At 65.1% G+C, this 57,092-nt stretch carries 50 protein-coding genes (2 of these 50 only partly in view); 13 read left to right on the top strand and 37 right to left on the bottom strand.

The window, feature by feature from the left end; all coding sequences use genetic code 11:
• A protein-coding gene (locus ACP15I_RS05245) for a LysR substrate-binding domain-containing protein (RefSeq protein WP_424974211.1) crosses the window boundary here: on the bottom strand, nt 1-646 show its 5' portion. The gene continues 224 nt to the left of window position 1, outside the view; the window shows 646 of its 870 coding nt (coding positions 1-646); it begins with the start codon at nt 644-646; its stop codon lies beyond the left edge, outside the window.
• A gap of 97 nt (nt 647-743) precedes the next feature.
• On the opposite strand from ACP15I_RS05245, the gene ACP15I_RS05240 reads away from it, so the two are divergent.
• Complete coding sequence (locus ACP15I_RS05240) at nt 744-1,448, top strand: SDR family oxidoreductase (protein WP_424974210.1); 705 nt, start codon at nt 744-746, stop codon at nt 1,446-1,448.
• On the top strand, nt 1,441-1,689 hold the full coding sequence (locus ACP15I_RS05235; protein WP_424974615.1) for a DUF6552 family protein: 249 nt from the start codon (nt 1,441-1,443) through the stop codon (nt 1,687-1,689). Before ACP15I_RS05240 ends, ACP15I_RS05235 begins: the two co-directional genes overlap by 8 nt.
• Before the next feature lie 34 nt (nt 1,690-1,723).
• On the opposite strand, the gene ACP15I_RS05230 is transcribed toward ACP15I_RS05235, so the two are convergent.
• A complete protein-coding gene (locus tag ACP15I_RS05230; RefSeq protein WP_424974209.1) occupies nt 1,724-2,071 on the bottom strand; it encodes a GFA family protein in 348 nt (115 codons plus the stop codon).
• 128 nt (nt 2,072-2,199) lie between these two features.
• On the opposite strand from ACP15I_RS05230, the gene ACP15I_RS05225 reads away from it, so the two are divergent.
• The gene (locus ACP15I_RS05225) at nt 2,200-2,961 is read left to right on the top strand and encodes a helix-turn-helix transcriptional regulator (protein ID WP_424974208.1); all 762 of its coding nucleotides are present in this window, start codon (nt 2,200-2,202) and stop codon (nt 2,959-2,961) included.
• A gap of 70 nt (nt 2,962-3,031) precedes the next feature.
• Here ACP15I_RS05225 and ACP15I_RS05220 read toward each other — a convergent pair whose 3' ends face one another.
• From ACP15I_RS05220 to ACP15I_RS05200, 5 genes are all read right to left on the bottom strand, one after another.
• Nucleotides 3,032-3,478, bottom strand: coding sequence for a MarR family winged helix-turn-helix transcriptional regulator (locus ACP15I_RS05220; protein ID WP_424974207.1), 447 nt, complete (start codon nt 3,476-3,478; stop codon nt 3,032-3,034).
• A gap of 71 nt (nt 3,479-3,549) precedes the next feature.
• A complete protein-coding gene (locus ACP15I_RS05215; RefSeq protein ID WP_424974206.1) occupies nt 3,550-5,121 on the bottom strand; it encodes an ABC transporter permease in 1,572 nt (523 codons plus the stop codon).
• Nucleotides 5,114-5,881 carry an ABC transporter ATP-binding protein gene (locus ACP15I_RS05210; protein ID WP_424974205.1) on the bottom strand — a complete coding sequence of 256 codons (768 nt, stop codon included), beginning with the start codon at nt 5,879-5,881 and terminating at the stop codon, nt 5,114-5,116. Before ACP15I_RS05210 ends, ACP15I_RS05215 begins: the two co-directional genes overlap by 8 nt.
• Entirely contained in the window at nt 5,881-6,852 is a 972-nt protein-coding gene (locus ACP15I_RS05205) for an ABC transporter substrate-binding protein (RefSeq protein WP_424974204.1), read from the bottom strand. The genes ACP15I_RS05210 and ACP15I_RS05205 overlap by 1 nt, the downstream gene beginning before the upstream one ends.
• Nucleotides 6,853-6,876: 24 nt before the next feature.
• Nucleotides 6,877-7,614 (bottom strand): 5-formyltetrahydrofolate cyclo-ligase, encoded by a 738-nt coding sequence (locus ACP15I_RS05200; RefSeq protein ID WP_424968362.1) that lies wholly within the window; start codon nt 7,612-7,614, stop codon nt 6,877-6,879.
• Between the two features lie 95 nt (nt 7,615-7,709).
• Between ACP15I_RS05200 and ACP15I_RS05195 the strand changes: the two genes are divergently transcribed.
• Both ACP15I_RS05195 and ACP15I_RS05190 read left to right on the top strand, forming a co-directional pair.
• Nucleotides 7,710-8,558: a MurR/RpiR family transcriptional regulator gene (locus tag ACP15I_RS05195; RefSeq protein WP_424968361.1), complete on the top strand. Its 849-nt coding sequence runs from the start codon at nt 7,710-7,712 to the stop codon at nt 8,556-8,558.
• Nucleotides 8,559-8,779: 221 nt separating this feature from the next.
• The gene (locus ACP15I_RS05190; protein ID WP_424974203.1) at nt 8,780-9,658 is read left to right on the top strand and encodes a hypothetical protein; all 879 of its coding nucleotides are present in this window, start codon (nt 8,780-8,782) and stop codon (nt 9,656-9,658) included.
• A 143-nt stretch (nt 9,659-9,801) separates the two neighbouring features.
• On the opposite strand, the gene ACP15I_RS05185 is transcribed toward ACP15I_RS05190, so the two are convergent.
• Genes ACP15I_RS05185 through ACP15I_RS05160 form a run of 6 tightly spaced genes read right to left on the bottom strand, consistent with a single transcriptional unit; the run spans nt 9,802 to nt 18,037 of the window.
• The gene (locus tag ACP15I_RS05185; RefSeq protein WP_424974202.1) at nt 9,802-11,646 is read right to left on the bottom strand and encodes a glycosyl hydrolase; all 1,845 of its coding nucleotides are present in this window, start codon (nt 11,644-11,646) and stop codon (nt 9,802-9,804) included.
• Nucleotides 11,643-12,737: a P-loop NTPase gene (locus ACP15I_RS05180; protein WP_424974201.1), complete on the bottom strand. Its 1,095-nt coding sequence runs from the start codon at nt 12,735-12,737 to the stop codon at nt 11,643-11,645. Before ACP15I_RS05180 ends, ACP15I_RS05185 begins: the two co-directional genes overlap by 4 nt.
• A 3-nt stretch (nt 12,738-12,740) precedes the next feature.
• Nucleotides 12,741-13,517, bottom strand: coding sequence for an ethylbenzene dehydrogenase-related protein (locus ACP15I_RS05175; RefSeq protein WP_424974200.1), 777 nt, complete (start codon nt 13,515-13,517; stop codon nt 12,741-12,743).
• A 10-nt stretch (nt 13,518-13,527) separates the two neighbouring features.
• Nucleotides 13,528-14,286 carry a molecular chaperone TorD family protein gene (locus ACP15I_RS05170; RefSeq protein WP_424974199.1) on the bottom strand — a complete coding sequence of 253 codons (759 nt, stop codon included), beginning with the start codon at nt 14,284-14,286 and terminating at the stop codon, nt 13,528-13,530.
• An 11-nt stretch (nt 14,287-14,297) separates the two neighbouring features.
• Nucleotides 14,298-15,278 (bottom strand): chlorate reductase subunit beta, encoded by a 981-nt coding sequence (clrB, locus tag ACP15I_RS05165; protein WP_424974198.1) that lies wholly within the window; start codon nt 15,276-15,278, stop codon nt 14,298-14,300.
• A 26-nt stretch (nt 15,279-15,304) separates the two neighbouring features.
• Complete coding sequence (locus ACP15I_RS05160; protein ID WP_424974197.1) at nt 15,305-18,037, bottom strand: molybdopterin-dependent oxidoreductase; 2,733 nt, start codon at nt 18,035-18,037, stop codon at nt 15,305-15,307.
• Between the two features lie 280 nt (nt 18,038-18,317).
• On the opposite strand from ACP15I_RS05160, the gene ACP15I_RS05155 reads away from it, so the two are divergent.
• The gene (locus tag ACP15I_RS05155; protein WP_424974196.1) at nt 18,318-20,633 is read left to right on the top strand and encodes an ATP-binding protein; all 2,316 of its coding nucleotides are present in this window, start codon (nt 18,318-18,320) and stop codon (nt 20,631-20,633) included.
• The gene (locus tag ACP15I_RS05150) at nt 20,630-21,361 is read left to right on the top strand and encodes a response regulator transcription factor (RefSeq protein WP_424974195.1); all 732 of its coding nucleotides are present in this window, start codon (nt 20,630-20,632) and stop codon (nt 21,359-21,361) included. The genes ACP15I_RS05155 and ACP15I_RS05150 overlap by 4 nt, the downstream gene beginning before the upstream one ends.
• 105 nt (nt 21,362-21,466) lie before the next feature.
• On the opposite strand, the gene ACP15I_RS05145 is transcribed toward ACP15I_RS05150, so the two are convergent.
• The 12 genes from ACP15I_RS05145 to ACP15I_RS05090 all read right to left on the bottom strand — a co-directional run bounded on the left by ACP15I_RS05145 (nt 21,467) and on the right by ACP15I_RS05090 (nt 35,600).
• Nucleotides 21,467-22,168 carry a response regulator gene (locus tag ACP15I_RS05145; RefSeq protein ID WP_424974194.1) on the bottom strand — a complete coding sequence of 234 codons (702 nt, stop codon included), beginning with the start codon at nt 22,166-22,168 and terminating at the stop codon, nt 21,467-21,469.
• Nucleotides 22,168-24,852, bottom strand: coding sequence for a PAS-domain containing protein (locus ACP15I_RS05140; protein WP_424974193.1), 2,685 nt, complete (start codon nt 24,850-24,852; stop codon nt 22,168-22,170). The genes ACP15I_RS05145 and ACP15I_RS05140 overlap by 1 nt, the downstream gene beginning before the upstream one ends.
• A 53-nt stretch (nt 24,853-24,905) precedes the next feature.
• Nucleotides 24,906-25,724, bottom strand: a complete 819-nt coding sequence (locus ACP15I_RS05135) for a hypothetical protein (protein ID WP_424974191.1) — start codon at nt 25,722-25,724, stop codon at nt 24,906-24,908.
• 27 nt (nt 25,725-25,751) lie between these two features.
• Nucleotides 25,752-25,958, bottom strand: a complete 207-nt coding sequence (locus tag ACP15I_RS05130; RefSeq protein ID WP_424974190.1) for a hypothetical protein — start codon at nt 25,956-25,958, stop codon at nt 25,752-25,754.
• Between the two features lie 202 nt (nt 25,959-26,160).
• Nucleotides 26,161-26,730: a VPLPA-CTERM sorting domain-containing protein gene (locus tag ACP15I_RS05125; RefSeq protein ID WP_424974189.1), complete on the bottom strand. Its 570-nt coding sequence runs from the start codon at nt 26,728-26,730 to the stop codon at nt 26,161-26,163.
• 110 nt (nt 26,731-26,840) lie between these two features.
• Nucleotides 26,841-27,584, bottom strand: coding sequence for an amino acid ABC transporter ATP-binding protein (locus ACP15I_RS05120; RefSeq protein ID WP_424968344.1), 744 nt, complete (start codon nt 27,582-27,584; stop codon nt 26,841-26,843).
• Nucleotides 27,585-27,602: 18 nt separating this feature from the next.
• Complete coding sequence (locus ACP15I_RS05115) at nt 27,603-27,947, bottom strand: RidA family protein (protein ID WP_424968343.1); 345 nt, start codon at nt 27,945-27,947, stop codon at nt 27,603-27,605.
• Nucleotides 27,944-29,845: a propionyl-CoA synthetase gene (locus tag ACP15I_RS05110; RefSeq protein ID WP_424974188.1), complete on the bottom strand. Its 1,902-nt coding sequence runs from the start codon at nt 29,843-29,845 to the stop codon at nt 27,944-27,946. Before ACP15I_RS05110 ends, ACP15I_RS05115 begins: the two co-directional genes overlap by 4 nt.
• Nucleotides 29,842-30,594 (bottom strand): SDR family NAD(P)-dependent oxidoreductase, encoded by a 753-nt coding sequence (locus ACP15I_RS05105; protein WP_424974186.1) that lies wholly within the window; start codon nt 30,592-30,594, stop codon nt 29,842-29,844. Before ACP15I_RS05105 ends, ACP15I_RS05110 begins: the two co-directional genes overlap by 4 nt.
• Nucleotides 30,595-32,253 carry a hydantoinase B/oxoprolinase family protein gene (locus tag ACP15I_RS05100; protein WP_424974185.1) on the bottom strand — a complete coding sequence of 553 codons (1,659 nt, stop codon included), beginning with the start codon at nt 32,251-32,253 and terminating at the stop codon, nt 30,595-30,597.
• Nucleotides 32,250-34,322, bottom strand: coding sequence for a hydantoinase/oxoprolinase family protein (locus ACP15I_RS05095; protein ID WP_424974184.1), 2,073 nt, complete (start codon nt 34,320-34,322; stop codon nt 32,250-32,252). Before ACP15I_RS05095 ends, ACP15I_RS05100 begins: the two co-directional genes overlap by 4 nt.
• 3 nt (nt 34,323-34,325) lie before the next feature.
• Nucleotides 34,326-35,600: an NAD(P)/FAD-dependent oxidoreductase gene (locus tag ACP15I_RS05090; RefSeq protein WP_424974183.1), complete on the bottom strand. Its 1,275-nt coding sequence runs from the start codon at nt 35,598-35,600 to the stop codon at nt 34,326-34,328.
• Nucleotides 35,601-35,719: 119 nt separating this feature from the next.
• Between ACP15I_RS05090 and ACP15I_RS05085 the strand changes: the two genes are divergently transcribed.
• Nucleotides 35,720-36,127 (top strand): rhodanese-like domain-containing protein, encoded by a 408-nt coding sequence (locus ACP15I_RS05085; RefSeq protein ID WP_424974182.1) that lies wholly within the window; start codon nt 35,720-35,722, stop codon nt 36,125-36,127.
• Between the two features lie 3 nt (nt 36,128-36,130).
• Here ACP15I_RS05085 and ACP15I_RS05080 read toward each other — a convergent pair whose 3' ends face one another.
• Nucleotides 36,131-36,898 carry an IclR family transcriptional regulator gene (locus tag ACP15I_RS05080; protein WP_424968336.1) on the bottom strand — a complete coding sequence of 256 codons (768 nt, stop codon included), beginning with the start codon at nt 36,896-36,898 and terminating at the stop codon, nt 36,131-36,133.
• Nucleotides 36,899-36,936: 38 nt separating this feature from the next.
• On the bottom strand, nt 36,937-39,252 hold the full coding sequence (locus tag ACP15I_RS05075; RefSeq protein ID WP_424974181.1) for a molybdopterin-dependent oxidoreductase: 2,316 nt from the start codon (nt 39,250-39,252) through the stop codon (nt 36,937-36,939).
• 97 nt (nt 39,253-39,349) lie between these two features.
• On the opposite strand from ACP15I_RS05075, the gene metC reads away from it, so the two are divergent.
• Genes metC through ACP15I_RS05060 form a run of 3 tightly spaced genes read left to right on the top strand, consistent with a single transcriptional unit; the run spans nt 39,350 to nt 42,079 of the window.
• Nucleotides 39,350-40,528 (top strand): cystathionine beta-lyase, encoded by a 1,179-nt coding sequence (metC, locus tag ACP15I_RS05070; RefSeq protein WP_424974180.1) that lies wholly within the window; start codon nt 39,350-39,352, stop codon nt 40,526-40,528.
• 10 nt (nt 40,529-40,538) lie between these two features.
• Nucleotides 40,539-41,174 (top strand): VOC family protein, encoded by a 636-nt coding sequence (locus tag ACP15I_RS05065; protein WP_424974179.1) that lies wholly within the window; start codon nt 40,539-40,541, stop codon nt 41,172-41,174.
• A 23-nt stretch (nt 41,175-41,197) separates the two neighbouring features.
• A complete protein-coding gene (locus tag ACP15I_RS05060) occupies nt 41,198-42,079 on the top strand; it encodes an MBL fold metallo-hydrolase (RefSeq protein WP_424974178.1) in 882 nt (293 codons plus the stop codon).
• A gap of 57 nt (nt 42,080-42,136) precedes the next feature.
• Here ACP15I_RS05060 and ACP15I_RS05055 read toward each other — a convergent pair whose 3' ends face one another.
• The 10 genes from ACP15I_RS05055 to xylF form a co-directional block, all read right to left on the bottom strand.
• The gene (locus ACP15I_RS05055; protein WP_424974176.1) at nt 42,137-43,228 is read right to left on the bottom strand and encodes an amino acid ABC transporter permease; all 1,092 of its coding nucleotides are present in this window, start codon (nt 43,226-43,228) and stop codon (nt 42,137-42,139) included.
• 1 nt (nt 43,229) lies between these two features.
• Entirely contained in the window at nt 43,230-44,390 is a 1,161-nt protein-coding gene (locus ACP15I_RS05050) for an ABC transporter permease subunit (RefSeq protein ID WP_424974174.1), read from the bottom strand.
• A gap of 77 nt (nt 44,391-44,467) precedes the next feature.
• Nucleotides 44,468-45,505, bottom strand: coding sequence for an amino acid ABC transporter substrate-binding protein (locus ACP15I_RS05045; RefSeq protein ID WP_424974173.1), 1,038 nt, complete (start codon nt 45,503-45,505; stop codon nt 44,468-44,470).
• Between the two features lie 303 nt (nt 45,506-45,808).
• A complete protein-coding gene (locus tag ACP15I_RS05040) occupies nt 45,809-47,194 on the bottom strand; it encodes a DUF3179 domain-containing (seleno)protein (protein ID WP_424974172.1) in 1,386 nt (461 codons plus the stop codon).
• A 237-nt stretch (nt 47,195-47,431) separates the two neighbouring features.
• Nucleotides 47,432-48,223: a hypothetical protein gene (locus ACP15I_RS05035; protein WP_424974171.1), complete on the bottom strand. Its 792-nt coding sequence runs from the start codon at nt 48,221-48,223 to the stop codon at nt 47,432-47,434.
• Between the two features lie 115 nt (nt 48,224-48,338).
• Nucleotides 48,339-49,643, bottom strand: a complete 1,305-nt coding sequence (gene xylA / locus ACP15I_RS05030) for a xylose isomerase (RefSeq protein ID WP_424974169.1) — start codon at nt 49,641-49,643, stop codon at nt 48,339-48,341.
• The gene (xylB, locus tag ACP15I_RS05025; protein ID WP_424974168.1) at nt 49,640-51,082 is read right to left on the bottom strand and encodes a xylulokinase; all 1,443 of its coding nucleotides are present in this window, start codon (nt 51,080-51,082) and stop codon (nt 49,640-49,642) included. Before xylB ends, xylA begins: the two co-directional genes overlap by 4 nt.
• A complete protein-coding gene (locus ACP15I_RS05020) occupies nt 51,082-51,834 on the bottom strand; it encodes an ATP-binding cassette domain-containing protein (RefSeq protein WP_424968324.1) in 753 nt (250 codons plus the stop codon). The genes xylB and ACP15I_RS05020 overlap by 1 nt, the downstream gene beginning before the upstream one ends.
• A complete protein-coding gene (locus ACP15I_RS05015; RefSeq protein ID WP_424968323.1) occupies nt 51,834-53,141 on the bottom strand; it encodes a sugar ABC transporter permease in 1,308 nt (435 codons plus the stop codon). The genes ACP15I_RS05020 and ACP15I_RS05015 overlap by 1 nt, the downstream gene beginning before the upstream one ends.
• Before the next feature lie 119 nt (nt 53,142-53,260).
• Nucleotides 53,261-54,292, bottom strand: a complete 1,032-nt coding sequence (gene xylF / locus ACP15I_RS05010; protein ID WP_424968322.1) for a D-xylose ABC transporter substrate-binding protein — start codon at nt 54,290-54,292, stop codon at nt 53,261-53,263.
• A 212-nt stretch (nt 54,293-54,504) separates the two neighbouring features.
• Here xylF and ACP15I_RS05005 point away from each other — a divergent pair, with 212 nt between their 5' ends.
• Entirely contained in the window at nt 54,505-55,749 is a 1,245-nt protein-coding gene (locus ACP15I_RS05005; RefSeq protein ID WP_424968321.1) for an ROK family protein, read from the top strand.
• Nucleotides 55,746-57,092: the 5' portion of a CRTAC1 family protein gene (locus ACP15I_RS05000; RefSeq protein ID WP_424974167.1), read on the top strand. 147 nt of this gene lie beyond the right edge of the window; only the first 1,347 of its 1,494 coding nucleotides appear in the window; it begins with the start codon at nt 55,746-55,748; the stop codon falls past the right edge of the window. Before ACP15I_RS05005 ends, ACP15I_RS05000 begins: the two co-directional genes overlap by 4 nt.

The following is a 57,092-nucleotide window of genomic DNA, read 5'->3' as shown; positions in this document are numbered from 1 at the left end:
GGCGCAGCTTTCTCGTACTGAGATCCTCGACGTCGAGCGCGCCGAGGATGCGGGGCCAGAGGTCATGGGTATCGTGGATCTTCGGCAGGCGCGCCAGCTGATCGGCCATTGCCAGACCTTTCACCTGACCCAGGAGGGACGGCGCAACAACCGCAATCACATCCTGCCTGAACAGACGGCTTGCCTTCAGGGCGGCTCCGAACGGCGGCGCGCCCTGGCGGATCGCAAGGTCGATACCATCGCTGTGAAAGCTGGACAGCTTCTCGGTCGCGAGGATGCGCAGATCAATCTCTGGATGTCGCTCGGCAAATTCCGGCAGGTTGGGGATCAGCCATTTCGAGGCAAAGGTCGGGGTCACGCTGATCAGCACTTTGCCGGGCTCGGGCTTGATCTGGTCGGTCGCCGCGCGCAACTCCTGAAAGGCGCTCGAGACCCGGCTGTGATAACTGCGCCCGACCGATGTCAGCGCCAACCCCTTGGGCAGCCGGTCAAACAACATCAGTCCCAGATAGGCCTCCAGTTGCCGGACATGCTGCGCAACCGCGCCCTGGGTCACGCCAAGCTCATCCGCAGCCGCGCGAAAACTCAGACGGCGCCCCGAGACTTCGAAGGCACGGAGCCCATTCAGGGGAGGTAGATCAGCCATATCTCAATAGTATTTCTATTGCCATGAAACATCAATTCTCAATCGAACCTCCTATGATGCTGAATTATATCTACCCCCAACAGTGATGGAGGCATCAATGACAGTAGAAAAAGTGGCACTCGTAACGGCAGGTGGCAGTGGCATGGGCGCGGACGCGGCCCGGCGGCTCGCTGCGGATGGGTTCAAGCTCGGCATCCTGTCCTCCTCCGGCAAGGGCGAGGCATTGGGGGCAGAGCTCGGCGGGTTCGGCGTGACCGGCTCAAACCTCGACCCCGAGGCCCTCGCGGCGCTTGTCACGGGCGCACAAGCACGCTGGGGCCGGGTCGATGTGCTGGTCAACTCGGCCGGGCATGGCCCCAAGGGCCCGGTGCTCGAGATCGGTGACGACGACTGGCATCAGGGCATGGAGGTCTACCTGATGAACGTGATCCGCCCCAACCGGCTGGTCACACCCCTGATGCAGGCCCAGGGGGGCGGCGCGATCATCAACATCTCGACCTTCGCGGCCTTTGAACCCGACCCGCTCTTTCCGACCTCCGGAGTGTTCCGCGCCGGGCTGGCGGCATTCACCAAGCTCTATTCCGACAAATACGCAGCCGACAACATCCGGATGAACAATGTCCTGCCGGGCTTCATCGACAGCCTGCCCGAGACCGAGGACCGCAAGGCGCGCATCCCTCTGGGGCGCTATGGGCGCGTCGATGAGGTGTCGTCGCTGATCGCCTATCTCGCCTCGGCCGAGGGCGGATACATGACAGGCCAGAACCTGCGCATGGACGGAGGGCTGACCCGTGCTGTCTGACGCCCTGCCCCGCCCGCTCTCGCGGGAGCGGATCATCTTTGCGGTCAAATGGGCCGCGTCCCTTGTCCAGATCCTCGGCTATACGGCCACGGGGTTCGGCTGGACACCACTGAACCTCTACCTGTTTCTACTTGGGGTCTTCGGATGGTTTGCCGTCGGCGCCCTGTGGAACGACAAGGCGTTGATGCTGGTCCATCTCGTGGCCCTGGGCGCCATGATCGCGGGCATGGTCAGCGGCTAGCCTCTGCCTCTGCGCTGTCCTCTTCCGGGCGCTCCTATGGGGGGCGCTCGGCCAGATACTCATGAAAGGAGACCCGCACTCCCGGATCCCCATCCAGGCAGTGCGCATTGATCGGAAAGGTCTCGTCCCGCGAGAGCGGCTCGCCCAGCGCCGTTCCGCAGCACCGGCAAAAGGACCGCCGATAGGTGTAGGGAGCTCGCGGCTCGAGGGTCGCGAGCTCCTCTGCACCCCGGGTCAGACGGAACTGCGCCCGTGAGACGAAGATCATGGTGGAACTGCCCAGTTTTCGGCAGCGCGAACAATGGCATTGGCCCATCCCGCCCGGCGAACCGGTGATGACAAACGCGACAGCGCCGCACAGGCAGCTTCCCTTGAGTTCCATGCTCTTCCCTCTGGTTTTGATGGACGATACCGTCCTCTATCACCCCCCTACTGACACCTTTTTGTCAGCATGACCGCCGCCCCCTAGGCCACGCCCAAGGGGAGAGGTTATTGCGACGCGCCGACCGATTGTTTGAACTGATCGAGATCCTGAGACGGGCGCGCGGGCCGATCTCGGCGGAGACGATCGGCGCGGAACTCGCGGTGACCAAGCGGACCGTCTATCGCGACATGGCCGCGCTCATGGCGGAGGGCGTACCGATCCAGGGGGAGGCCGGCGTCGGCTACGTGCTCGAGGCCGGGTTCCACATGCCGCCTCTCATGCTCACCACCGAAGAGATCGAGGCGGCCATTCTCGGCGCGCAAAGGGTGCAGACCCGGGGCGATCCGGCATTGGCCCTGGCGGCGGCCAGGCTCATCGCCAAGATCGAGACCATCGCGCCCGAGGGTCAGAGCGCTGCGTTTCTCGACCCTTTAGTCAGCGTCGCCCCCGTTACCCCGCGCGCCGAGATCTTCGACGCCGGTGCAATCCGTCAGGCCATCCGAGACCGCCGCAAGATCTGGCTGCGCTATCTGGACGGGTGCGACCGCGAAAGCGAGCGCGTGATCTGGCCGCTGCTTCTGGGCTATCGCGAGGAAGGTCGGATCCTCGCGGCCTGGTGCGAGTTGCGGGAGGGGTTTCGTTACTTCCGGACGGAACGGATCACCGCGGCCGAGATCCTGCCCGAGAGGATCCCCTGGCGTATGGACCTGCTCCGCGCGGACTGGCGCGAGGCCATGGCGACGGAGCGCGCGTGCTTCGCCGCGCCCGCGTCGGATCACGCGCAAGAGCCCCCTGGCCTTTCGTTGCTGTGCAGGGCCCGGCAGGCGGTCAGTCCTGCCCCGCGCTGATTTCGGGCAGAAACGGCACGTCAGAGGACTGCACACCGCAACGCCAGTCGAGCGGTGGCTGCGCGCCCCCTCAGGCCAGAGGCTCGGGCACCCCGGACAACAGGCGTTGAAGGAGCCCAGCAAACCGGTCGAGCTCCGCCGGGCTCCAGCGGTCCTGAAACAGGTAGCCCGCCCGCTTGGCAAAGGTCGTCTGCGCCTCGGCCAGCCGCGCTTGGCCGGTCTCGGTCAGCACGACAAAGACCAGCCTTGCGTCACGCTCATCCGCGTCGCGCCCGAGCAGCCCGATCTTTTCCAGCGGCGCAACCATGCGGGTGATGGTCGAGGCACTCACATGCATGCGCTTGGCAAGCTCCACCCGGGGCAACCGATGTCGGGCGGCCCGCTCCAGATGCAGCAGCATGAAGAATTCATTTACGGATAAGCCATGCACGGCGGAGAACTCTCCGGCGAGCCCGGCCCGCACCGCGTCCGCCGCTTGCAACAGGCGCAGGGCGTTGATGGTTGGGATCTCAGTCATGGGCCGTCACCTATTGCGATTCGCTTGCGCATGCAAGCTTCTTGCAATCTATACGCAACAAGAATAATCGCTTATTCCGCGGTTTGCATCCCAAGCCGCCGCAGTACCCGACGCTCGACCATCACCACCGCCTGATAGAGCAGGACCGAGACCAGCACCGAAACACAGGCCACGGTCCAGATCATGCCGAAATCGAGCTGCCCCCGCGACTGGTTGAGCAGATTGCCGAGCCCCCGCCCCGTAGCGAGCCATTCGGCGATCATCACCCCCAGCAAGGCGCGCGGCACGGTCAGCCGCGTGGCGGCAAAGAGATAGGGCAAGGCCGCCGGGATCGTGACCATGCGCAGTTCCTGCCAGACCGAGGCGCCATAGGCGCGCGGCACATCCCGGGCCGATTGCGGCACCAACGCCAGCCCTTGGGCCAGGGTCACGAACGCCGGAAAGAAGGTCACCGAGATCGTCACCCACAGGGTCAGGCTCGTCCCCCGCCCGAAGATCAGCACCAAAAGCGGGGTGAGCGCCACCAGCGGCATGGATTGCGACACCAGCGCCACGGGCATGAAGGCCCGGATCGCATTCGGAAAGAGGCGCCCGCAAATGGCCAGCAGGAAGGCAAACCCGATCCCCGCTGCCATCCCGACAAAGGTGATGGGCAGCGTTTCGGCCAATGCGGCGCGCAGCTTGGCTTGGGCGACCGGGGCCTTCTCGGCCAGAAACAGATACTCGACCACCCCCAGCGGGGTTTTCGAGATCATCGCGGGCACCCCGCTCAGCAGAATGAACGCCCACCACAAGAGCAGCGGCATCGCGATCATCCCGCACAGCATCAGCGCCCTGTGCAGCCCCGCGCGCGGCGGGCTGGCCAGATCCGGCGTGGCCGCATTCAGCGTCACCGCTTGGGTCGCGCCCAGCAGCCGCCCGGCGATCAGCCCGAAGACCAGATACCCCAGCCCCGCAATCGCCGTTGCCACCAGCCCGATCCCCCAGAGCCGATCCGGCTCGCCCCGTCCCAGCGAGCCCAGCAAGTAGGTCCCCAGCCCCCAGCGTCCACCGCCGCCGAACTCCGCAAGGATCGCGCCGAGCACCGCATTGGGCGCGGCGATCTGGAACCCGGTCAGGATCGTCGGCAGCGCCCCGCGCAGCTGCACCAGACGCAGCACGGCCCATTTGCCGCCACCATAGGCGCGCACAACGTCGCTGGCCCGGCTGTCCGATTGGGTCAGGCCGATCACCGTGGCGGTCATGGTGACGAAGTAAACCGAGAGCGCCGCGAGCACGACCCGCGGCGCCATCCCGGACAGGGTCAGGACAAGGATCGGCGCAATCGCGATTGGCGGCAGCGCGAAGAGCGCGATATTCACCCCGCGAAACAGCCGCAGCAATGTCGGCGACAGGGCAAAGGCGATCCCCGCCAACAGGGCCACGCCATTGCCGATCAGGAAACCGAGCGTCGAGGCCCAGAGGGTTGCGCCCACATGCCGGGGGTAATCGGCCCGATCCTGCCACAGCCGGATGAGGATCTCGGTGATCCCGGGCAAGGCCCCGCCCGCCACCAGATCGAGCCGCCCGACGACCTCCCAGAGCAGGAGGAGCAGCGCGACATTGCGCAGGCCCGCATGGCGGCCGCCCGCCCCCTCAGCCATGGAGCACCGCAGCCACCCGGTCCGTCAGCGCATGAAAGGCCGGATCCGAAAAGAGATCCGGGTGGCGCGGGCGCGCGAAGGGCACGTCGATGATATCGGCGATCCGGCCCGGGGCAGCATGCATCACAACAATCCGGTCGGCGAGAAACACCGACTCATCAATGCCATGGGTCACCAGCAATGCGGTGGCGCCGGTCTCTTGCCAGACCCGTTGCAGCTCTACGTTCATCTGGCGGCGCAGGATCTGGTCGAGCGCGCCAAAGGGCTCGTCCATGAAAAGCACGCGGGGTTCGGTGACCAGCGCCCGGGCAATCGCCACCCGCTGACGCATGCCGCCCGAGAGCTCACCGGGCAGGGAATTCTCATAGCCGCTGAGCCCCACCAGATCGATCATCGCCTGCACCTGCGCGGCATGAGCCTTGCGGCTGAGGCCAATCACCTCCAGCGGCATCTCGACATTCCGGCGCACCGATCGCCACGGCAGCAGGGCCGCGTCCTGGAACGCGACCCCGGTCTTGCCCGCCCTCGCCGCCTCCAGCGGCGTGTCGCCATGGATCCGGATCTCGCCCGTATCGGGCGTCTCGAGCCCCAGCGCGACGCGCAGCGCCGTGGATTTTCCGCAGCCCGAGGGCCCGATCAGCGCGGTGAAGGACCCGGCCGGACAGTTCAGCGTCACATCCCTGAGCGCCTGCACCGTCTTGCCGCGCCCCTCGAAGGTCTTGCTGACCCCGCTGAGAGAGATCCCGGCCGGGGCCGTCATCAGATCTCGTCGAGAAGCGTGGTGTCGAACATCTCGCGCGTGCCTTCGATCCCGACCTCGCGCAGGGCCTTGAGGTTGGCCTCGATCCCCTCTTCGGTCATGGCGAAGATGCCGTCGGGATGCTCCATCAGCGGTTTCTGAGCCTCGTTGAAGAACTCTTCATTGGCGATGGTGCGACCCGTTCCGGCGAAATGCGTATCCGCCCATTTCGCGGGCCAAAGCGTTGTATCCATGTTGTTTTCCACCCAACCCTTGCGGCTCGCCCGAAGCCAGGCGACCAGCTCGTCGCGCTTGTCGGCGAGGGTCTGCTCGGTCACCACGACAGTGTCGTTATAGATGGTATAGCCAAAATCATAGAGCAGGAAGGACGCCGCCTCGCCGCCCAGCTGCGCAATCGTGTAGGGCACGTTGGTGGTGAAATCGAGGCTCGCATCGATCTCCTTCTGGATCAGCGGCGTCGGATCATAGGCATAGGGCACGATGTTCACATCCGCCGGATCGATCCCGTTGATCTTGAGCATCGCCTCCACCGAGATCACGTTGACCGGCGGCACGGCGAGGGTCTTACCCACCAGATCCGCAGGCGAGGTGATGCCGCTTTCGACCAGCGAGACGATCCCGATCGGATTCTTCTGGTACTGCGCGCCGATGATCTTGAACGGTGCGCCCTGCTCGGCAATGGCCTTGATCGTGGTATCCGGCGTGGTCAGTGCGAGATCCGCGCGCCCCGCAATGATGGTGCTCTCGGGAATGACATCGGGCCCGCCGGACAGATAGGTCAGATCCAGCCCCTCCTCCGTGTAATATCCCTGATCCATAGCGAGGAAATAGCCGGCGAACTCGGCGTCATTGATCCAGGCCGCCTGCATCGTGAAGGGCGTGGCTGCGGAGGCTCGTAGCGGGACCGAGGACGCGGCAGCGGCGGCAGCGGCACTGCCCATGAAATGGCGACGGGACAGACGAAGGGTCATGAATTCTCTCCTTGTTGGGCAGGTTCAGGCGAGGCCCTGAATGCGTTGAAGCTCTTGCAGCGGCGGGGTCTCGGCCAGTTGCTTGGGCTCAAGCAGGGGCCATTTGACCCCCGAGGGCCGCTTGGCGCGCCGCTCGACCGTGAACAGGGTCGAGGGGGTGGCGATCTGATCCACGAGGATATCGGTTTCCGAGGGCTGCAATTCCTCGTCCACCAGTTGCACGTCATGGACCACAGCGATCACCGGCGTGGTTTCATCCACGAGGCCGAGATCGGTGAACATCCCCCATTCCAGATCGAAAAACCCGTGCCCCTTGCCGAACCGCACCCCGTTTTTCGACACGGCCGAGGCGCCCGTCACCATCAGATCGAACCGCCCGCGCCGGGCGATCCCCTCAAGGCTGATCGGTTCGCCGAAATGTTCCATCCCGTCGAGCCAGGAGGCATAGAGCGCGGCCCCTTCGGGGATCTTTGCCGGGTCGATGAACAGAAAACCGCGATAGATGCCATAGGTCGACATCACGAAGGGTTTGCCATCTTCGATCATCCGGCGGCGCAGATCCGCAAGGCAGTTGTCGGGCGTGATGAAGGCAAAGCTTGAGGCGTCATAGGCGGCCTGCGAGACCACCCGATCCGTGGCCAGGTCCGAACCCTCGAAATCGGGAATGACCTCGGCAAAGTTCATGTGAAACCGCGTGTCCGGTCGGGCCACATCCTGCAGCTTGGTCCAGATCCGCTCCCGCACCACCTTTGAACTCGACATTGCGATTCCCCGTCAGTTTCACTGTTTCACATTACTGAAACATCCGTTTCAAAGGTCAAGTTGAATTTTGGATCGGCACGCGATAGGGGTGGAAAATGGCTTCGAGATTGATCCTTCGCATTCAGGAAAAGCAGGCCCGGTTGACGGGCAGCGAGAAGAAGATTGCCGAAGTTCTGGTGAACAATCAGGGCCTTATCGAAACGCACACCGCGACGGAGCTGGCCAAGCTGGCCGGGGTCTCCAAGGCAACGACTGCCCGTTTTTTCCGCAGTCTGGGATATGTGGATTTCGAAGAGGTCCGCCTGCAGGCCCGGGAAGAGCGGGACCGCACCCAGCCTTACACCCAGAAACCCGCCGCCACCGCGCCCGTCATTCTGGGCCGGTCCATGGGCGATCATCTGGAACTGGAGCTGCGCAACCTGACCCGCACCTTCGAAGAGCTGCGCTCGGACAAGCTGCCCGAGATCGCCGATATCCTCTCTTCGGCGCCGCGGGTCTGGTTCATCGGGTTCGGGGCCGATGACGGGGCGGCGCGCATAGGCAAGACCCTCTTCTCGCGACTGCGCCACAACGTGCATTACCTCGACGGCGCGGCGCAGGATTGGGCGAGCCAGCTGGCGATGATGGGTCCCCGCGACGCGCTTGTCCTCGTCACGCTGGAGGATCGGCCCAAGCTGCTCCGCTCGTTGCTGACCTATGCGCGGACCTCGCGGCTGCGGATCATCACCATCACCGATCACCTGTTTCAGGCCCAGGCCGAGCGGTTCTCTGAGACCGTGCTGCCCTGCCATGTGGCCAGCTACGGGATGCTGACCACCCATGCGACCGTGGTGTCGATGCTCCGTCTGCTGGCGATTGCCTATGCGGGCAAGAACCAGGATGCCGTCAAGCAGCGCGCCGAAACGCTGGAGGCGATCACCGAAGAGCTGGACCTCTTCGAGTAGCCCGCCACGCCCGGGACCGCGCGTCTCTGAACACCGGTCCCGCAAAGGCGTTTGCACGTCGCCAGCGCCGCCGTCGGAACAGGGTCGCACTGCCCGCGCCAGACCGCCGCCCGGCGCATCCGCCCTGCCCCCCGTGTGCAACCGCATGTCACCCCGGGGCTATACGACCGAGGCCCCTCGGCGCAGAGTGGGGCATCTGACATCGAGAAAGCGCCCACGCCATGGACACTGCCCTGTCACACGCCGCCCTTGTGGCGATGATCGACGCATCGCGCGACGGGATCGCCCTCTTCGACAGGGATCACCGCCTGATCCGCAGCAACCCGGTGTTTCAGGCGCGGGTCCCGCGCCCAGACCCCGGTCAACCCTTCGACCAGATCGGCGCTGGGATCGAGGATACAGGCCTGCGCGATGGGCTAGCGCAGCTGCAGACCGCCTTTGCCACAGCGGGGCACGCTCCGGTCGCACGGCAGGTGACCTATGCGGTTACGGGCGCCTTGTCCCTGACATTGCAGCCGCTCGATGACCTGGGCTTCCTTCTGCGCATCGCGGACACGGAGCATGCGCCGACGGCTGCGGATGACGCGCAAGACGTCGCGCCCCACCTCGGTGCCCTGATCAACGCCGCGCCTATCAACCTGGTGATCTATGACCTCGGGCGCGAACGCTTCGTCTGTTGGACCCGGGCATGGGCGGATCTCTACGGTGCGCCGCAGGACATTCAGCAGATCTGGGTCGACCCAACGGACCGGGACGCCTATGTCAGCGCGCTGCGTGAAAACCGGCGACTGGACAATTTCAAGGCTCGGTTTCGCGGGCGTGCAGGGCGGATCTTTGACGGGCGGGTCTCGGCGCGGCTGGTGGCCCATGGCGGCACGATCCTGAGCTTGGCGGCGACCACTGACATGACCGAGCACCACGCCGAGGGCGAGCGATTGGCAGAAGCGCTAGGGCAGTTGAGCGACCCGCTGTCCGAGATCACGGCGCAGCTGCTTTTGCTGGAAAAGGACATCACGCATCCCGGCGCCCGAGGCCGAACCGACGAGATCCGCAGGCTGATCGACCGCTGCGCGGAGATCGTCACGCGGTCGCGCGCGTGACCCGGCAGAACCGCTCATAGGCCGCAAGCCCCCGGAGCCCCGCGCGGGGGCACCAACACTTCTCGCCCGGGCCGGCCGCCGCCGTCAGGGATCGACTGAGGCAGTCGGGCCCCGCTCCATCAGCCGGACCCGCGCGCACGCGACTATTCGCGCCGTGCCAGCAGGCTCCCCTGATCGCCTGCGGCCACAAACCCGCCGCCGGGTGCCGTGCTGACGGCACGCAGGCCAAGCGGCGTGCCCGACGCCTCGGGCGCCCAGCGCTGGCCATCATGGCGATAGACGGTTCCGGCTGCGCCCACGGCCACGACCTGATCCGCATCCCCGGTCACCGCCAGAAGATCGGCGCGCGCCCGTGCCGGGGTGATCGTCCAGCGCTGGCCATCGAAATGACCGATCGTGCCCGACAGGCCGACAACGAAAATGTCGTCTAGCCCGCGCCCCCAGACGTCGAAGAGGAAGTACTCCGTGCCCGCGTTGAACGCGTCCCAGAGCGTCCCGTTCCAGCGCTGCACGAGGCCGAAATCCCCGACCGCCAGCAGATGCCGGTCATCGGGCCCCCAGAGCCCGTAAAGCGCGCTCTTGGTGCCGCTCGCCATGCGGACCCAGTCCGGGGCATCCGGGGTTTTCTGGAGCACGAGCCCCTCATCCCCGGCGGCGATCAGCGTGGCTCCATCGGACCAGAGCGACAGGATCGTCACGTCCATATGCAGGTCAAACGCCTTGCGCCAGCGCGCGCCGTCAAAGGCGTGGATCTCGCCCATCTGACCGGCGGCCAGCAGCGTGCCATCGGGCGCGCGGTTGAGCGCATGGATGCCCAGATTGCCGACGGGGGGCAAAGCCGCCCACTGCCCGCGATCCTGGATCAGAACCGTGCCCTCTTCGCCGCAAGCATAGAGCGCACCGCCGTCCCGGTCATGCCATAGCCCCCAGAGCTGTCGATCCGTGCCGCTCTCCGCCGCCTCCCAGCGTGGGGTCTCGGCCTCGGCGGCGACATAGGGGGTGAAATGCTCCAACGCGCCGGCCTCCCCGGCCAGCACGGTGCCGAAATCGCCCATGGCCAGGGCCTCGCCCGAGGGCAGCGTGACGATCCCGAGGATGTCATGGGCAATGCCGCTATCGACCCGGGTGATGCGCCCGTCGCGGATCACATGGATCTGCCCGGCATCGCCCACGGCGACGACACCGCGATTGCAGGCCGCAAGCGCCCGGAAGCGGGAGAACGCCGCCCCCTCGAAAAGCTTGGTCACCCCGTCCGCCGTCCACAGGGCCAGATCCCCGCGGAACCCGCCCGCATCGACGAAATACCGCCCGCCCGCCAACAGGACCGAACCATCAGGCAGGGTCAGCGCCGCGGTGAAGTTCGAATGCAGCGCACAGGGTTGCACCGCCCAGCCCGCATCCGCATCGCGGATCAGGACCGTGCCATCGCCGCCCGCCGCGAGCAGGCGACCATCTGGCAGCGCCGTGATCGCGCGCAGATGGGCGCGGGTGCCCGAGACCTCGGGCTGCCATGTGGCTCCGTCATAATGCAGGATCGTGCCCCGATCCCCCACGGCCCAGGCGCGGCCATCCTCGCCACCCGTGATCGCAAAGAGCGGTGTGTTGGCCGGGCTGCTGGCGTATTTGCCCGCGCCATCCACCTCGCAGCCCTGCATATGCCGCCAGTTCTGCCCATCATGGTGGAGGATCTGCCCCATCCAGCCCACCGCCCAGAGATCATCGCGCGACCGGCCCCAAAGCGCGTGGATCGGCACCGGCGCAGGGGCCGCCTGCCGGGTCCAATCCGCGCCGTCATAGTGAAAGATGACCCCGTCATCGCCCACCACGAAGACGCCGGCCTCATCGGCCCAGCCGTCCCAGAACACATCGCCCGATCCGGCCGCGAGGCTGGTGACCATATGCCAGCCCGTGGCGGTTTTCTCGGATGCGCGGAACGCGCCGCGAAAAAGCGCGCGGCGTCCGGGATCCTCCATCGCGCCATCCATCATGGCCGGGACCCCTCGTCGCTGGCCGCGCGGAGCCGTCCGGCCTCCTGCCCCAGCAAGGCGGCGATCTCATCGCCGAGCTCTGCGCCATCGGGCAGCTCCGCAAGGGCCGCGTTCAGATCGCGATCCGACAGGTTGTCCTGGAACACATCGCCCAGGGTTGCCGCCACTGCCTTGGAAAACTCTACGCGCCCAAGGGCCGCCACCGCCGCGATCAGCGGCGCGAAGGCCGTCGCCGCGACGCTTTCGGGATGAGCGCAGACCACCGGCGCGCCGGTATCCGAGCCCATGGCGATCTCGGGTGCAAGCGGCACCGCCGCGACGCGCTCGATCTCGAGCGCAGCCAGCGCCGCGTCGAGCCCGGCCTCGGGGAACAGATGAAACTCCTCGCTGCAATGGGGGCAGACCACGCCCGCCATGTTCTCGACCGCGCCGATCACCGGCAGGCCCCGCTCCTTGCAGAACCGTCCGGCCTTGAGACTGTCCATCTGCGCCACCGCCTGCGGGGTGGAGACCAGAACGGCCGAGACATTCGACCCTTCGAGCATATCGCAGAGCGTGATCAGCTCGTTGCCCGTGCCGGGCGGCATGTCCACGATCAGATAGTCGAGCGAGCCCCAGTCGAAGCTGCCGATCAGGTGGTGGATGAAGTCATGCTTGTAGGCATCGCGCCAGACGATCGGGGTGGTGTCGTCCTCAAGCATGAAGGCCAGGGAGCCGACCTTCACGGGATGCGCGATGCCATCCGTTTGAAACCCGTGGGTTTTCAGACCGTTATAAGTGGTGCGGGTCTTGGCCCCGGCAAAGCCGAAGAACCGGCTCTGGTTGGGGCCATGGATATCCGCATCGGCCACACCGACCCGGAACCCGTCCTGCGCGAGCCCGGCGGCAAGGTTGGCCGAGACCGTGCTCTTGCCAACGCCGCCCTTGTTGGCGAGCACCACGATGATCTGGTCGATCTCTTGCAGCCGCGCCTCGATCAGGCGGGCATTGTGATGCGGCTTGTCCAGCGCACAGGTGTCTTCCTGCGGGCAGAACTGGCAGGCATGGCCGAGGGTGCAATCGAGCTTGGCGAGCTTTTCTCCGAGGTCCATGTCTCAGCTCTCCTCCAGACTTACGAGGATCCAGCCATCCGAGACGCTTTTCAGCCCGTCCCGCTGTCCGTCCGAACCCTGCCAGATTGCGAAGGCCATGGGCACCTCGCCGCGCCGGAACGAGACCTCATAGTCCCCCGTGGTCGGGATCGGGCGCGACATCACCACGGACCATTCATTGGCCGCCGCGCTGCCCTTGTCGACGAACTCGGCCGCGCCGCTCACGGGCTGGTTGTCGAGCATGGTCGTGCTGCCGGGTCCGCCCGCCGCGAGGTTCTGCACCTCGCCACGATCCGAGCGCCAGTACCAGATGTTGACCGGCGCATCGGGCCCGTCCCCCATCAGATACGAAGTGGCATCGTCGCCCAGCGAAAACTGCACCGCCGCCGCATCCCGGAACCGGTTGGAACTGGTCACCAGATCGGGCTGCGCATCGCGCCAGCGCATCCGCACGTAGAACCGCTCGGAGGTGCGGGCCATGGTAAGATACACGTCCTGCCCCGCGTCATCGTAATCGATGCGCAAATCCACGGATTCGTGCACCGAAGGCGCCGGGGCCACATGGACCCGGTACTCGGGCAGACGTTCCCAGATGATGTCATTGGGGTCGTTGACCCGGCGCAGATAGATGCCATCGGGGATCCTCGAAGCGGCGACCGTATCCCCGGCCTCAAGCAGTTTGACATTCGCCTCGATGATCGAGCTGCCCTCGGCGAAGACCGGCGCGGCAAGGGCCAGAAGGGCGGTGGTGGCGAGGGTTTGGGACAGATGTCTCATCATGTCGATCTCCTTATCCCCAGAGGTTCTGTGTGGCGGGCGCGGCCTGCGCGGCCGCGGCGAGCGCGGGTTTGGGCGCGTCCGGGTCCCGGAACGGGCCGACCCGGGCTTCGAGCTCGGCAATCTGGCTTTCGGCCCAGGCCGCCATGTCCTGCACCAGCTGCATCACGGTTGGATCGAGATCCGCAACCGGATCGCGCCGCAGGAGCCCGGCAATCGCCGCGAGGGAGGGCTGCAGGTAGCGGCACAGGAAGTCCCGTTGCGCCCGGCGGGTCGGGTCCGGATCACGCCCTTGGGTCAGGGCCCGCGCCTCGAGATAGCAGAGCACGGCCATGAACTCGGTCATGCTGGCCAGATGGTCCGGCTCGTCCTGCCGCCCCTCATCCGCGGTCGCGGCGCGCAGGCCGAAATGCTTGTAGAAACTGGTGAGGTTCAGCATGAAGACCGGCCGGGTCAGCCCGGCGAGGATCGCGTCGTGATCCCCGGCGAGCAGGGGCGCGACCGGCTTGCCCTTGCGCCCATGGAGGAAGGCGGTGATGAAACCGGCCTCATAGGCGGCGAAATCCTCGCAAGGCGCAACCTGCGGCCAGCCGCGCCCGGTGACTTGCCTCCAGGCGGTCTCAAAGGCCGCGTGGAAGTCTCCCGAGGCGATGGCCGCGTGAAACTCCGGCGCGGGATGGGACAGGGTCAGCGCCGTGAGCCGCCAGAGCGTCTCTTTCGCGGCGGCGCGCGCGGGCGCGTTTCCCATGGGCGGGCGGTCGGGGGCTTGCATGGACATCCCCCTCAGCTCAGCTTGAACATATCGGCATGGCGGTAGCCGATCAGCGTGTCCATGAGCGCGCTCTCGCCGCCCTCCTGCTTCTTGCGCCGCTCGGCGCTCAGGGTCTCGAGCGCGGCCCGCACCCCGTCGCCAAACAGGCTCTCGAGATAGTCGATCGGCACCCGTGCCTCGTCGGTGGCACCGCCATTCTCGTCGATCTTGGGCGGGGACATGGGCGGGACGTAGAAGACATTCGGCTTCGTGCCCATCTCGGGATAGAGCGGCAGGGCCACCTTGTATTTCTCGACCAGCTGGTGGATCGGACCGGCCTTGTCATCGCGGTAGCCGATCCAGCGGATCCGCCCGACACATTGCTTGGCGCAGGCCGTGGGCAGGCCCTTCTCGATCCGGGGATAGCAGAAGATGCATTTCTCGGATTTCGAGATTTCCTCGTTGAAATAGACCTTCTTGTAGGGACAGGCGCTGACGCAGTAGCGGTAGCCGCGGCAGCGCTCCTGATCGATCAGGACGATGCCGTCCTCCTGCCTCTTGTAGATCGCGTTGCGCGAACAGGCCGCGAGACAGGCCGGGTTCTCGCAATGGTTACACAGGCGTGGCAAGTAGAAGTAATAGGAGTTCGGATACTCCCCCTCGCCCTCATCCTCGTCCCAATTGGCGCCCCAAGTTGGTTTGACATTCGGGCGCAGCCACGGGTCGGTGCCCGTCATCAATGCCTCTTCGTAATTATACTCCCACGGCACCCCGTAGTCCTCGGGCGCGGGCTCCTGCCCCATGCGCAGGGCGCCATCCTCGTCGAACCCGCCGCCCATATCGGCGTAGTTCTTGGGATAGCCCGTGCCGGGCATGGTTTCGACATTGTTCCAGTACATGTATTCCCGCCCGTTGCGGTTGGTCCACTGGAGCTTGCAGGCGGATGTGCAGGTGTGGCACCCGATGCATTTGTTCAGGTCCAGAACCATGCTGAGCTGACGTTTCACGGCCATGTCTTAATCCTCCCTCGCGGCGCGGCTCACGCCGGCTCCACGTCGACGCTGCTCTCATGCGCCAGCTGGTTTGCGTTCCACTTGAAGAGCTTGAAGCCCAGATGCCCCCAGCCCCCCGCCAGCTCGAGCGGCTGGATCAGGGTGGCCATGGTGTTGTTCATGGGTTTCATCTGCTCGTATTGGTGCGGCTCCCAGCCATGCTCCATCATGATCGAGCCCTCGGGCATCGACGGATAGAACTTGGCCTGAGCAAAGAACTCGCCCGCGCTGTTGAAGATCCGCACCCGGGAGCCGTCGGTGATGCCCTTCTGAGCAGCCAGGATCGGGCTGATATAGATGTTCGGCTCGCCGCGCTGGAGCCGCAGCATGAACTTGTTGGACCGCCAGTTCGAATGGATCCCCCAGCGGGTATGGGGCGAGTAGAAGGACAGCGGATAGTTCGAGGCCGCGCTTCCCGCATGGTGCCGCGCCGTGGGCACGACCGCGCCCATCCTCTCAAAGGTCGGGTGATCGCAATAGAAGGTCACGCGCCCGGTCAGGGTCTCGTAGGGTTTCTTGTCCCGGGTCTGGGCGACGAAGGGGTTGTAGGGCTCGTCCGGCGGAATGGGCTGGTTGTTGCCCCCTTCGGCATTCATCACGATGAAGCCCTTCTCGGCGGCCTCCTCCAGGGTCACGTCGCCCATCTCGGGGCTGTTCTCCACCAGCCAGTTGGTGGCGTCGTAATCGGTCATGATCGTGCCGTTCATGGTGAAGTCATCGAAGATCGTGTGCAGATCCCGGCTGACATCGCCGTCCTGATAGCCGCTGACCCCGCGCGCGAGGGCGCGTTCCTGGATCTTCTGGGTCAGCAGAACCATGATGTCCCAGTCGGGCTTGGCTTCACCTATTGGGTCAACCGGGCGTGAAAACACGTTGATAAACCTGTGAAATCCGACCGAGCGCAGATCCCAGGCCTCGTAGTGGCTGGCCGCGGGCAGCAGGTAGTCGGCCCATTGGGCGGTGCTGTCCATGCGGACATTGATATCGACGAAAAGCTCCTCGACCTCCTCGAGGATCCGCTCGCGGTAGCGGTCGGCGAACTTGTTGCGGCGGAACTTGTTGTCGGCGATCGAGATCAGCCCCTTCATGTCGCCGTGATAGGGCATCCAGCCTTCGCCGATGCTCTCGTTGATCATCTCCTCCATCTCATCGACATTGAACCCGACCCGCTCCTTGAGCTTGTCGGCGTCGAAATACTCGCGCGCGTGCTCGATCATGTGACCGCGCTGGAACTCGCCCAGACCGCCCGGCTCGAGCCGTGGGAACTTCTCGAACCCAAAGAGCGCGAGTTGCAGCCAGGGGATGTGTTTCCAGTCGATCCAGGAGGTATCCAGACCCCCGGTCTTGCCGCCATGCCCGGTCAGAGCCAGCATCAGCGACTGCGCCCAGCCGGTGTAGATCCCGTTGGAATAACGCCCGACATTGAAGCCCAGCATCAGGATCGCCTTTTTGGCCTCGGCAAAGCGTCTGGCCTCGTCGCGCACGGTCTGCGCGGCGATGCCTGTCTCCTCGGCGGTGGCCTCGGGGGCGTATTTCGCGGCCTCCTGCTTGACCTTCTCGAAGACCGTGGTGACCTCGATCCCCTCGACGGTGAAGGTCCCTTCCAGCGCCGGATCGACCCCGTCCAGCACCAGCGTCTTCTCTTCGGAGCCCATGGAGCCCTTGAGCATGACCGGCCCGCCCGAGATCGTGTCCCAGTGATAGAAATTCTGGTCCGAGCCGCCATCGACCAGATCGGCCTCGCGCAGCATCTTGCCCGTGTCGAGCCGCACCAGCACCGGCAGGTCGGTCTGCTCTTTCATGAAGTCCGGCTTGTAGAGCTTGTCCTCGATAATCACGTGCACAAAGGACATGGCCAGATGCGGGTCGGCCCCCTGCTTGATCGGCATCCACAGATCCGCATGGATCGAGGACGGGTTGTAGTCCGGCGCGACCGAGACGACGCGGGCACCGTTATACTTGGCCTCCCACAGGTAATGGGCATCGGGGATCCGGGTCGCGTTCGGATTGAAGAGCGACATCATGATGTAGTCGGCGTCGAACCACGCGTCCGAGGTAAAGCTTTCCAGCGGGTTGCCATAGGCCAGATGGGCGCCCGTGTTCAGGTCCCCCACATCCGTGAAGATGTCGAGCTGCACCCCGCCCACCAGCGAGGCAAAGCGATAGGGCGCCGCGAAGCGGACCATGGACAGGTTGCCGGACCCGGTATGGGTCATCATCTTGCCGGGCCCGTGCTTTTCGAAGATGTCGATGATCTTGTCGGCGATCTCCTCGGTGATCTCGTCCCACTCCATGCGCTGCCACTTGCCCTCGCCACGCGCACCGACACGCTTGAGCGGATAGCGCAGCCGGTCGCCCTCATACATGGCCGCCGAGTGGATCGAGCCCTTCTGGCACCCGCGCGGATTGGCGTCCGGCACGTTGGGATTGATCTGGGGATACTTGGCGAGCTGCTCTTCGCGCAGGACGATCCCGTCCTTCACATAGACGTCAAAGGCGCAGTTCCCGACGCAGTTGATGCAATGGGCCGCCTTGCCGATCTTGTCCCAGGTGAACTCGCGCCGATAGAGATCTTCCCAGTCGCGATAGGGGTACTCCTCGCTCAGTGTGTCCTCGATGGGCTCGAGCCGGTTGAGTGACCAGGCCTTGTCTGCGGCCAGCACCCCGGCCCCGACCAGCGTTGAATTCTTCAGGAAATCCCGACGCTTCATGCGCAGCATTTTGTCCCTCCCGTCTGTCGCCGCCCTGACCGGAACGCTGTCCGGGTGGGCTGGTTTTCGTTGCAATCACGATAGCGAGGGAGGTCCGCTCAAAGGCTGCGAAGTTGTGAACAGATGTAAACGAGTTGTAAACAACCGCGCTGACGGGTTCCGTCAGAGCCCGTTTGCTGGTGTAGTGCAGGGTGCGCATGGCATGGGAGGACGGCCCCGCGGGGCCGCTATGCAGATGAACCCGAAGGATCTAGCCACCGGACCGGCAGCGACAGATCACGCACACAGCATGGCGGCTGTGGTGCGCTTTCTCGAGGGGCGTCTCGAAACGCTGGTCGATCAATCCATCGAGATTGCCAAGCTGAACGGTTATGCGCCCTTCACGACCACGATCCGCGCGGCCTGGGTCGAAGCGATCCTCAGCGTCACCGAAAGCCTCGGCACCTACCTCAAGGCGCGCCCGGATACGGTGCCCGGGCCCCAGGCGACGCTCGATTATCGCACCGATCCGCGCTTTGCCCGGATGCGCCGGATCGCAAGGCGGCACCGCTCGCTTGGGATCACGATGCCCATGTATGTCGGGCTCTTCAAACATTTCCGCAATCTCTACATCCGCGAGCTGAACGGCATGCCCGAGGGGGTGCCTGACGGGCTGACCGACCGGGTGCGGGATTTCTTTGACGAGACCGAGCTGAGCATCTCGGCCGATTGGCACAACTCCGATGACAATGTCCGCCTGCGCGAACTGCAGGAGCGCGCCCGGGCAATCACCCTCGACAAGGACCGGTATTTCGCCATCTTCGAGAGCCTGCGCACGCCGGCCTTCCTGCTGGACAAGTCCTATAACCTGCTGAACGCCAATGAGGCCGCCGCCGAGACCTTTCTCGGCGAGATGAAGGCGGGCGAGATCATCTATCTGCGCCTGATGCGCCAGCGAAAGAACTCGCTGCAGGAGGTGATCGACCAGGCCATCGAGGCGATGACCGAGACCGACCGCGCGGTCTGGCTGAGCACCCTTGGCGGCGCGCGCTGCTTCGATGTGCGTATGCGCGGGCTGCATGACGCGGTGGACAACACGTCGATCGGCCATGTGATGCTGCTCAGCGATGTGACCGAACACCGCCGCGCCGCCGAGCGGGCCGAGCAATCCGAGCGCGGCATGTCGCGGTTTCTGGCCACCATGAGCCACGAGATCCGCACGCCGCTTCATTCCGTGCTGGGGGCGACCGAGCTTCTGCGCACGGCGGATACGGCGACGGCGCAGAGCTATCTCGACCTGATCGAGACCGCCGGACAAACGCTGCTGCAGACTTTGAGCAATGTGCTCGACTACTCGAAACTGGCCAATGACCCGCCCGAGCCGCGGGTGACGACGCTCGATCTGGCGCAGGTGCTTACCACCTATGAGCGGATCGCTACGGTCGGTCAGGGGCGCGAGACCGCCAATCTGAGCCTCGAGATCGCGGGCGACCTGCCCCGCTGGGTGCGGATCGACTGGGCCATGGTGCAGCAGGTGCTGAGCAACCTCATCTCCAACGCGATCCGGGTCGATGACGGGCGCGGGGTGGTCATGTCGATCCAGCGCTGCAGCAGCGAGGCCCCGGCCCTGCGCTTCGAGGTGCGCGACCACGGGCCCGGACTGCCGCTGGCCGATGCCGAGGCGCTGTTCAAGCCCTGGGAGAAGACCAATGCCCGCGAAACCGGCAGTGGCGGCGCGGGGCTCGGTCTCGCGATCGCCCATCACCTGGTCGAGGCCATGCGCGGGCGCATCGGCTACCGCAACGGAGCCGAGGGCGCGGTGATCTGGTTCGAAATCCCGTTTGATCCGGGGCAAGCCCCGGCCACCACCCCGACCGCGCCCCCGGACGAACCCGGGTCGCAGAGCCCGCGCCATCAACGCTGCCTGTTGGTCGATGACGACCCGATCGGCAGCACCGTCACCGCTAAGCAGCTGGAGCGGCTGGGCTTTGCCGTCACCAGCGCGGGTTCTCTGGCCGAGGCCGATGCGGCCTGTGCGCGGGGCGGGTTCGATGTCTTTGTCGTGGATTACACCCTGCCCGATGGGGATGGGCCCAGCCTCGTGCGGCGCCTGCGCGCGCAAGGGCCCGAGGGGCCGCGCTTTGTGGCGCTGACGGCGAATGTCGAAGCGCTGGAACGCGGTGCGGGGCTGCGCCATCTCTTTGACGAGATCCTGGCCAAACCCGTGGATCAGGCCGCCCTGGCCAATGCCCTCAAACGCCCGCCACCGCCGGTCACATCGCCCGCTGCCGCCGCGGCGCGGGCCAGCCTTCAGGGCCTCTCGGCCGAGACGGTGGCGGCCATGCTCGCGGCCTTCGAAGATGCGTGGACAGAGTTCCGCATCCGGCTGCGCGAGGCCCGCGCCGGCCGGGCGCCCGCGGATCTGGGGCTGCAAGCGCACCGGCTTGCCGGGAGCACGGCGATACTGGGGCTGAGCGACCTCGAGGCGCCCCTGCGCGCCTTGGACCAGCGCTGGTCCGAGCGGGCCAGCCCCGAGGATCTGGGCCCGATGCTCACCACGCTGGACCGGGATCTGACCCAGGTCCCGTCCTGGAATGCCCTGCTTGCCCTGACGGAGGCCCCATGAACGGCAGCGCAGGCCTTGTCCGCCCCGCGCCCAAAGGGCCGGCCCGGCTGGGCGCGGTCCTCTGCGTCGATGATGACCCGGTGGTGCAGCTCATGTTGGGGGATATCGTCCGGACGGCCGGTGGCAGCTATATGGCCGCGACCTCAGCACGCGAGGCGGAGGCAATGCTTGCCGAGACCGCCTTTGATCTGATCCTGCTCGACCGGAAACTGCCCGATAGCGACGGGCTGCTACTGCTGCAGACGATCAAGCAGGCGGGCGATTGCCCCGTGATCGTGCTCAGCGCCATGGACGAAACCCGCGACAAGATCCTCGGATTGGGGCTCGGCGCGGCGGAATACGTCACCAAGCCGTTCAATCCGGCCGAGCTGTCGGGCCGGGTCCGGGCCGTCCTGCTCGCGCGGGACAAGGCCCGCACCCGGGCCGATAGCGCACCGATCACCTGCGGGGCGCTGGAGTTTCACCCCGAGACCCGTGCCCTGCGGATCGGCCCGCAAGAGGCGTTCCTCCCCCCGGCAGAGGCGCGCCTGTTGCATGCATTTCTGCAGGGGATCGGCGCCCCTCAGAGCCGCGACACCCTCACCCGGATGACCTGCGGGCGGGACTGGAGTCCGGGCGACCGGACGGTCGATGTGCTGATCACGCGGCTGCGGCGACGCATTCCCGAGGAGGTCGCCAAGATCGTGACGATCCACCGCTTCGGATATGTGTTCACCCCCACCGAGTAACGCAGACCCGGCCAGGCCCAGCGGGCCCCCCTCGCCATGTCTGCACATCGCAATGCCCGTCAGGCAACACGCTGCAGACGGGCAGCGCTGGCCCGGGCCCGGAGGCTAGCGGAACACGTAGCCGAGGCCACGCACGGTGCGGATCACTTCGGGTTTGCTGGGATTGCGTTCGACCTTGCGGCGAATGCGCGAGATGCGCAGATCGATGGAGCGGTCATAAGGCTCCCAGGACCGGTCATGGGCCTGATCGAGCAACTGGTCGCGATTGAGGACCCGGCCCCGGTTCTGGGCGAAAACGCGCAGCAGGCTGAACTCCATGGTGGTGATCGCGATTTCCTCGCCATTCCCGTCAAAGAGCCGTGCGCCATCCAGATCCAGCTGACAGGTCCCGAAGGGCACGGTGCCGCCGCCCTGCGGCGCGCTGGCCTCTTGTGCCCGGCCAAGCTGCTTGCGGCGCAAGACGGATTTCACCCGCGCCTGCAATTCCCGCAGGTCCAACGGTTTGACCAGGTAATCATCGGCCCCGAATTCGAGTCCGAGGACCTTGTCCACGACCTCCCCCGCGGCGGTGAGCATCATCACCGCCACTTGCGAGGTTTCGCGGATCTCGCGCAGCGCGGTGAGCCCGTCCTTGCCGGGCATGCGCACATCCAGCAGCACGAGTGCGGGCTGGACCCGCCGCAGCGTCGCCTGCAGCTCATCGGCATTCGCGGCCTGCAGCACTTCGTATCCGCAATCGGTCAGGTGGTCCGACAACATGCGGCGCAGGTTGTCTTCGTCATCACAAATCAGGATCTGCTCGGGCATCAGTCTTCCTCGCCGGAGGCACGGGCAATCAGGGCCAGCAGCTCCGGTTTCACAATGGGTTTTTCGATATGGGGGCGTTTGGCGCGGTCCAGAAACAGGACAACCTGCGCGCTCAACGCGTCGCCGGTGATGAAACCCGTGCGCCGGGCATTCTCGGGCGCGATGGCTTCCAGGGCACGGTAGAAGGTCTCGCCATTCATCTCCGGCATCTTGAAATCGCTCAGGATCGCGTCGAAAGGCTCTGCCTCGGCCATGCGCAAGGCCGCGCGCGGATCGGTGGTGCAGGTGACCGAAAACCCTTCTTCCCTGAGCATGTCGCCAATCAGCCGGGCCACCACATCCTCGTCATCCACCACCAGAATACGGCGCGCACCCAAGGCGACGGGAAGGCTCTTCACCGGTCGCAGAACGGGCTTTGTGCGGGGCAAGGTGACGAAGAACTGGGTGCCGGCCCCGGTTCTCGAGCGCAGGGTCAGCGCGCCCTCATGGCTCTGGACGATCCGGTGGCTGAAGGCGAGCCCGATCCCGGTCCCCTCGCCCACATCCTTGGTGGTGAAAAACGGCTCGAAGATGCGCGACTGGATTTCCTCGGGGATGCCATGTCCGTTATCGGCAATCTCGGTCCGGACCTTCGCGCCCAGCACCCGGCTGCGCAGGGTGATCCGCCCCTCGCCTCCCTTGCTGCGCACTGCGTGCCCGGCATTGACCACAAGGTTGCTGAACACCTGGGCGAGCTGGTCGAAATCGCCCATGACCCGCGGGGCACTCGGGTCGAGATCGACCTCCACCACCGTGCCGCTGGTCTTGAGCGAATAGCTCGACACCTCGAGCGCAGTCTCGATGATGTCGTTCAGGCTGCAGACCTCAGTCTTGGCCGGGCGCTGGCGCGCCATGGCGAGGAAGGTCCGCACGATCTTGGCGGCCCGTTCCGAGGACTGACAGATCAGGTCCATCCGCTCCGACAGGACCGGGTCCTCGATCTTGCCCTGCAGCATCTGCGAGTAGCCGAAGACCACCGAGAGCGGGTTGTTCAGCTCATGGGCGACCCCGGCCAGAAGCTCGCCCAAGGCGGATAGTTTTTCGGTCTGGTGGGCCGTCTCGCGCTGTTGCGACAGCTCCTCCTCCAGGGCGAGCTGGTCGGTTACATCGCGGATCTGGATGAGCGAGCCGCCAAAAGCCGTGGCATGGGCCAGACCGATGAACTGCCGACCGGCGGCAGAGGAAAAATGGATCTCGCCCCCGGGCCGGGTCAGACCATCCAGTATCCACTTGGCATAGGCCTCGCGTGTCTGACGCTCGGGAATGGCGAAGAACCCGGCGTCGATCTGCGCCCGCAGGGCCTCGGCGAACCCCTCTCCGGGCGCAAGGATCGCGGCGGGTTCGGTCTCGCCCATCATGCGCATCCAGGCGGCATTGGCGAAGACGAAACCCATCGTCTCGTCGCAAAGGACAAAGCCCTCTTCCAAGGCCTCGATCGCGTCCCGCAGCATGTCGCGCGCCCGGGCCATGGAGTTGCGTTCCTCGGTGATGTCGAGGGCCGTGACCAGAAACCCGCCCAGATTGGTGGGTTTGGCCTTGGTCATGACGGTCCGGCCATCCTTGAACACATACTCCCGCCCGTCGCCGAAATTGCGCACCCAGTCTTCGATATCTGCGACGACCATGTCTTCGGTAACCTCGGACGGCAGATCCACGACATCCGCGCGGTATATCTCGCGCGTGCATTCCGTCACATGCGTCCCCACGTCGAAGGGGCGTCCACGATGGCCGAGGATCATGTCCACATAGCGCTGGTTGCAGGTCAGGAAGTTCATATCGCCGTCCCAGAGCGCGAAGCCTTCCTCGAGGGACTCCATCGCATCGAACAGCATTTGCAATGCGCGCGCCTCGGAGTTGCGCTCTTCGGTGACGTCGAGGGCCGTGATCAGCACCCCGCCCAGGTTGGTGGTCTTGGCCGAGACGACGATCGTGCGCCCGTCCTTGAGATTGACCTCGATCGGCCCGCCGAAACTGCGCGCCCAGGACATGTATTGCGCGATCCAGTCCTGCTCGGTCACCCCGTCGGGGATCTCGAAGAGACCCGATTGATAGGCTTCGTGGATGCACCTCTCGGCGGGCACCCCGACCTCCCACGGCGTACTGCGGAAGGGTGCCACGAGGCGCAGGTAATGGGCGTTGCACATCAGAAACCGGAACTCCGCGTCCCAGAGCGCGACGCCTTCTTCCAGCGCGTCGAAGGCCGAGATGATTTCGCGGCGGCGCGCATCCTCGGCCTGCCGGGCCTCCATGCGGACCGTGACATCCTCGATCGAGAGGAGGTATCCGCCCAACGCCGTCCGCTTGGACGAGGCCATCAGGGTCCGGCCATCGGTGAGCGGCAGGATGATCTCGGACTGGCACCCTTTCACCGCGGCCAGCAATCCGGCTGTCATGTCCTCGGGCGTCATGTCTTCGGGCACCACATAGGTTCCCGTAGCCAGCTGCTGGATCGCGAGATCCCCGGCATTGTCCCCGACCTTTGGCACCAGCCCGTCGGCAAAGGCGGTTTCCACATATTTCTCGTTGAAGAGCACGAAATTCATGTCCTCATCGAGCAGGGCGATCCCGTAATCGATGCCGGAAAACGTGTCCTCCAGCAGAGCCAGCGCTGCATCCCCGTCGACCTTGAACCGCGCCTCTGCCATGCACCCTGCCCTGTTCCACACCGTTTCAGCAGAACCACGGCCAGATATCCCCTTCATGTCGCGCAATGTATCAATTGTATCAGCCACCGCCGACCCGGGTCCGGTCTCCGGGGTCCGGGAGGCGGCAGAGCCCGCCCCCCGGTGTGAGTGGTGGCGCGGCGGCATGGCCAGGCCGCGACCGGTTTGCGCCGACGACGCAGGGCCGCCAACGCCAGACCGCTGGCGCCGAGCAGCAGCACCGGCGCGGGCAGCGGAACCGGGGCTGGCACATCATCGCCACGCGGAATGGAAAACAGGACATTGTCGATGCCAAAGCCCTCGAAATTGGTCAGCCCGCCAAGAAAGGCGATCTCGAGATAGGAGGCTTGTTCGCCGGCGAAATCCCACCCGATGAACTGGGTCACGTGATCGGGCGCATCCGAGATCCCGAAACTGGCAATCAGCGTGTCGGACACGTCGTAGACATTGAGCGCCACGTCCCGGTTGTTGTCGCCCAGATCGTTGAACTCCGCCCCCCAGGCCAGCACCGGGGTGTCAAAGGTGATCCGCATCGGGTCATCCAGGGTCGCCGCCCCGAGGATGAAGGTCGTCCCATCCAGATGGAATCCCGAGAAATCCGGGCCCGGCTCGGTGCGGTTGTAAGCGCCCGGCAGGTTCGGGACGTCCGGGCCGGAAAAGGTCAGCTTGCCGACACTCAAGCTGCTGTCGCCGAAGGCCTGGTTCGGGGCCTGATCGTTGAAATCGACGCTGAATTGCGGGCCGGTCTCCTGAACGAAAGTGGCGCGGTCCTCATAGATCACCGGGGCCGCGCCCGCGGCGCCCCCGATGGTGAGTGCAAGCGCAAGGGACAGGCAAGAAGGGATCTTTGTCATGAAACAGGGCTCCGTCAGAAAACAGGGTCAGAAGAGAAAGTCGTCGATCACCGTGACCGACATCGCGCCCGCATCGTCTTGCGGCTGGGCAGGCGGCAGATCGCTGGCCGGCAGGACCTGCGCATCCGCACCGGCCAACGCCGTGCTCTCGGGTGTGGCCTGGACCCCTTCGGGTTCGATGATGGCCTTGCCTCGGGCCAGGGCAACGGGGGCGTCGTTAAACTCGAAAAACACAACTCAACTCCTTTGTGCGGCGGTGCGGTGGCACCGCGTGAACAGGGGTTGACTACCGCCTCTCTATGTCCGGGTGATTTCGGCGAATATTTGCATTGTCAGAGCTTGGTATCCTTTGTGTCCGGCCGTGGCCCGAGCCATGAAAAAACCTCCGGAGCTGGGATGCATCCGGAGGGTACTCGTTACGCGCGGGGCGACGGCGTCAGGAACATCTCCGCCGCAGCCCCAGCCCCGCCAAAGCGGAGGCCAGTAGGAACAAACCAGCCGGCAGCGGCACGGGCGCAGGCACGTCCCGCTGCAGGTCAAACGTGAACTCGTTAAAGAAAACAATGTTGTCGAGCGCGTCATTGCCGATCACCGGACCGGCCCCGACGATGAGGAACGTGTCGAAATAGGGCGTGTCAAAGCCACCGATCTCAAGCGCGCCCGCCCCCTGTTGATCCGCGAAATCATAGGGCGCGCTTTCCCAGACGAGATCGCCATCGCGGTACCCTTCGAGCGAGAAGGCATTCTGCACATCCTGACGGCGATCCACCTCGAAGCTTTGCAGGGCGAACACCCCTGCATCCCGCGAAATCACGAGGCTCTGGGTTGCGTCAAAGAACTCTGATGCCAGACCATTCTCGATCAACGCGCCACTGCCGCTGATCTCGAACCCCTTTTCGGTCTGCGGCAGAAATTCGAAATCCGCCTCGAACTCGAGGGTCACCGGTGTTGCCCCGGCGGCAGATGCCGACAGCGCCACGATCATCGCTGCACAAAAGGCTTTCATACACACTCTCCACATTGTCTGAGCAGTACCGCTCGGGGTGTGTGGAGGTTGTGACGCCTATATGTATCCGCGTTACGTCGCGGGATGTTTCAATTGTATCACCGGGCGGATCAGTGGCTGAGCACCTGGTCGAGAAAGCTCCGCGTGCGGTCGCTCTGGGGGTTGGTGAAAAAGCTCTCGGGGTCGTTTTCCTCGATGATCTCGCCCGCATCCATGAAGATGACCCGGTCTGCGACCTTGCGCGCAAAGCCCATCTCATGGGTGACGCAGATCATCGTCATCCCTTCTTCGGCGAGCGTGACCATAACGTCGAGCACCTCGCCGATCATCTCCGGATCCAGCGCCGAGGTCGGCTCGTCAAAGAGCAGGATCTCGGGTTTCATGCAGAGCGCGCGGGCAATCGCCACGCGCTGCTGCTGGCCACCCGAGAGCTGGCCGGGGTATTTCGGGGCCTGATTGGCGATCTGCACCTTCTCCAGATACATCATCGCCGTGGCCTCGGCCTCCTCCTGCGGGACTTTGCGCGCCAACATGGGGGCCAGCGTGCAGTTCTCGAGGATGGTCAGGTGCGGGAAGAGGTTGAAGTGCTGAAAGCACATGCCGACATCCTGCCGGAGCTGGTCGATCTTGGGATCATCGGCGGCGATCGGATGGCCGTTGATCTCGATGACGCCGGACTGATGCTCTTCTAGCTGGTTGATCGTGCGGATCATGGTGGACTTGCCCGACCCCGAAGGGCCGCAGACGACGATCTTTTCCCCCTTGGAGACGGTCAGATTGATCGACTTCAAGGCATGGAAGGTTCCGTAGAACTTGTTCACTTCGGTGAGTTGCACCGCGGGGATCGTCGTCATAGCAGGTCCTCTCGACTGTCAGCGGCGCACCGCTGCGGTAATGATGATTTCGACTTTCAGGACATCGCGGGCGAGCCGCGCTTCGCCGCAGGCGCGCGCGGGCGCGTGGCCTTCGGGCACCCAGGCATCCCAGACCGCGTTCATCTCGGCAAAATCCGCCATGTCGCGGAGCCAGACGATGGCCTGCAGGATGTGTTCGCGGTCCGAGCCCGCCTGTTGCAGCAGTTTGTCGACCCGCGACAGGCAGTCGGCGGTTTGCTCGGCCACCGTGTCGCCCGCGCCGACCTGCCCGCAGAGATAGGCCACGTCGTTATGGATGACGATCTTGCTCATCCGTTGGCCGGTTTCCAGTCTCGTGATCATCTGAGGATTCCCCGTTCTTTCAATGCCTCAGCAATCTCGTCGAGGATTGCGGGATCGTCGATAGCGGCGGGCATCTTAAACGCGGTTTTGTCGGCAATCTTCTGCATGGTGCCGCGCAGGACCTTGCCCGAGCGGGTCTTGGGCAGGCGCGCGACCTGCACGGCGGTCTTGAAGGCGGCCACGGCCCCGATCTGGGCGCGGACCCTTTGCACGAGCTCCCTCTCCAGCTCGGCGGGATCCCGGTCGACCCCGGCATTGGTCACGTAAAAGCCCAGCGGCAGCTGCCCCTTGAGGGCATCCGCCCGCCCCACCACGGCGCATTCGGCGATGTCGGGATGGTGGGCGAGCACCTCTTCCATGGCGCCGGTGCTCAACCGGTGGCCTGCAACGTTGATGATGTCATCGGTGCGCGCCATGATGAAGACATAGCCGTCCTCATCCATGATCCCTGCATCGGACGTGGCGTAAAAGCCTGGAAAATCCGCGAGATAGCTTTCCCGGAACCGCGCCTCGGCATTCCACAGGGTCGGAAAGCCCGAGGGCGGCAGGGGCAGCTTCACCACGATGTTGCCGAGCACTCCGGGCCCCACGGGCAGGCCCGCATCGTCGAGCACCCGGATGTCATAGCCCGGCATGGGCACACCGGGCGAGCCATGCTTGACCGGCACCTGCCCCAGCCCCACAGGGTTGCCGGACATCGGCCAGCCGGTCTCGGTCTGCCACCAATGGTCGATCACCGGGCGCTGCAGCTTGGCCTCTGCCCATTGCACCGTGGCCGGGTCCGAGCGTTCTCCGGCCAGAAACAGGGTGCGGAACGCGCCAAGGTCATACCCGGCAATCAGCGCCCCCTCGGGGTCTTCCTTCTTGATCGCGCGGAACGCGGTCGGCGCGGTAAAGAGCGCGGCCACCTTGTGATCCTGGATCACCCGCCAGAACGCGCCCGCATCCGGGGTGCCCACGGGTTTGCCCTCATAGACCACCGTCGCGCAGCCATGGAGGAACGGCGCGTAGCAGATATAGGAATGCCCCACGACCCACCCGACATCGGAGGCCGCCCAGAACACCTCGCCCGGCGAGATCCCGTAATGGTGCGCCATGGTCCATTTCAGCGCCACCATATGACCGCCCGTATCGCGCACCACGCCCTTGGGCTGGCCCGTCGTGCCCGATGTATAGAGGATATAGAGCGGTGCCGTGGCAGGCATCGGCACGCAGTCGACCAAATCGCCCGCCGCCTTGGCCTTGGCGACCGCCTCGGCGTAGTCCACATCGCGGGGCGCCAGCAGGGTCGCCTCGGCCATCTCGCGCTGCAGGATCAAGCAGTGATCGGGCTTGGTCGTGGCGGCCTCAATGGCCGCATCCAGCAGGGGTTTGTAGGGCACGATCCGCCCGGGCTCGATCCCGCAGGAGGCCGAGACGATCAGCTTCGGCGCGGCATCATCGATCCGTGTCGCCAGCTCATGGGCCGCGAAACCGCCAAAGACGACCGAATGCACCGCGCCCAGCCGCGCACAGGCCAGCATGGCAAAGATCGCTTCGGGCACCATGGGCATATAGATCACGACCCGGTCGCCCGGCCCGACCCCATGGGCACGCATCACCGTGGCCAGCGCCGCGACCTCGGTCTGCAGCTCGGCAAAGGTGAAGCGGCTGACCGTGTCGGTCACCGGGCTGTCATGGATCAGCGCCAGCCGGTCGCCATGGCCCGCCACCACATGGCGGTCCACGGCATTCCAGCAGGTGTTGCATATGCCATCGGGAAACCAGCGCCCATAGACGCCCTGATCGGGATCAAAGGCGCGGCTGGGCGGCGTGATCCAGTCGATCTCGCCTGCGGCCTCGGCCCAGAACCCTTCGGGATCCGCCCGCCAGCTGGCATATGCCTCGGCGTAGCTCATGACATCACGTAGTTGAGGCCGAGCCGCCCGCCATCCACGTAGATGGTTTCGCCGGTGATGTAGCTGGCCTTTTGCGAGCAGAGGAAGGCGACCACATCGCCGATCTCGCGCGCCGTGCCCGCACGCCCGAGCGGGGTGCGCGACATGGCCATGGCAAAGGCCTCGGGGTTGGCATTCACACCCGCCATCATGGCCGTATCGATGGACCCCGGCCCGACCGCGTTGACGCGGATGTTGTGCGGCGCCAGCGCAAGCGCCGCCACCTTGGTCAGCTGCATCAACCCGCCCTTGGAGGCGCAATAGGCCGGGATCGCCGGGATCGCGACCTGGGCGTTGATCGAGGACATGTTGACGATGGCCCCCTCGATCCCCTCGGCCACCATGGTTTTCGCCACCCGCTGGGTCGCCACGAAGACCCCGCGCAGGTTGATATTCATCACTCGGTCGAAATCCTCGAGCGCGTAATCCAGAAAATCGCCGGGCATGGCGATGCCCGCATTGTTCACCAGCGCCGAGAGCGGGCCGTGCTCTGCCGCGATCTTGTCGAGCATGGCATGGATCGCCGTCACATCGCCCATGTCGCAGGCGATCGCCGCCTCCGCCCCGAGGGTCCGGGCCGCCTCGGCCAGCCCTTCAGCATTCACATCCGACAGGATCACGCGGAACCCGTCATCCTTCAGGGCTTCGCCACAGGCATATCCGATGCCTTGCGCGCCGCCTGTTACCAGCGCCAGGGGGGCTTTGCTCATCTATTCGTCCTCGTCTTTGTATCCATAGGCCTCGCGGGCCTCCGCCGCCGAGATGAACCCGGAGGCGATGTCCTGTGCAACCGCTTCGCGCGGGCGGTCCAGCGGATTGCCATAGCCGCCCCCGCCCGGCAGGCTCAGGCGCAGGCGCTGGCCATTCGCGACCTTCTGGCGACCCTTGGGTTGCAGCGGGGTCCCATCGGCGAGCGCCACTGCGCCCGGCGCACCCGGGCTGCCACCCTCGCGCCCGCGGGCCGGGTTCTGCACCCGGTCGAACATGGCGTTGAAATAGACATCATACCCGTCGCGCGCCTCGATCTCGATCGTCTGGCCGAGCCCGCCTCGCTGCGCCCCGGCCCCGCCGGAGCCCGCGCGCAGATCCTTGCGCCAGACCGTGATCGGACCCACATGCTCGGTGGCCTCGACACTCATGGTCGACACGCCCGAGGGGAACGCCGTCGCCGAGAGACCGTCCACTGCGGGACGCGCGCCTGTGCCGCCGGAATTGAACATCAGGATCTCGCGATTGGGCAGCCCGCTTGCGGGATCCGAGGCCCGGGCCGAAATCTGGATATTCCAGAGCGACGAGGCCCCCTCGGCGGGCACCACCCCCGGCAGCGCCTGATGCAGCGCGCCAAGCACCACATCCGGCACCAGATGGCCCAGCACATGGCGGGTTGAGACCGGCGCGGGGCGTCGGGCCGCAAGAATGCAGCCCTCGGGCGCGGTGATCTCGAAGGGCTCCAGCGAACCGGTATTGTTCGGCACCTGCGGGGCAATCGCGCATTTCAGCCCGTAACAGGCATAGGCGCGGGTATAGACCTCGGGCACGTTCACGCCAAAGCGCGACGGCCCCGATGTGCCCGCAAAATCCGCGCGCAAACGGTCGCCTGCCACCTCGAGTGTGACCTCCATATGCACCGGCACGTCATAGCCGTCGACCTGCATGGTCTGGTGAAAGGTCCCGTCCGGCAGCTCGGCGATCGCCGCGCGGGTCGCCCTGCGGGAGGTGTCGATGATGAAGGCCGAGAGCCCTTCCAGATCATCGATGCGGAACTCGTCCATCATCGCCTGCAGGCGGCGCTCTCCGGCCTCGTTGCAGGCGGCAAGGGAGTACATGTCGCCCACGGTCTGGTCCGGCGTGCGCACATTGGCGCGCACCAGATCGATCAGCAGGGACTGCACCTCGCCACGCTCGGCAAACTTGGTGATCGGGATCAGCAGACCCTCTTCGAAGACTTCCTGCCCGTCCGGGCCAAAGCCGCGCCCGCCGATATCGACCACATGGGCCGTGCAGGCGAAATAGCCGATATGCGCGCCCTTGCGAAAGACCGGGCTGACCACGGTGATGTCGTGCAGATGTCCTGTGCCGAGCCAGGGATCATTGGTGATAAACACATCCCCCTCAAAGGTGTTCTGCGGCCCGATCTGCGCGTCGAAATGGGTGACGCTCTCGGCCATGGCATTCACATGGCCCGGCGTGCCCGTCACGGCCTGCGCGATCATCCGCCCGGCCTGATCAAAGAGCCCCGCCGACAGGTCCCCCGCCTCGCGCACCGAGGTTGAAAACGCCGTCCGGATCAGGGTCGTCGCCTGTTCTTCGACCACGGCGATCAGGCGGTTCCACATGATCTGGTAGTCGATGCTGCTCGGCTGGGTCATGCTGCGCGCTCCTTCCGGATCAGGCGGAGCGAGCCGTCGCCCTGCCCCACCACGACAAAGCCTGCGGTCACGATGGTGCAGGTATTGGTTTCCACCACGATGGCGGGCCCATCCACCATCTGGCCCGGCCACAGCGCGCTGCGCGCCACCTCGCGGGCCTCGACCGTTTCGCGCAGGGCCGCGTCAAAGACCGGGCGCCTGCGCAGGGTCTCGGCAGTCGCGCCCGCGCCGTGCCGGATGGCAGGCGCGACCTCGGGCAGCACGGTCGAAACGGTCAGAAGCCAGTTCGTCACCTCAACCGGCAACCCGTCTATGATCCGCCCGAACAGCGTGCGATAGGCGTCCTCGAAGGCGCTTTGCAAAAGGGGCAGGTCCCCTGCGGTCAGCGCGCGATGGGGCAGGATCACGGGGATCTCCCAACCCTGCCCGGCATAGCGCATCATCGCCGTCAGCCGCGAGCGGCGCGGCGCGCCTCTGGCGCCTTCATCGACAAAGCTATGGGCCTCGGCCTCCATCTCGGTCAGGGCCGCATTCACCGCATCGGGGTCGAACCCGTCGAGCCGCTGGAACAACCCGCGCGACGCCTCGAAGCTGAAGGGCGCCTTGAGAAACCCGATGGCCGAGCCGACGCCGGCCCCGGGCGGGATGATCAGCTCATCAATCCCCAGTTTCTCGCACAGACGGCAGGCATGGAGCGGCGCACCGCCGCCAAAGGCGATCATCGTGAAATGCTCGATATCGCGGCCATTCTCGACCGTGTGGACCCGGGCCGCATTGGCCATGTTCTCATCCACCAACTCGGTGATCCCGAAGGCCGCGTGATGGGCCGTGAGGTTCAGCCGATCCGCCGCCTGCGCAGATGCCTCGGGGTGCAGGGCAATCGAACCGCCCGCGAAATTGTCCGGATCGAGCCGCCCGAGCAGCAGGTTCGCATCCGTGACCGTGGGCTCGGTCCCGCCGCGCCCATAGCAGGCCGGTCCGGGTTCCGAGGCCGCAGAGCGCGGCCCCACCTGCAGCCGCCCCATCTGGTCGATTGAGGCGATGGAACCGCCCCCGGCCCCGATCTCGACCATCTCGACCACAGGGGTCGAGACCGTCATGCCAGAGCCCTTCTTGAACCGGTAGGTGCGTGCCACCTCGAAGGTGTTCGCGGTTTTGGGCGTGCCCTCTTCGATCAGGCAGATCTTGGCCGTGGTCCCGCCCATGTCAAAACTCAGCACCTTGTCGAGCCCATGGGCCCGGGCGAAATCAGCCGCAAAGATCGCCCCGCCTGCAGGCCCGGATTCCAGCAGCCGCACCGGTTGCTCCGAGGCCGTCTCGACCGAGATCAACCCGCCCCCGGAATGAAGCATGAAGACCGGAGCCGTCACACCTGTCTCGCGCAGGCGGGCGACAAGACGACCGAGGTAATCCGAGACCTGCGGCTGGACATAGGCATTGGCGATCACCGTGTTAAACCGCGGCAGCTCGCGCATTTGCGGCGAGATCACCGAAGAGATCGAGATCGCCAGATCCGGCGCAACCGCGCGCAGCGCGGCCTCCATCATGCGCTCATGGGCGGGGTTGGCGTAGGAATGCATGAGGCCAATGGCCACCGCCTCGAACCCGCCCGAGACGACCCGCGCGGCCATCGCGGCCACCTCGGCCGGATCCAGCGGCAAGAGAACCTCGCCCTCGGGGCCGAGCCGCTCGTTCAGGGTAAAGCGGTGGGCGCGTGGTACCAGCGGCGTCGGCAGCACGAGGTTCAGGTCATACTGCTCGAACCGGTTCTCGGACCGCATCTCGATCACGTCCCGGAACCCCTCGGTGGTGATGAAGGCCGTCTTCGCCCCGCGCCGCTCGATCAGTGCATTGGTCACCAGCGTGGTGCCATGGATCACCTGCGCGATCTGGCCCAGCGCGATCCCGGCCTGCGTGGCCGCCTCGCGGATCCCGTCGAGGATCGCCTGTTCCGGCGCGGTGTAACTGGTCAGCACCTTGACGGTGGCCAAGCCACCGGGATGGGTCAGGGCGACATCGGTAAACGTGCCGCCAATATCGACACCGACGCGAATTTCGTCTGGGCTCATGGGTCAGAGGCTCTTGAAGATCTGGTGGGCAGTGAAGGCGGCCTGATAGAACCGCGACATGATCGGGGCGGAGGGCACGGTTTTGACATCCGTGATTGGCAGGGGCAGACCGGCCGGATCCATTCCGGTCAGCAGACCCGACATGGCCTTGCCGAACAGGGTCCCCGTGGTGATGCCGCGTCCGTTGTAGCCGATGGGTGTAAACAGCCCGTCGGCCAGCTTGTAGATCCGTGGCAGGTGATCCGGCGTCATGGCGATCTGGCCGTGCCAGGCCTCCTCGAAGGTGACCGGGCCGAGCTCCGGAAACATCCGGCTCAGCTGCTTGCGGGCCCAGCGCTGGGACAGGCCCTGGGCCTTGCTGCCCACGACCGTGCCCATGGAGCCGATGATCAGCCGATCCGCGCGGTCCCGACGCAGCGAAAACATGATTTGCCCTGTATCCCAGAGCCCTTGGCGTTCGGGCAGGATATGCGCCCCCCGCGCGCCCAGGGGCGTGGTGGCCAGCTGGAAATAGTGGATCTTGGTGAAAACCTTCTTCAGGTCGGGCCAGAGGTCATCCGTATAGGCATTGGTCCCCAGCACCACGGATTTGCTGCGTACGACCCCGCGATCGGTCTCGACGAGCCAGCCCGCGCCCTCGCGGCGCAGGCGGGTGGCAGTGACACCCGTGCTGATCTCGGCGCCCGCCCCCCGCGCGGCGCGGGCCAGACCGCGCACATACCCCATCGGGTTGATCGTGCCCGCACGGCGGTCGAGCAGCCCGCCATAGAACACCGAGGTGCCCGTGGCGGCGATCATCTCCTCACGGCTGAGCAAGTCGACAGGCGCGTCGAGCCGTTGCCATTCCAGATGCCGGGCGCGCAGATCCTCGAACCCCGAGGGGGCATGGGCAGCGTGGAGCGTTCCGGTCTTGGTGACCTCGCAGCGAATTTGGTGACGCTCGATCAGGTCGAAAACCATATTCGGCCCCTCGCCGAACCGTGCGAGGAAACGCGGACCATACGTGTCGCCCAGTTTCTCGCGCACCTTGGCGGGCGGGTGCCAGATCCCGGCATTGACCAGCCCCACATTGCGGCCCGAGCCCCCATAGCCGATCTGCCGGGCCTCCAGCACGTGCGAGGACAGCCCCGCCTCGGCACAATGGAGCGCTGTGGACAGCCCGGTGAAGCCACCGCCGATAATGGCCACATCCACCTGCGTGTCCGCATTCATCGGCGCGGCGAAATCCGGCTCGGCGGCAGAGACATCCCAAAGGGAGATTGGCCTGTCCACTGTCATGCTTGCTCCGTGTTGTCATGCGGGCGCGTCGGGTGCCCCATGGGCCGGATGTTGCACCTCGGGCCTTACGGTGTCAATATACGAAATATATGTTCCAAATATCAGCACAAAGGTGATCCATGTCCAAGCTCAAAATCTCTGCACAGGAGATGGTCGCGCAGGCCCGCGCCCGTATCGAAGAAATCGAGACCAAAGACCTGATCGCGCGGCTCGGGGATCCTGATCTGGTGGTGGTCGATATCCGCGATGTGCGCGAGCGCCAGCGCAGCGGGTTCATACCCGGCAGCGTCCACGCCCCGCGCGGAATGATTGAATTCTGGGTGGATCCGGACAGCCCGTATCACAAAGAGGTCTTTGCCGACCCCTCCAAGACCTATGTCTTTCACTGCGCGTCGGGCTGGCGCTCGGCGCTGACGGTCGCAACGCTGCAGGATATGGGGTTCGATGCGGCCCACCTGAAGGAGGGCTTCTCCACATGGGAGGCGCAGGGCGGCCCGGTCGAGAGGCCCGACACGAAGAAGGGTTGAGCCCTAGCCCCGGCTGAGCTTGAGCGACACGCTGCTTGCGGCGTGGCGCACCAGATCACCGATCCGACTCTCGGCGTTTTCGGCCAGGTTGATATCGGGCAAGGACACGCCGAGCGCGGCCACCGCCATCCCGTCCGGCAGGGTGATAGGCGCGCCGAAACTCAGGATGCGGTCGCGAAATTCCCCGGTGTCAAAGGCATAGCCGCGTGTCCGGGTCTCGGCCACATCCGCATCAAGCTGGGTGAAACTGGTGAGGGTCCGGTCCGTGTGGCGGGTCAGATTGCCCTGCAACTGATCGCGCATCCGCTCGTAATTCGCGGCCAGAATGGCCTTGCCCGTGCCCACGCAATGGATCGGGGCCGTGCCGCCCACGGCATTCCAGGACCGGATCGGTTTCTGGCTGTCGATCTTGTCGATATAGATCACGGCCAGATTTTCCGGCACCGCGAGATAGACCGTCTCGCCCGTCTCCTGGCTGAGAAAGGACATCTCCGGCGCGGCGAGCTCCCGCAGGTTCAGGTTGTCCACCAGCGCGCGCCCCACCTGCCAGGTCTTGAGGGTCGCGCCGTAGGTCTTGTCCTCCAGATGCTTCACATAGCCCAGCGTCGTCAGGGTCTGGAGCAGGCGAAACGTATTGGACTTCGTCAGCTCCAGCTCGCGCGAGATCTGGGTGACCCCCTTGCCCTGCCGGGCGCTGGCCAGATTTTCGAGAATCGCAAGCCCCTTGGACAGAGTCGAATCGACCTTTGGGGGCTTGGCGTCACTGGGCATCTGGCGTCTCCGTTGCGGGTGTTCCGAATAGCAGAACGCTAGCGCGGTTTGAAGGGGGGCGGCTCGTGGGCCTGAACCGGCGGCGGATCTCCGTCGAAGCGGGCAATCTCGACCATTGCCGAATGGGCGGCAGGCCCCTGCGAGAGCGGCGAGGTCCGCAGGTCATGGGTCAACACATTGGGGTTGCCGTGCCGGTCCCGGTTCTGCGGCGCGCCATACTCCGGATCATACCATGCGCCGGTCCACAGGAACACGCAGCCCGGCCGGATCGTATCGGTCACCCGCGCCCCCGCCAGACAACGCCCACGCGCATTGGACAGCTCTACGACATCGCCATCGGCGATGCCGCGCGGTTCGGCATCCTCCGGGTGGATCAGCACGGGTTCGCGCCCGGCAATCTTGCGCCCGACGCTATAGGCCCCGTTATCGAACTGCGAATGCAACCGCGTCGCGGGCTGCCCCGACAGCAGGTAGAGCGGCCCGGTCTGCGCCACCACATCGCGCGGCGGCAGATAGCTGGCATGGCCCGGGCACTCGGCGAGCTCAAAGCCTGCGATCCGTTCGGAGTAGAGCTCGATCCGCCCCGAGGGCGTTGGCAGGGGATGTCCCTCCGGATCGGCGCGGAACTCGGCGAGAAAAACCTGCATGGGCGCGGGATCGGGCAATTCCACGATATCGCCCTGAATGAAGTCGCCCCACTCCGGAAGGCTCCCGCCCCAGGCTTCGGCGGCCGCACGCGTTTCGGCCCAGATCTGGCGCACGAGGCTGCGGGTGTCATGGCCTTTGGTAAAGGCCTCGGGATTGCCGAGACGACGGGCCAGCTCGGCATAGATCTCGAACTCGACCCGCGCCTCCCCCGGCGGCGCGGCAAGGCGCGGCATGGGCACAAGCGCGTTGTCCGATTGTCCGCCCGCGAAATCCTCGCGCTCCTGCGGGGCCGCGACGGGCAGTACGATATCGGCGTGGCGGGCGGTGGCGGTCCAGTTGATCTCGTTGACGATCACCGTTTCCGGGCGCTGAAACGCCAGATGCAGGCGGTTGAGATCCTGATGGTGGTGAAAGGGGTTCCCCCCGGCCCACCAGACCATCCGGATGTCCGGAAAGACGCCCTTGGTGCCGTCATAGGCATACGCCCCGCCGGGATTAAGCAGCATATCCGCCACCATCGCCACGGGAATGAAGGCGTCGACCGGGTTCTCCCCCTGCCCCAGCGCGCCCCAGCGGAACGGGCGCCCCATATTGCCGATATTGGCATTCACGCCGTAGCCGATCGTGTAGCCGCCCCCGGGCAGTCCGATCTGGCCCAGCATGGCTGCCAGTGTCACGGTCATCCACAGGGGCTGCTCGCCGTAATCGGCCCGCTGCAGCCCCGCCGCGCAAGAGATCATCGTCCGCCCCGCGGCCATCTCGCGGGCGAGGGTGCGGATCCGGTCCGCCGGCACGCCCGAGATCGCGCTGGCCCAATCCGCATCCTTGACCACGCCATCGGCCCGCCCGGTCAGATAGGCCGCGACCCGGTCAAACCCGGTCGTGTACCGCGCCAGAAACGCCGCATCATGGAGGCCCTCGGCCAGCAGCGTATGGGCCAGCCCCATCATCACCGCCGTATCCGTACCCGGTTTGGGCGGAAGCCACTCGGCCCCGAGGCTCTCGGCCGCGTCATCCCGAAGGGGGCTGACATTCACGAACCGCACCCCCGCCTCGGCGCAGGCGCGCAGATTGTCCGCCATCCGGTGTCGCGCCACGCCGCCATCGCTGACTTGGGTGTTGCGCATGGCCATGCCGCCGAACATCACCACGAGCTTCGAGTGCTGCGCGATCACCGGCCAGCGCGTGGCCTGAACCACATGGTCCCGGTAGGAGCCGACGATATGGGGCATGAGCACCAGCGCGGCGTTATAGCTGTAATTCCCACGCGACCGGACGAAGCCGCCCTGGGTGTTGAGAAAGCGCTTGAGCTGGCTTTGGGCGTGGTGGACTCGCCCGGCGCTCGACCAACCATAAGTCCCGGCAAAGATCGCCTCATTGCCATGGGTCGCGCGCATCCGCGTCAGCTCTCTGGCCAGCAGGTCGAACATCTCGTCCCAGGCAAGCTCGACAAAGGCGTCCCGGCCTCGGCGCCCGCTCGACGGATCCCCGCCCCGCCCGGCCATAACCGCCTCAAGCCAGCCTGCGCGCACCGCCGGGCGCAAAACGCGGGCGCGGCCGTTCAGGCTGCTGGCGATATTGCCGTTGATCGGCGAGGGCGCCGGATCATCCGGATGCGGATCGACACGCACCAGCCGCGCGCCTTCCGTGACTGCGAGACCGGGCCCCCAATGGCTTGCCGTGACCTGTGTTTTGCGCGTGCTCATCGATTCAATGTTTCGCTATATGATACGTATATGCCATATATTGACACTATAAACCCCTGGTGTCATCCTCTGCCCGAGATGAAAAGGGATCAATAACGTGACCATACCGCCCCCCGCCCTGAGCGATATTCTGGTACAGGATGGCCGTCCCGACACAGGTGACGGGCGGCATGTGAACATGCCTGTGGAATTGGGCTCGACCATGGTGTTCGACCGGCTCGCCACCTTCGAGGCGGCGCGGGCAAATCGCTATGCCAGCGGCACGATGTATTACGGGCGCTACGGGAACGCGGCGGTCTACAAGCTGGAAGAGTTGCTGGCCCGGCTGGAGGGGGCCGGCTCGGTCACGCTGACCTCGTCGGGGGTGGCTGCGATCAGTTGCGCCCTGCTCACCTTCGCCCGTCCCGGGGCAGACCTGCTTGTGGCGGATAATGTCTATGGCAACACGCGCGGCTTCTGCGACGGGGTTTTGGCGCGGATGGGCGTAACGATCCGGTATTTCGATCCGATGATCGGCGCGGGGATCGCGGACCTGATGACGCCCGAAACCTGCGCGGTGATGTTCGAGGCCCCCGGTTCCGGCACGTTCGAGATGCCCGACATCCCCGCCATCGCCCGGGCCGCACGCGCAGCAGGCGTGCCCACGATCCTCGACACCACCTGGGGGACGCCGGTCTTCTGTCAGGCCCTGGCCCTCGGCGTCGATGTGCTCGCTTATTCCGGGAGCAAGTATCTCTGCGGGCATTCCGACGCTATGCTGGGGGTGATCGCCTCGACTGAGGCGCACGGCCTGGCCCTGCGCAAGACCGTGATGCAGATCGGTGACAAGACCGGCGGGCAAGAGGTGATGCTGGCCCTGCGGGGGCTGCGCACTTTGCAGATGCGCATGGCCCATGTGGACACGGCCGGGCGCGCCATGGCCGACTGGTTCGCTGCCCAGTCGCAGGTCAAACGCGTGCTGCACCCCGCCCGGCCCGACTGCCCCGGCCATGCCCATTGGGCGCGGGATTTCTCGGGCGCGGCGAGCCTTTTCTCGGTCGTGTTCCATCCCTGCGACAGCGGGCAGGTAGAACGCTTCGTGGATGCGTTGCACCATTTCGGGATCGGTGTGTCCTGGGGCGGGTTCGAGAGCCTCGTCCTCCCCGTCACGCCGGAGCGTACGGCGACGCCATGGGACGAGCCCGGCGCGCTGATCCGGTTCAATATCGGCTTTGACGATCTGGGCACGCTTCAGCGCGATCTGGCCGCCGCCCTTCCCCATCTCAACGCGCAATGAAAGCTGTCTGATGAAGAACAAGATTGACCATGTGGCCGTGGGGGCCGCGGATCTCGCCCAAGGGGGGACCGCCATGGAATCCGCCCTCGGCGTCACCGTGCCCGCAGGCTCCAAGCATGACGCGATGAGCACCCATAACTGCATGATGCAGACCGGGAACGAGAGCTTCTTTGAGTTGATCGCCATTGATCCGGACGCGCCCGATCCGGGTCGGGTGCGCTGGTTCTCGCTGGATGATCCGGCAACCAATGCGCGGCTGGCGGAACGGCCCCGGGCGCTTTGCTGGGTGGTGAACACGGATGATCTGGACGGCGTGATCGCCGCGAGCCCGGTGGATCTGGGCGAGGTGGTCCATTTCCAACGCGGGGATCGCAGCTGGCGTCTGACCGTGCCCCGGGACGGGCATCTGCCCGAAGGGGGCCTGCTGCCTGCGTTCATCGAATGGTCGCCGGGCCCCCACCCCTCGACCGGACAGCAGGATCTGGGCGTGCGCCTGATCGGGGTGGCGATCACCCATCCCGATCCGGCACAGCTCCGGGCGGTGTTCGAGACGCTGCAGATCGCGGATCTGGCTGAGATCACCCAAGGCCCCGCCGCCCTCGCGTTTGAATTTGACAGCCCGAATGGCCACGTCACTATAGACTGACATCACACCGGGGAGGCGTAGAGATGGGACTTGAGATCGATCTGACCATACGGCCAGAGGTCACGCCGTTCTTCGACCCGCAGTCCAACACTTTCTCTTACGTGGTGCGCGAGCCCCATGGTTCCGCCTGTGCGATCATCGACCCGGTGATGGAGTTTGACCCGGCAGCCGGGCGTCTGACCTATGACAGCGCTGACCAGATGATCGGGTTCATCCGCGAGAACGGGCTGACCCTCGAATGGATCATCGAGACCCATGTCCATGCCGATCACCTCTCGGGCGCGCCTTATATCCAGGACCAGCTCGGTGGCCAGATCGGCATCGGCGAGCATGTGCAGGAGGTGCAGGACGTCTTCGGCAAGATCTTCAACGAAGGCACCGAGTTTCAGCGCGACGGCTCGCAATTCGACAGGCTCTTTTCCGATGGTGACACGTATACGGTCGGTGAGATGACGGGCCACGCGCTCCATACGCCGGGGCACACGCCCGCCTGCATGGTGCATGTGATCGGCGATGCCTGCTTTGTCGGGGATACGCTTTTCATGCCCGATGGCGGCTCGGCGCGCGCGGATTTTCCGGGCGGGGATGCGGGGCAGCTTTACGACTCGATCCAGCGGGTTCTGAGCCTGCCGGATGAGACGCGGCTTTTCATCTGTCACGATTACGGGCCCGGCGGGCGCGCGATCTCATGGGAGACGACCGTGGCCGAGCAGAAGGCCAACAACATCCATGTGGGCGGCGGCAAGACCCGCGAGGAGTTCGTCGCGTTCCGCACGGCGCGCGATGCCGAGTTGAAGGTGCCCAGCCTGATCCTGCCTTCGTTGCAGGTGAACATGCGCGCAGGCGACGTGCCCGAGGATGAGGATGGCAACATGGTCCTCAAGATGCCGCTCAACAAGCTCTGACCACTGCACATCGCCGACAGGACCCGCCCCGAGGCCCAGCCCCGGGGCGTTGTGCGTTCAGCGCTCCTGCACCTTCATCCGCTTCTTTAGGAACTCGCCATACTGACCAAGCGAGAAGAGGAAGATCCAGTAGATCGCGCCGACAAAGACCCAGACCTCAAGGTAATATGGTGCCCAATCCCCGGTCCCGAAGGCCGCCTTGGCCGAGGCGAGGATGTCAAAGAAACCGATGATGATCACGATCGCGGTCTCCTTGAAGGTCACCACCACCATGTTGATCGTCGAGGGCAGCGCGTGGCGAAAGACCTGCGGCAGCACGATCCGCGACAGGATCTGCCAGTAGCTGAGCCCCAGCGCCTTGCCGGCCTCGAACTGCCCCTTGGGGATCGCCTGGAACCCGCCGCGAAACACTTCGGCCTGATAGCAGGCAAAGAACAGAGCGAAGGCGATGATCACCCGCCAGATCTTGTCGCCCTCCAGCCAGGTTGGCAGCAGGATCGGCACCACCACCGCCGCCGTGAAGAGCGTCGTCAACAGCGGCAGCGACCGGATGAAATCGATCAGAACCATGGCGAAATACTTCACCACGGGCATCTCCGAGCGCCGCATGAGCGCCAGCCCCAACCCCATGGGCATGCCCAGAATGACCACCGAGGCAAACAGGAACAGGGTCAGCGACAGCCCGCCCCAGCCATCGGTCGTCACCTGCTGCAGGCCCAGCAGGCTCCCTTCCATCAGCAGGTAATAGGTGGCAAACCCCGCAATCCAGAGCCCGACAAGGCGCTTGCCGCTCCAGGCCCAGGGCAGACAGGAGGCCACGACCGTCAGGATGATGGTCAGGCAGCCGAGGGTCGAGCGCCAGTGCTGGTCAAACGGATAGAGCCCGAACAGGATCAGCCGGTGGCGCGCATCGATCACCGCCCAGCAGGCCCCTGCCCCGGCCTCCTGACAGGCGGCGACGTCTGCGTCGCTCCAGACTGCGCGCAAGAGCGCCCAGTCCATGACCAACCAGGCCAGACAGGCCAGAGCCGCGAAGACGAGGATCGAGATCAGCCCATCGGTCGGTGTATGAAACGCCCGACGCTTGAACAGCTGCAGCACCGCATCAAGCCGCGACGGACGGGCGGAGAGGTCCGAGACATATGCCATATCAATGCGCCTTCAGCTGGAGCCGCGCGTTCAGCCAGTTTGTGAAGAACGCGATTGAGAAATTCACGAGGAGAAAGGCCCCCATCAGGAGCGCGATCAGCTCCAGCGTCTGGCCCGATTGGGTGATCGAGTTCGACACGATGTAGAACAGGTCCGCGAAACCGATGGCGATGCCGATGGTCGTGGCCTTCATGATGAAGATCCACTGATTGCCCAGCGGCGGCACGATCGAGCGCAGCGCCATGGGCACCTTGATCCGGCTCCAGATCGCACCGGGTGCCAGACCCAGAGCCTGCCCCGCCTCGACCAAGCCACGGGGCACTTCGTTGAGCCCACCTCGCACGACCTCGGCGATATAGGCGCTGCCATAGACGGTGATCGCGACGATCATCGCCCAGAGCTCGACCGAGACGGTGATCCCGCCGCGAAAGCGCAGGCCCTTGAGCTCGGGGATAGACAGCAGGCTCTCGCCCTCGGGCCGCACCGCCAGTGCCGCCAGCAGCGCAACCAGCAGCGTGCCGCCAATCCAGAGCGCTGCCCCCTTGATCAAGGTGGTGCGCCGCCACAGGATCAGCCCCACCAGCACCGCGAGCGAGACCAGCAGAATGCCCACCGCCACCCCGGGCGAGACATTCAGGCCGGGCAGCTTCATGCCACGGTTCGACAGAAAGACCGCATCGCCGATCGTATAGGCCTGCCGCGGCCCGGGCAGATGGATCAGGATCGCATAGAGGAAAATCGCCTGCAGGATCAGCGGGATATTGCGGAAAATCTGCACATAGACCGTTGCAGCCGTCTTGATCGCGATGTTCGACGCATCCCGTGCGGTCCCGATCAGGAAGCCGAACACGGTCGAGAGGAAGATGCAAATGAAGCCGACAAACATGGTGTTCATCAAACCGATCAGCAGGGTCCGGCTATAGGGATCGTTGATCGAGCGGTCGATCAGCGAAAAGGAGTAATCCCAACCCGTGGAGCGGTCGAGAAACCCGAACCCGCTTGTGATGCCCAAGGCGGTCAGGTTGACCTGCGCGCTGCGCACCCCACCCCAGATCACCAGCAAGGCGATCCCGAGCAACAGCGTCTGTATGATCAATCGGCGCATCTTGGCGCGCGCGCGCAGCTCTTCTGCGCTGGCGGCGGTAGCAGTGGCAGCGGTCATGGCAGGGCCCCGGGCTGGAGGAAAGCGGGCCGCCCGATCCGGGCGATCAGGCGGCCGGTTGGATCAGCGCAGGCCGATCAGTCGAGGATCGGCGCGTAGAGAACGCCGCCATGGCTCCACAGGTTGTTGAGCCCGCGATCCAGGTTGTAGGGGCTCTCGGCACCGAGGTTCCGGTCATAGATCTCGGCGAAATTGCCCACGGCCGCGATCATCTCGCGCGCCCAGGTGTCCCGCAGGCCCAGGCGTTCGCCCATGCCCGGCTCAGCCCCGAGCAGGCGCGAGACGCGCGGATTGGCCGGGTTTGCGGCGTTTTCGGCGACATTGGCCATGGTGATCCCCTCTTCCTCGGCGATCAGGAGGGCGGCCAGCATCCAGTTCACCACATCCACGAAATCCTCGTCGCCCTGGCGCATGGCTGCGGAAATCGGCTCGGAAGAGAGCTGATCGCTCAGGATCACATGCGCATCCGGATTGTCGATCTCGGTGGCGCGCAGCACGGCCAGGTTCGGCCCCCAACCGGCAAAGGCATCGCATCGATTGGCCAGATACGCCGCGCGCAGCTCGGCGGCGCTCTCGTACGAGACCATGGTGTGCTCGACCCCGATGGTCGACAGATAGTTCGCCGAGATCCGCTCGATCGTGGTGCCCGCCTCGACGCAGATCGTGCCGCCATCCAGCCCGGTGGCCTCTTCGATCTCCAGCTCGCCATGGGCCATGAACTGCGTACCGCCAAAGAAATACGGCAGGCTGAACTGCAGCCCGAGCTCGGTATCGCGCCCCATTGTCCAGCCGGTGGCCTTGATGATCACATCCACATCGCCCGATTGCAGGGCCGGAAACCGCTGCGCCCAGGACAGGGGCACGATCTGCACCGCGTCCGGATCGCCGAGGATCGCCGTGGTCAGCGCGCGGCAGAGATCGATATCGAGCCCGCGCCATTCGTTCTGATCATTCACTTCGACAAAGCCGAAATAGCTGCCGTTATGGCCCGAGCAGAGCAGCGTGCCGCGCTCGACAATCTGTTGGACCGTCGCGCTCTCGGCCAGCGCGCCGGTGGCGGGCAGAACCGTAAGCGCGGCCGTGGCGAGCGCTGCGGCTGTGGATTTCTGGAACATGTGACCTCCATCTATTGTGCTGTATATTGGCACATTTGTATTGTCATGCAGAATGCAGATCCCGAAATGCGGAGTCAACACCCAGCTTTCCCGAAGCAGAGGTCGCGCGATGAGAGGACCCGGTCACAGCCAAATGACAGGAAAACCGCCCCGATCTTGTGCGGCGTTGACGTGGAAATGGGCAGAACAGGGCCTCAGACGCCCGGTCTGCCCGGCGCACCACACAGAAAAGCCCCGACGCGCGACGCGCCGGGGCTGAGTGGTTTCGGTCTTGTGCGGGGGGTGGCCCCGGAGGCGATGCGCCTATTCGGACCAGAGCACCGTATCGGGGTGGAATTGCGACCAGGCGAACCAGAAGGCCTGGTGACTGCCCAGATCCGCGCCGCTGGCATCCACTGCGCGCAAGCCGCCGCCATCGAGGGTCAGGCGCACCTCTTCAAAGGTCACGTCCTCGCCTCGCGTCAGCGCCGCGACCGCCTGACTGCGCTGGAAGGCAACGGGCGTACCAGACGCCGCCACGACGCCGACCACATCCTCATGGACCGGCAGGCGGGGGTCCACGTCCCCCACCGGAAAGATCGGCCCGTCGGCATCGCGGCCATTGCGGAAGTCGAAATCGCGCCCGAGCGCCAGCTCCTCGATCAGAACGGTGGTCTCGGGATGCGCGCGTTTCCACGTGCCCCAATCGGTGGTCACGACCGAGGCCTGCTCCAATGCGATGCCCTTCTCGGCCAAGGGCCCGGTCACTGCCGTTCCGAGGAACGTGTCGAAAACCGAATAGCTGTTCACATCATACATGACCTTGTTCGACCGGATCAGCAGCCCCGAGGTCCGCAGCACCGGCCGCTCTACCCCCGCGGGGAGTTGGTCGGTGAAATAGGCCTGGGCCGCCCCGCACAGAGTGCAGTAGGGAATGCCCAGATCGCGCCCGCCCAGCGTGTCGTTGACCATCTCGCGCACCTCCATGATGCGGCGGGGATAGGCACGATACGCCCCGTTCACCTCAACCCCAAAGACGATGGCGTCATCGCTCAGCCATGTGGCCTCTTCGGCGCTGCTGACGGCGGGGTTGTCGGCTGCCGGGATACAGTTGCAGGGGTCATCGGTTGTGCCGAAGGGCCGATCATCGATCAGTACCCCGCCCCAGGACACATGACGCCAGTCGATCTGCCCTTCGACAAAGATCTTGTCCCAGCCCGGCACGACAGTGGTGAAGATCGCACGCTTGGTGGCGAGGTAATCGGGCGGCGCGGGAATGTCCCAGGCGATCAGGTGGTCGGTGACATTGCCCCAGCCATTTTCACGCGGCAAACGCTTGCCCAGCAGAACCGAGGAGGCCTCGGTCAGTGCCACCGAGAGCTGCGGCCCGGAGGCAAAGCGCATCAGATCCGCGATCAGCCAAACGACCCGCGGATCCCCGGCTTCGACGATCTCGGCCAGTGCCGTGGTCTGATCCCGCCCCCATGTGGCCTGCGCAACGCTGTCCACGAAGGCCATCTTGACCGCCCTTTGCAAATCCTCCGCAAGCGGCCCTTCGGGGATCTCGGGCGGCGCGCCGAACTCTTCGAGGATATAAGCGGGCAAGGCCGGAGCCTGCTGCGCGGTTGCCATGGCAGGCAGGAGCAGTGACAGCGCCGCAAGGCCAGCGCCCAGGACCCTGCGAAGGCGGGAGGTTGTGAAAGCTGGCATGGGGATCGGTCCTTGTCTTGGGCATATCTCGACGCGCATCGCAAAGCGCGCCCGCTTGCCCTTCACATTCGGTGCAAATTGCAAAGCTCGCCAATCACGTTTCAATCAGAAAACGGTGAGACCCCGGGCAAGCCTTTCCAGGGGGTCGCATCAATGGCGTCTTGCAAGCCTCTCTCCTGAAACGAAAAAGAACGCCCGAAGGCGTTCTTTCCATTTGCACCAACATGGGCCGCGCGGTCAGCCACGCTTGCGGCGCACACGCAGTGTCGCCGCAGCAGCCAGCCCCAAACCCAGCAACGGCAGGCTCGCGGGAAGCGGCACAGGCGGCACCGTGGTTGCAAGCCGTCCGGTTGTGTAGTTCCCGAAATACTCATTGTCGAAGGGCGGATCACCCGTGAATACGCCTGCGCCAGTGCTCGCCTCGACCACGTCGATACGACCGATCAACTCGGCAGAAGAGACACCGAAGAACGTTGTGCCCCCGTAATTCGTGCCGGTGCGCACCTTCGCGATTTCATCCCCCAGCGTGTCATAGACGATCACATCAAAGAAAGACGGCGCACAGGGGACGCCACCGCATTGGCTCGCACTTTTTGGATCGTAGAAGTCGAAGGCAAAGGCTTCGACACCGGTGCTGAATAGATAAGAATGGTTCTCGTTGTCCACATTTCCGATACGATAGGCCGCGCCATCAATGCCCGCCGTATTGGCGAAACTGTAAATGCGGAATCCGTGGGAGCTGCTCAGGGTAGAGCCACGCGGGAACGCAAACGGATCGACGATGGTCAGCGCGTCAAACTCAATATCATCGGCGCTGCGCCCGGACCCCTGGGGGGCCGTCTCGATTGCGCGACCCGCCTTGGTCAGAGCGTCGGCTTCAGCCTGCGTCGTGGCGCCGGACATCCCGGTAGGGTCGGATTGGCTCGCCACGTCCTGATCAAAGTCGGTGCGCGTGTCGTAGAAAGTCGCGGCCTGCGCGCTGCAAGCACAGCTCAGAACGGCGACCGCCAGACCAAATCTAAGAGACACTGGAATACTCCTGTTACTGTTACAAAACTTCAGTGTATTGGGATTTCGTAAGAGGTCTCCCCAAGTTCAGTCAAGGAAAACGGCCAGCTGTTTCGCTGGCCGCTACAATCCCTTGTTACAGGTAGCGGGCGACCAGCGCCTCCAGTCGTTCCTGCTGCCCCGAGCGGGGCTCGGGGTTCAGCCCGTTGGAGACCACGTGGTCATGGCACGCCTCCAGCGAGCTGCGGAAGAGCAGGTCCTCGCCCATGGGCCCCGCCCAACCCGCATAGCGGGCTTCGCGACGTCGCTCGAGCTCGCCATCCTCCAGCATCCGCGCCGCCGCCTTCAGGCCCGCCGCGCAGACATCCATGGCCGCCACATGGCCCGCGATCAGGTCCTCGGGGTCGAGGGACTGGCGGCGCAGCTTGGAATCGAAATTGGTGCCACCGGTGGTGAAGCCGCCCGCACGCAGCACCTCGTAATAGGCCAGCGCCACTTCCGGGACGTTGTTCGGGAACTGATCCGTGTCCCAGCCCGACTGATAGTCATTGCGGTTCATATCGATGGAACCGAGGATTTCGAACTCCCGCGCCAAAGCCAGTTCATGCTCAAACGAATGTCCGGCGAGGATCGCATGGCCCTGCTCGATATTCATCTTCACATCGTCCAGCAGGTCGAACTCGCTGAGGAAGCCATAGACCGTGGCCACGTCGTAATCATACTGATGCTTGGTGGGTTCCTGGGGCTTCGGTTCCAGCAGGATCGTGCCCTCGAACCCGATCTTGTGCTTGTAGTCCACCACCATCTGAAGCATCCGGCCCGCCTGCTCGCGCTCGCGCCCCAGATCGGTATTCAGGAGGGTTTCATACCCTTCGCGCCCGCCCCAGAGCACGTAATTCGCGCCGCCCAGCTTGTGAGTGGCATCGAGGCAGGTCTTGATGGTGGCAGCGGCATAGGCGAACACCTCGGGATCCGGGTTGGTCGCCGCGCCGGACATGTAGCGCCGGTGGGAAAAGAGGTTCGCCGTCCCCCAGAGGAGCTTGGTTTTCGACCCTTCCATCTTGGCCCCGAGATAATCGACCATCGCCTCCAGATTGGCGGTGGTCTCGGCGAAACTATCGCCCTCGGGCCGCATATCGGCATCGTGGAAGCAGTAGAAAGGCGCGTTCAGGATGCGGAACATCTCGAAGGCCGCATCGGCCTTGATCTTGGCGTGATCGAGGGTCGGGCCGAACCAGGGGCGATCAAAGGTCTGCCCGCCAAACGGGTCGCCGCCTTCCCAAGCGAAGCTGTGCCACCAAGCGACAGCGAAGCGCAGGTGATCCTCCATCCGCTTGCCCATAACGATCTCGTCGGGGTTGTAGTGGCGAAAGGCGAAGTCGCTGCTGCTGTCGGGCCCTTCATAGGTGACGGCGGGAATGCCCGCGAAGAAATCGCTCATGTGTCCAATCCTTTCAGAGCCTTGTAGGTTGCACGATAGGTGCGATGGGCCTCGTCGAACGCGTCCGCGAGGTCCGGAGTTGGGTCGATGCTGCGGGCGATGGGTGGCCGGGTGGCAAGGGACGCGCCCTGCCCCGTGGCCGCCATCATGCCGAGCCGAGCGGCCCCGAAGGCACCGCCGAAATCCCCTGCCACGGGCAGGTCGATGGGAATGCCCAAAAGGGTCGCGATGGTCTGCACCCAGTAGTCGGACCGCGCGCCGCCCCCCACCGCCGTGAGCCGTTCAAGCCGGGTGCCCGTGGCCGAGAGCGCATCAAAGCAGTCCCGAACCGCGAAGGCCACGCCTTCGAGCACGGCGCGGGTCATGGCGTCGCGATCCGCGGAATGGTCGATCCGGGCAAAGGCGCCGCGGATGGCGGCATCATTATGGGGGGTCCGCTCACCGCCGAGATAGGGCAGGAAGACCGTGCGCCCAGGGGCTTGCACGGCGCCGAGATCCGCCGTCAAACTTGCCGCATCCGTCCCGCAAGCCTGGGCGAACCAGTTCAGGGAATCCGTCGCCGACAGGATCACGCCCATCTGGTGCCATGTCTCGGGCAGCGCGTGACAGAATGTATGCACCGCCGTGGCCGGATCCGGCGCATAGGAATCGCAGGCGGCAAAGAGCACGCCGGACGTGCCCAGCGACACGAACCCGTCGCCCCCCTGCACCACGCCCATGCCGATGCCCGAGGCGGCATTGTCGCCGCCCCCGCCAGCCACGGGAATGCCCTTGGGCAGGCCCCAGGCCTCGGCGAGGCTGTCGCGCAGGGTGCCCGACACCTCCGAGCCCTCGACCAGCCGGGGCATGTGATCCCGTCCCAGATCCGTGGCCCCAAGCAGCGCATCGGACCAGTCCCGCGCGCCAGTGTCGAGCCACGAGGTCCCGGCCGCATCGGACATCTCGGCCACGGCCTCGCCCGTCAGCCAGAGCCGCAGGTAATCCTTGGGCAGCAGCACCAGTGCCGTGCGGGCAAACACTTCTGGCTCATGGGCTTTCACCCAAGCCAGTTTCGGCGCGGTGAAGCCCGGAAAGACGATATTGCCGGTCAGCTTGCGAAAGGCCGGGGTCGCATCCATGACCGCGGCCTCATCGGCGGCGCGCGTGTCGTTCCAGAGGATACAGGGACGCAGCACTTCATGGGCCGCATCGAGCAAGGTCGCCCCATGCATCTGCCCCGAGAGCCCTATGGCCTTCACGGCAGACAGATCCGCCTGCCCCGCAAGGGCCGCCATCGCCTCTTCGGTGGCTTTCAACCAGTCGCAGGGCAGCTGCTCGGACCAGCCCGGATGGGGCCTTGAGACGGTCAGGGCGGCAGTGGCTTCCGCCACCACCGCCTGAGCATCGTCGATCAGCAGCGCCTTGAGGCCGGAGGTTCCGAGATCAAGGCCGAGATACATCAGGCTGCCGCCTCTCTCGGGTTCTTGCCCAGGATGATCATCGACAGGATGTCATCCTCGGTCACGTCCTCGACCCGTTCGGTCCCGACAAGCTTGCCGTTCTTCATGACCGAGACCCGGTCACACAGCTCGAGCATTTCGCGCGTGTCGTGGGAGATCAGGAAGATCCCGAGGCCCTGGGCCTTGAGCTCCTTGATCAGGTCCGCAACCATCTGGGTCTCATGCACCCCCAGCGCCGCAGTGGGCTCGTCCATGATCAGGATCTTGGCGTTGAAATAGACCGCCCGCGCGATGGCCACCGATTGCCGCTGACCGCCCGACAGCGCCGAGACCGGCTCGCCGTGCTTCTGGAAATTGGGGGTCAGACGCTTCATGATCTTGCGCGTCTCGGCCTCCATCTTCGTGTCATCCACAAAGCCCAGCGGCGTGGTCAGCTCGCGCCCGAGAAACAGGTTGGAGGCCGCATCGAGGTTGTCCGCCAGCGCCAGCGTCTGGTAGATCGTCTCGATATTGTAGCGCCGCGCATCCCGGGGGGAATTGATCTCGGCCACTTCGCCTTCGATCCGGATCTCGCCGCCGCTTTTCTTGTAGGCCCCCGCGAGGATCTTGATCAGCGTGGACTTGCCGGCCCCATTGTGGCCCAGAAGTCCGACCACCTCGCCGGGATAGAGGTCCATGGAAACGCCATCCACAGCCCGAATGCCGCCGAAGGAAATGGAGATATCGTCCAGTTCTACGAGAGGAGTGGTCATCACTTGGCTCCGATCCGCTTGCGATAGATGATGTCGATAAGGACTGCGGCCACGAGAACCGTGCCCACCACCATGTTTTGCAACGGCGCATCCACGCCCACCATGGCCATCCCCGATTGCAGGGATTGCATGATCAACGCCCCGAGGATCGCGCCATAGATCGTCCCGATCCCCCCGGCCAGAGCTGTACCGCCGATCACCGCCGCCGCGATCACCCGCAGCTCGTCGAGCGTGCCGATATCGTTGGAGTGATTGGTCAGGCGCGCCGAGGCCACGATGGCCGAGATCGCGCAAAGTGCGCCCATCAGGGCAAAGACCTTGACCGTCAGCATCCGGGTGTTCACCCCCGACAGCTCGGCCGCGTCCGGGTTGCCACCGGTTGCGAAGATATAGCGCCCGAAGCGGGTCTTCTTGGCGATGATGGTCATGGCCACGGCGACCGCGATCAGCAAAAGCACCGAGAACGGGATGCCATAGACGGCGGTGAAGCCTTCGGGCATCTCTTCACCGGCGGCGGCGAACTGGCGCCGCAGGCGGGCGGCGGGGATCTGATAGCTGTTCAGGATGGCCACGAAGCCGAGGATCGCAACCGAGACGACGCCCATCACCGTATACTCGGCCCAGACCGGCTTGACCGGTGCGCCATGGGAGATCTTGTTGCGCCGCGCGGACCACAGGGCCCAGCAGGCCGCCGCCACCGCGAGCAGGCCGACGACCCAGCTCATGGTCGCGCCAAGCGTGCCGTTGATGCCGCCGAGCGTCATGAAGGTCGGATCGAGCGGACCGATGGTCTGACCATTGGTCATGTACCACGCCACGTTGCGCCAGATCAGCAGCCCCCCAAGGGTGACGATGAAGGCCGGGATCATCAGATACCCCACGAGATAGCCCTGGAACGCGCCGATTGCGGTGCCCACGGCAACGCCGACCAGCATGGCGATCCACGGGATCAGCGGGTGGCCCAGCTCGAGCCCGAAGACCTCGGGCAGAATGGCAGTCTGGGTCATGGCCATGGCCGCCGAGCAGGTTGCGAGCAACGCCCCGACCGCGAGGTCGATATGGCGGGTGACGATGATGAAGACCATCCCCGTGGCCATGATCGCCACGCTGACCGTCTGGATCGACAGGTTGAAGATGTTGCGGGCCGTCAGAAAGCGCCCATCGGTCAATACATTGAAAACAAGGCAGACCACGACAAAGGCACCGATCATCCCGAGCAGGCGGGTGTCGACCTCAAGGGTCTGGATAAAGCTACGTTTTTCTTTGGTGGGGAGTCCGTCGGTCTTGGACGAGGCTGCGTCAGACATGGCTCAAGATCCCTCTCTCCCGTGCAACACGGGGCTGGATGACGTCGTAATTCGAAAAAGTGGGTGAGTGTGGGGTGGCCCCGATGCGTCTGGTGCACCGGGGCCGGATCGCGAGGCGATCAGTTGCAGGGCGCAGGACCGTTGGTCACGCCTTGGCAGAGCTTGTCCTGGGCAATCCAGCCCGCGTCCACGACAGCGGACAGGTTGGCGGCCGTCACCGGCACCGGCGCAAGGAAGCGCGCGGTCAGCTCGGTGCCACCGGGGGAGGTCCAGGACTGTGCCCCATCGACATCCGCCATGGCCGCACCACCGGCCAGAGCCACGGCGATCTCGCCTGCGGCGCGGCCCAGATCCCGGGCGTCCTTCCACACGGACACGGTCTGGGTGCCCAGCGCCACGCGGTTCAGCGCGGCATGATCGCCGTCCTGACCGGAGACCGGGATGCCTTCCATGCCCTGGGCTGTCAGCGCCGCGACCACACCGCCCGCGGTGCCGTCATTGGAGGCGATGACCGCGTCGACATTGTTGTCTTGCGCCGTCAGGATCTGTTCCATGTTGCGCTGCGCGTTCGCCGGCAGCCAGCCATCGGTATAGGCCTCGCCCACGATGTTGATCTTGCCCGCATCCACGGCGTCCTGAATGACTTCCTGCTGACCGCCGCGCAGGAAATCCGCGTTCGGGTCGGTGGGGGAGCCCTTGATCATGACATAGTTGCCCTCGGGCTGGGCCTCGAGCACGGCGCGGGCCTGCATCCGGCCCACTTCGACATTGTCAAAAGTCAGGTAGAAGGCGCGCGGATCCTCGATCAGGCGGTCATACCCCACCACCGGGATCCCCTCATCTGCCGCGGCCTGCACGGCCGGGCCAATCGCCTGACTGTCCTGAGCCAGGATGATCAGGGCGTCGACGCCTTGCGCGATCAGGCTTTCCACATCCGACAGCTGCTTGGCCGAAGACGACTGCGCGTCCGAAGACACATACGTTGCGCCGGCCGCGTCCAGCGCACCCTTGATGGCAGCTTCGTCTGTTTTCCAGCGCTCTTCCTGGAAATTGGACCAGCTCACCCCGACGGTGATGCTGTGGCTACCTGCATAGACAGTTGTTGTGAAACCAGCTGCCAGCACGGCAGCCGCGAGAAATGCTTTGCGCATTCAAACCTCCCAAGTTGGAATGCCTGAGATCAGGCACCGGGGTCCTCCGCCCCTTACATCTCGACTCATACAAAATTTATTTCGGCTGTCAAAATAAATTTGACTTCCGATGAAAAAAGTATGCGTCATGCACCCATAAATAACGCCAGATTCACACTCGACGGTAGAATATGAGGGGGTTTGGCCGAATATAAAATTCAGGGAGAGAAATAATGCGCGATGATGCTGGGCCTGCCGATTCTTCGGGATGCGGACCGAGCTTTCCCGACACTGGACAACATGCTAAGCCCTTGCGCCAGCAGGTTTTTGAGCATGTGCGCGCCGCCGGTCACGCCTCGCGCATGGATGTCGCCCGCACCCTTGGCATCAGCCCGGGATCGGTCACGACCCTCACATCCGACCTGATCGAGGGCGGTTTTCTCACCGAAATTGCCGCGCCCGCCCGCGAGAGCGGCCGAGGCCGCCCGCCCGTGTCCCTCGCCGTCGTGCCCGAGGCCCGCCATGTGCTGGGCCTGCGCCTCTCCGATGAGATGCACACGATCAGCCTGTCGGATTTCGCGGGGACCGAGCTGGCCACGGCCCGCCGCCCGAGCCAGCCCACGCGCTATGACACCGAAGGGCTGTTGGCCGAGATAGGCGCCCTGATCGACATGGTCCTGAAGGACAGTGCCGTCGCACGCGCCGACATTTCGGCCATCGGGATCGGCCTGCCCGGCGCAGTGCACCACGAGACCGGCATCGTCAGCTGGAGCCCGCTCCTGACCGGTGCGGATCATGCGCTGCAAGAGCTGGTGGAAACGCGGTTCGGCCTGCCCACCTATCTCGAGAATGACGCGAATGTCCTGACGCTCGCTGAGCTGTGGTTCGGGTCCGGGCGGACCCGTCAGGATTTCGCCGTCGTCACCATCGAACAGGGCGTCGGCATGGGGCTTGTGCTGAATAACCGGCTGTTTCGGGGCGCGCAGGGGCTGGGGCTGGAGCTTGGTCACATGAAGGTGCAGCTCGACGGGGCGCTCTGTCGCTGTGGTCAGCGCGGCTGTCTCGAAGCCTATCTCGCCGACTACGCGCTGGTGCGCGAGGCTTCGACCGCGCTCGACCGCAATCCGCGCAGCGCCCAGACCACCGCGGCCATGCTCGAAAGCCTGTTCGATCAGGCCAAGGCGGGCAACGGGGCGGCGCGCGCAATCTTTCAACGGGCCGGACGGTTCCTGTCCGTGGGTCTCGCGAATGTGGTGCAACTCTTTGACCCCGCGCTGATCATCCTGAGCGGCGCGCGGATGCGCTATGACTACCTCTATGCCGAAGAGGTGCTGGCCGAGATGCAGAACATGACCCTGAACCCGGACGCCTCCCGCACGCGGGTCGAGATCCACGCCTGGGGCGATCAGGTCTGGGCCCGGGGCGCGACGGCGCTGGCGCTGGGGGCGGTCACGGATACGCTTCTGGGGGACAGATGAAACACGCGGTTCTGGCCTGCGCGCTGCTGATCCCCGGTGCGGTTTCGGCGCAGGTGACGTTCGAGGATCACAGCGCCGCCCTGCCCGAGCATATCTATTCGGGTGGCTGGGAGCATTTCGTCGGCGGGGGCGTTGCCGTCTTTGATTGTAATCGCGACGGCCTACCGGAGATCTTTGCCGCGGGCGGCACCGCTCCGGCACGGTTGTTGCACAATCTGGGCGAGATGCAGTTTGCCCCGGCCCCCATCCCGGAAATGAACGGCGTGACCGGGGCCTATGCGCTCGATATCGATGGCGATGGCTGGCGGGATCTGTTCGTGCTGCGCGTGGGTGCGAACCGGGTGCTGCGCGGCGGGCCGGACTGCGCCTTCAGCGAGGCCACCGAGGCCTTCGGCATCGATCACGGCGACGCATGGAGCACCGCCTTCACCGCCTGGTGGCCCGAGGGGGCGCGGCACCCGACCCTCTTTGTCGGCAATTACGTGGATCGCACGGACCCCGACGGACCGTTCGAGGCGTGCGACACCCACCAGATCCTGACCCCGCGCCCCGAGGGCGGTTATGACAGCGAAGGGTTCGATCCCGGCTATTGCACGCTCTCGGCTCTGGCTGCGCGGGATGCGCGCGGGCGGGTGACCCTGCGCCTGTCGAATGACCGGCACTACTATGTGCGCGGCGGGTATGAGCAGATGTTCGATCTGACCGAGAACCGGTTTCTCGGCGCGGAGGATGGCTGGCCCCGGGTCTCGCTCTGGGGCATGGGGATCGCGAGCCGGGACCTGAACGGGGATGGCCGCGACGAGGTGATGCTGACCTCCATGGGCGACCAGCTCTTGCAGATCGCCCAACCCGACGGAACCTATGGCGCGGCCCCCTTCTCGCAAGGGACCTATGCCCAGCGCCCGCATCTGGGCGAGGATGGCCGTCCCTCCACCGGCTGGCATGCGGAGTTTGGCGACGTGGACAATGACGGCCGCGCGGATCTGTTTCTCGCCAAGGGCAATGTGGACCAGATGCCCGGCAACGCCATGAAGGACCCCAATAACCTGTTGATGCAATTGGCAGATGGTCGCTTTGTCGAGGCCTCGGTCGCGGCCGGTGTCGCCACGACCGCGCGGTCTCGTGGGGCCGCCTTGGCGGATTTCGACGGGGATGGGCGGCTCGACCTGGTGGTGGTCAACCGGCGCGCACCGATGGAATTGTACCGCAATGTGACCCGGGCAACAGGCAACTGGATAGCCATCGACCCGCGCGACGCGACCCGTCCCTTTGCGGTCGGGGCCGAGGTGACGGTGATCACCGATCAGGGACGGCAGGTGCAACAACGTGTGGTTGGCGGCGGC

It is taken from the genome of Dinoroseobacter sp. S124A (assembly GCF_049801015.1).
Taxonomy (GTDB): domain Bacteria; phylum Pseudomonadota; class Alphaproteobacteria; order Rhodobacterales; family Rhodobacteraceae; genus Dinoroseobacter.
Note: the sequence above shows the minus strand (reverse complement) of the source record. Positions and strands in the feature narration are given on the sequence as shown.

Excerpts from the sequence above, each read along its gene's own strand:
- xylF (WP_424968322.1), bottom strand. The coding sequence starts at position 54,292 with ATGCGCAAAGCATTTCTCGCGGCTGCCGTGCTGGCAGCTGGTTTCACA.
- ACP15I_RS05055 (WP_424974176.1), bottom strand. The coding sequence starts at position 43,228 with ATGGCATATGTCTCGGACCTCTCCGCCCGTCCGTCGCGGCTTGATGCG.
- ACP15I_RS05110 (WP_424974188.1), bottom strand. The coding sequence starts at position 29,845 with ATGAGCTACGCCGAGGCATATGCCAGCTGGCGGGCGGATCCCGAAGGG.
- ACP15I_RS05175 (WP_424974200.1), bottom strand. The coding sequence starts at position 13,517 with ATGATGAGACATCTGTCCCAAACCCTCGCCACCACCGCCCTTCTGGCC.
- xylB (WP_424974168.1), bottom strand. The coding sequence starts at position 51,082 with ATGTATCTCGGCCTTGATCTCGGAACCTCCGGCCTCAAGGCGCTGCTG.
- ACP15I_RS05200 (WP_424968362.1), bottom strand. The coding sequence starts at position 7,614 with ATGTCGAGTTCAAAGGTGGTGCGGGAGCGGATCTGGACCAAGCTGCAG.
- ACP15I_RS05060 (WP_424974178.1), top strand. The coding sequence starts at position 41,198 with ATGGGACTTGAGATCGATCTGACCATACGGCCAGAGGTCACGCCGTTC.
- ACP15I_RS05090 (WP_424974183.1), bottom strand. The coding sequence starts at position 35,600 with ATGACAGTGGACAGGCCAATCTCCCTTTGGGATGTCTCTGCCGCCGAG.
- ACP15I_RS05170 (WP_424974199.1), bottom strand. The coding sequence starts at position 14,286 with ATGCAAGCCCCCGACCGCCCGCCCATGGGAAACGCGCCCGCGCGCGCC.
- ACP15I_RS05020 (WP_424968324.1), bottom strand. The coding sequence starts at position 51,834 with ATGACCACTCCTCTCGTAGAACTGGACGATATCTCCATTTCCTTCGGC.
- xylA (WP_424974169.1), bottom strand. The coding sequence starts at position 49,643 with ATGAGCGATTTCTTCGCGGGCATTCCCGCCGTCACCTATGAAGGGCCC.
- ACP15I_RS05045 (WP_424974173.1), bottom strand. The coding sequence starts at position 45,505 with ATGTTCCAGAAATCCACAGCCGCAGCGCTCGCCACGGCCGCGCTTACG.
- ACP15I_RS05135 (WP_424974191.1), bottom strand. The coding sequence starts at position 25,724 with ATGACAAAGATCCCTTCTTGCCTGTCCCTTGCGCTTGCACTCACCATC.
- ACP15I_RS05220 (WP_424974207.1), bottom strand. The coding sequence starts at position 3,478 with ATGACTGAGATCCCAACCATCAACGCCCTGCGCCTGTTGCAAGCGGCG.
- ACP15I_RS05085 (WP_424974182.1), top strand. The coding sequence starts at position 35,720 with ATGTCCAAGCTCAAAATCTCTGCACAGGAGATGGTCGCGCAGGCCCGC.
- ACP15I_RS05120 (WP_424968344.1), bottom strand. The coding sequence starts at position 27,584 with ATGACGACGATCCCCGCGGTGCAACTCACCGAAGTGAACAAGTTCTAC.
- ACP15I_RS05160 (WP_424974197.1), bottom strand. The coding sequence starts at position 18,037 with ATGCTGCGCATGAAGCGTCGGGATTTCCTGAAGAATTCAACGCTGGTC.
- clrB (WP_424974198.1), bottom strand. The coding sequence starts at position 15,278 with ATGGCCGTGAAACGTCAGCTCAGCATGGTTCTGGACCTGAACAAATGC.
- ACP15I_RS05240 (WP_424974210.1), top strand. The coding sequence starts at position 744 with ATGACAGTAGAAAAAGTGGCACTCGTAACGGCAGGTGGCAGTGGCATG.
- ACP15I_RS05115 (WP_424968343.1), bottom strand. The coding sequence starts at position 27,947 with ATGATCACGAGACTGGAAACCGGCCAACGGATGAGCAAGATCGTCATC.
- ACP15I_RS05100 (WP_424974185.1), bottom strand. The coding sequence starts at position 32,253 with ATGACCCAGCCGAGCAGCATCGACTACCAGATCATGTGGAACCGCCTG.
- ACP15I_RS05050 (WP_424974174.1), bottom strand. The coding sequence starts at position 44,390 with ATGACCGCTGCCACTGCTACCGCCGCCAGCGCAGAAGAGCTGCGCGCG.
- ACP15I_RS05040 (WP_424974172.1), bottom strand. The coding sequence starts at position 47,194 with ATGCCAGCTTTCACAACCTCCCGCCTTCGCAGGGTCCTGGGCGCTGGC.
- ACP15I_RS05145 (WP_424974194.1), bottom strand. The coding sequence starts at position 22,168 with ATGCCCGAGCAGATCCTGATTTGTGATGACGAAGACAACCTGCGCCGC.
- ACP15I_RS05185 (WP_424974202.1), bottom strand. The coding sequence starts at position 11,646 with ATGATGGATGGCGCGATGGAGGATCCCGGACGCCGCGCGCTTTTTCGC.
- ACP15I_RS05150 (WP_424974195.1), top strand. The coding sequence starts at position 20,630 with ATGAACGGCAGCGCAGGCCTTGTCCGCCCCGCGCCCAAAGGGCCGGCC.
- ACP15I_RS05195 (WP_424968361.1), top strand. The coding sequence starts at position 7,710 with ATGGCTTCGAGATTGATCCTTCGCATTCAGGAAAAGCAGGCCCGGTTG.
- ACP15I_RS05215 (WP_424974206.1), bottom strand. The coding sequence starts at position 5,121 with ATGGCTGAGGGGGCGGGCGGCCGCCATGCGGGCCTGCGCAATGTCGCG.
- ACP15I_RS05125 (WP_424974189.1), bottom strand. The coding sequence starts at position 26,730 with ATGAAAGCCTTTTGTGCAGCGATGATCGTGGCGCTGTCGGCATCTGCC.
- ACP15I_RS05205 (WP_424974204.1), bottom strand. The coding sequence starts at position 6,852 with ATGACCCTTCGTCTGTCCCGTCGCCATTTCATGGGCAGTGCCGCTGCC.
- ACP15I_RS05155 (WP_424974196.1), top strand. The coding sequence starts at position 18,318 with ATGGCGGCTGTGGTGCGCTTTCTCGAGGGGCGTCTCGAAACGCTGGTC.
- ACP15I_RS05065 (WP_424974179.1), top strand. The coding sequence starts at position 40,539 with ATGAAGAACAAGATTGACCATGTGGCCGTGGGGGCCGCGGATCTCGCC.
- ACP15I_RS05190 (WP_424974203.1), top strand. The coding sequence starts at position 8,780 with ATGGACACTGCCCTGTCACACGCCGCCCTTGTGGCGATGATCGACGCA.
- ACP15I_RS05015 (WP_424968323.1), bottom strand. The coding sequence starts at position 53,141 with ATGTCTGACGCAGCCTCGTCCAAGACCGACGGACTCCCCACCAAAGAA.
- ACP15I_RS05080 (WP_424968336.1), bottom strand. The coding sequence starts at position 36,898 with ATGCCCAGTGACGCCAAGCCCCCAAAGGTCGATTCGACTCTGTCCAAG.
- ACP15I_RS05075 (WP_424974181.1), bottom strand. The coding sequence starts at position 39,252 with ATGAGCACGCGCAAAACACAGGTCACGGCAAGCCATTGGGGGCCCGGT.
- ACP15I_RS05005 (WP_424968321.1), top strand. The coding sequence starts at position 54,505 with ATGCGCGATGATGCTGGGCCTGCCGATTCTTCGGGATGCGGACCGAGC.
- ACP15I_RS05095 (WP_424974184.1), bottom strand. The coding sequence starts at position 34,322 with ATGAGCCCAGACGAAATTCGCGTCGGTGTCGATATTGGCGGCACGTTT.
- ACP15I_RS05140 (WP_424974193.1), bottom strand. The coding sequence starts at position 24,852 with ATGGCAGAGGCGCGGTTCAAGGTCGACGGGGATGCAGCGCTGGCTCTG.
- ACP15I_RS05210 (WP_424974205.1), bottom strand. The coding sequence starts at position 5,881 with ATGACGGCCCCGGCCGGGATCTCTCTCAGCGGGGTCAGCAAGACCTTC.
- ACP15I_RS05230 (WP_424974209.1), bottom strand. The coding sequence starts at position 2,071 with ATGGAACTCAAGGGAAGCTGCCTGTGCGGCGCTGTCGCGTTTGTCATC.
- ACP15I_RS05180 (WP_424974201.1), bottom strand. The coding sequence starts at position 12,737 with ATGGACCTCGGAGAAAAGCTCGCCAAGCTCGATTGCACCCTCGGCCAT.
- ACP15I_RS05105 (WP_424974186.1), bottom strand. The coding sequence starts at position 30,594 with ATGAGCAAAGCCCCCCTGGCGCTGGTAACAGGCGGCGCGCAAGGCATC.